The sequence below is a fragment of the Enterobacter cloacae complex sp. 2024EL-00214 genome, assembly GCF_043945575.1.
Taxonomy (GTDB): Bacteria; Pseudomonadota; Gammaproteobacteria; order Enterobacterales; family Enterobacteriaceae; genus Enterobacter; species Enterobacter cloacae_P.
In genome coordinates this window covers 1-57,671 of the sequence record NZ_JBIMRC010000010.1, presented here as the reverse complement: position 1 = coordinate 57,671, position 57,671 = coordinate 1, and the positions used below count along the sequence as shown (strand labels likewise).

Annotated in this window: 48 protein-coding genes and 1 rRNA gene (1 of these 49 running past the window's edge); 19 read left to right on the top strand and 30 right to left on the bottom strand. The window is 53.7% G+C overall.

Annotated features, from left to right (window positions below; genetic code table 11):
- Window positions 1-964: the 3' portion of a stationary phase inducible protein CsiE gene (gene csiE / locus ACHHZ6_RS12920; protein WP_395122312.1), read on the top strand. 314 nt of this gene lie to the left of the window's left edge; 964 of the gene's 1,278 nt are visible here — the last part of the coding sequence; the start codon falls outside the window, past its left edge; the stop codon is at window positions 962-964.
- Here csiE and ACHHZ6_RS12915 read toward each other — a convergent pair whose 3' ends face one another.
- The 4 genes from ACHHZ6_RS12915 to ACHHZ6_RS12900 form a co-directional block, all read right to left on the bottom strand.
- The gene (locus tag ACHHZ6_RS12915) at window positions 965-2,104 is read right to left on the bottom strand and encodes a 3-phenylpropionate MFS transporter (RefSeq protein ID WP_182272299.1); all 1,140 of its coding nucleotides are present in this window, start codon (window positions 2,102-2,104) and stop codon (window positions 965-967) included.
- 73 nt (window positions 2,105-2,177) lie between these two features.
- Window positions 2,178-3,026, bottom strand: coding sequence for an aldose 1-epimerase (locus ACHHZ6_RS12910; RefSeq protein WP_395122310.1), 849 nt, complete (start codon window positions 3,024-3,026; stop codon window positions 2,178-2,180).
- Complete coding sequence (locus ACHHZ6_RS12905) at window positions 3,026-4,462, bottom strand: sugar porter family MFS transporter (RefSeq protein WP_395122309.1); 1,437 nt, start codon at window positions 4,460-4,462, stop codon at window positions 3,026-3,028. The genes ACHHZ6_RS12910 and ACHHZ6_RS12905 overlap by 1 nt, the downstream gene beginning before the upstream one ends.
- A 69-nt stretch (window positions 4,463-4,531) precedes the next feature.
- Entirely contained in the window at window positions 4,532-7,807 is a 3,276-nt protein-coding gene (locus ACHHZ6_RS12900) for a DUF5107 domain-containing protein (protein WP_395122307.1), read from the bottom strand.
- A gap of 113 nt (window positions 7,808-7,920) precedes the next feature.
- On the opposite strand from ACHHZ6_RS12900, the gene ACHHZ6_RS12895 reads away from it, so the two are divergent.
- Both ACHHZ6_RS12895 and ACHHZ6_RS12890 read left to right on the top strand, forming a co-directional pair.
- Window positions 7,921-9,111, top strand: coding sequence for an ROK family transcriptional regulator (locus tag ACHHZ6_RS12895; protein WP_182918786.1), 1,191 nt, complete (start codon window positions 7,921-7,923; stop codon window positions 9,109-9,111).
- Window positions 9,112-9,227: 116 nt separating this feature from the next.
- The gene (locus ACHHZ6_RS12890) at window positions 9,228-9,650 is read left to right on the top strand and encodes a DoxX family protein (protein ID WP_182272304.1); all 423 of its coding nucleotides are present in this window, start codon (window positions 9,228-9,230) and stop codon (window positions 9,648-9,650) included.
- Window positions 9,651-9,704: 54 nt separating this feature from the next.
- Here ACHHZ6_RS12890 and glyA read toward each other — a convergent pair whose 3' ends face one another.
- Complete coding sequence (glyA, locus tag ACHHZ6_RS12885; RefSeq protein WP_014071358.1) at window positions 9,705-10,958, bottom strand: serine hydroxymethyltransferase; 1,254 nt, start codon at window positions 10,956-10,958, stop codon at window positions 9,705-9,707.
- Between the two features lie 304 nt (window positions 10,959-11,262).
- Here glyA and hmpA point away from each other — a divergent pair, with 304 nt between their 5' ends.
- The 5 genes from hmpA (at window position 11,263) to ACHHZ6_RS12860 (ending at window position 19,597) form a co-directional block, all read left to right on the top strand.
- Window positions 11,263-12,453 carry an NO-inducible flavohemoprotein gene (gene hmpA, locus ACHHZ6_RS12880; RefSeq protein WP_182918787.1) on the top strand — a complete coding sequence of 397 codons (1,191 nt, stop codon included), beginning with the start codon at window positions 11,263-11,265 and terminating at the stop codon, window positions 12,451-12,453.
- 149 nt (window positions 12,454-12,602) lie between these two features.
- Window positions 12,603-14,156, top strand: a complete 1,554-nt coding sequence (gene cadC, locus ACHHZ6_RS12875; protein ID WP_395122303.1) for a lysine decarboxylation/transport transcriptional activator CadC — start codon at window positions 12,603-12,605, stop codon at window positions 14,154-14,156.
- Between the two features lie 349 nt (window positions 14,157-14,505).
- Window positions 14,506-15,840: a cadaverine/lysine antiporter gene (gene cadB / locus ACHHZ6_RS12870; RefSeq protein ID WP_182272307.1), complete on the top strand. Its 1,335-nt coding sequence runs from the start codon at window positions 14,506-14,508 to the stop codon at window positions 15,838-15,840.
- Window positions 15,841-15,923: 83 nt separating this feature from the next.
- A complete protein-coding gene (gene cadA / locus ACHHZ6_RS12865) occupies window positions 15,924-18,068 on the top strand; it encodes a lysine decarboxylase CadA (protein WP_182272308.1) in 2,145 nt (714 codons plus the stop codon).
- 62 nt (window positions 18,069-18,130) lie between these two features.
- On the top strand, window positions 18,131-19,597 hold the full coding sequence (locus ACHHZ6_RS12860; protein WP_182918790.1) for an oligopeptide:H+ symporter: 1,467 nt from the start codon (window positions 18,131-18,133) through the stop codon (window positions 19,595-19,597).
- A 41-nt stretch (window positions 19,598-19,638) separates the two neighbouring features.
- On the opposite strand, the gene glnB is transcribed toward ACHHZ6_RS12860, so the two are convergent.
- From glnB to purL, 5 genes are all read right to left on the bottom strand, one after another.
- A complete protein-coding gene (gene glnB / locus ACHHZ6_RS12855; RefSeq protein ID WP_003860685.1) occupies window positions 19,639-19,977 on the bottom strand; it encodes a nitrogen regulatory protein P-II in 339 nt (112 codons plus the stop codon).
- A 65-nt stretch (window positions 19,978-20,042) separates the two neighbouring features.
- Window positions 20,043-21,380: a two-component system response regulator GlrR gene (gene glrR / locus ACHHZ6_RS12850; RefSeq protein WP_196390357.1), complete on the bottom strand. Its 1,338-nt coding sequence runs from the start codon at window positions 21,378-21,380 to the stop codon at window positions 20,043-20,045.
- Window positions 21,377-22,129, bottom strand: coding sequence for a two-component system QseEF-associated lipoprotein QseG (gene qseG, locus ACHHZ6_RS12845; RefSeq protein WP_182272311.1), 753 nt, complete (start codon window positions 22,127-22,129; stop codon window positions 21,377-21,379). Before qseG ends, glrR begins: the two co-directional genes overlap by 4 nt.
- Window positions 22,126-23,559 (bottom strand): two component system sensor histidine kinase QseE/GlrK, encoded by a 1,434-nt coding sequence (gene qseE, locus ACHHZ6_RS12840; protein WP_182918791.1) that lies wholly within the window; start codon window positions 23,557-23,559, stop codon window positions 22,126-22,128. The genes qseG and qseE overlap by 4 nt, the downstream gene beginning before the upstream one ends.
- 530 nt (window positions 23,560-24,089) lie before the next feature.
- On the bottom strand, window positions 24,090-27,977 hold the full coding sequence (purL, locus tag ACHHZ6_RS12835) for a phosphoribosylformylglycinamidine synthase (protein ID WP_395122300.1): 3,888 nt from the start codon (window positions 27,975-27,977) through the stop codon (window positions 24,090-24,092).
- Window positions 27,978-28,244: 267 nt separating this feature from the next.
- Between purL and mltF the strand changes: the two genes are divergently transcribed.
- Window positions 28,245-29,795: a membrane-bound lytic murein transglycosylase MltF gene (gene mltF, locus ACHHZ6_RS12830; protein WP_182272314.1), complete on the top strand. Its 1,551-nt coding sequence runs from the start codon at window positions 28,245-28,247 to the stop codon at window positions 29,793-29,795.
- Here mltF and tadA read toward each other — a convergent pair.
- From tadA to murQ, 3 genes are all read right to left on the bottom strand, one after another.
- Window positions 29,683-30,222 (bottom strand): tRNA adenosine(34) deaminase TadA, encoded by a 540-nt coding sequence (tadA, locus tag ACHHZ6_RS12825; RefSeq protein ID WP_395122298.1) that lies wholly within the window; start codon window positions 30,220-30,222, stop codon window positions 29,683-29,685. The genes mltF and tadA overlap by 113 nt on opposite strands.
- Window positions 30,223-30,286: 64 nt before the next feature.
- Window positions 30,287-31,648: a PTS transporter subunit EIIC gene (locus ACHHZ6_RS12820; RefSeq protein WP_395122297.1), complete on the bottom strand. Its 1,362-nt coding sequence runs from the start codon at window positions 31,646-31,648 to the stop codon at window positions 30,287-30,289.
- A gap of 12 nt (window positions 31,649-31,660) precedes the next feature.
- On the bottom strand, window positions 31,661-32,554 hold the full coding sequence (murQ, locus tag ACHHZ6_RS12815) for an N-acetylmuramic acid 6-phosphate etherase (RefSeq protein WP_182272317.1): 894 nt from the start codon (window positions 32,552-32,554) through the stop codon (window positions 31,661-31,663).
- A 117-nt stretch (window positions 32,555-32,671) separates the two neighbouring features.
- Here murQ and ACHHZ6_RS12810 point away from each other — a divergent pair, with 117 nt between their 5' ends.
- A complete protein-coding gene (locus tag ACHHZ6_RS12810; protein ID WP_182272318.1) occupies window positions 32,672-33,520 on the top strand; it encodes a MurR/RpiR family transcriptional regulator in 849 nt (282 codons plus the stop codon).
- A gap of 56 nt (window positions 33,521-33,576) precedes the next feature.
- On the top strand, window positions 33,577-33,837 hold the full coding sequence (locus tag ACHHZ6_RS12805; protein ID WP_395122294.1) for a YfhL family 4Fe-4S dicluster ferredoxin: 261 nt from the start codon (window positions 33,577-33,579) through the stop codon (window positions 33,835-33,837).
- Here the strand turns inward: ACHHZ6_RS12805 and acpS are convergent.
- From acpS to rseD, 12 genes are all read right to left on the bottom strand, one after another.
- Complete coding sequence (acpS, locus tag ACHHZ6_RS12800; protein WP_182272319.1) at window positions 33,834-34,214, bottom strand: holo-ACP synthase; 381 nt, start codon at window positions 34,212-34,214, stop codon at window positions 33,834-33,836. The two genes, ACHHZ6_RS12805 and acpS, sit on opposite strands and share 4 nt — an antisense overlap.
- A complete protein-coding gene (gene pdxJ / locus ACHHZ6_RS12795; protein WP_182272320.1) occupies window positions 34,214-34,945 on the bottom strand; it encodes a pyridoxine 5'-phosphate synthase in 732 nt (243 codons plus the stop codon). The genes acpS and pdxJ overlap by 1 nt, the downstream gene beginning before the upstream one ends.
- Window positions 34,946-34,977: 32 nt before the next feature.
- Window positions 34,978-35,685, bottom strand: coding sequence for a DNA repair protein RecO (gene recO, locus ACHHZ6_RS12790; RefSeq protein ID WP_182920057.1), 708 nt, complete (start codon window positions 35,683-35,685; stop codon window positions 34,978-34,980).
- 131 nt (window positions 35,686-35,816) lie between these two features.
- Window positions 35,817-36,722, bottom strand: coding sequence for a GTPase Era (gene era / locus ACHHZ6_RS12785; RefSeq protein ID WP_196390360.1), 906 nt, complete (start codon window positions 36,720-36,722; stop codon window positions 35,817-35,819).
- Window positions 36,719-37,399 carry a ribonuclease III gene (gene rnc / locus ACHHZ6_RS12780; RefSeq protein ID WP_003860711.1) on the bottom strand — a complete coding sequence of 227 codons (681 nt, stop codon included), beginning with the start codon at window positions 37,397-37,399 and terminating at the stop codon, window positions 36,719-36,721. Before rnc ends, era begins: the two co-directional genes overlap by 4 nt.
- Before the next feature lie 222 nt (window positions 37,400-37,621).
- Entirely contained in the window at window positions 37,622-38,596 is a 975-nt protein-coding gene (lepB, locus tag ACHHZ6_RS12775; protein WP_182272322.1) for a signal peptidase I, read from the bottom strand.
- A gap of 15 nt (window positions 38,597-38,611) precedes the next feature.
- Window positions 38,612-40,411 carry a translation elongation factor 4 gene (lepA, locus tag ACHHZ6_RS12770; RefSeq protein ID WP_182272323.1) on the bottom strand — a complete coding sequence of 600 codons (1,800 nt, stop codon included), beginning with the start codon at window positions 40,409-40,411 and terminating at the stop codon, window positions 38,612-38,614.
- 185 nt (window positions 40,412-40,596) lie between these two features.
- Window positions 40,597-41,073, bottom strand: coding sequence for a SoxR-reducing system protein RseC (gene rseC, locus ACHHZ6_RS12765; protein WP_182272324.1), 477 nt, complete (start codon window positions 41,071-41,073; stop codon window positions 40,597-40,599).
- Window positions 41,070-42,023 (bottom strand): sigma-E factor regulatory protein RseB, encoded by a 954-nt coding sequence (rseB, locus tag ACHHZ6_RS12760; protein WP_182272325.1) that lies wholly within the window; start codon window positions 42,021-42,023, stop codon window positions 41,070-41,072. Before rseB ends, rseC begins: the two co-directional genes overlap by 4 nt.
- Entirely contained in the window at window positions 42,023-42,673 is a 651-nt protein-coding gene (rseA, locus tag ACHHZ6_RS12755; RefSeq protein ID WP_014832926.1) for an anti-sigma-E factor RseA, read from the bottom strand. Before rseA ends, rseB begins: the two co-directional genes overlap by 1 nt.
- A 31-nt stretch (window positions 42,674-42,704) precedes the next feature.
- Entirely contained in the window at window positions 42,705-43,280 is a 576-nt protein-coding gene (gene rpoE / locus ACHHZ6_RS12750; RefSeq protein ID WP_006176728.1) for an RNA polymerase sigma factor RpoE, read from the bottom strand.
- Window positions 43,277-43,360 (bottom strand): rpoE leader peptide RseD, encoded by an 84-nt coding sequence (rseD, locus tag ACHHZ6_RS12745; protein ID WP_223605340.1) that lies wholly within the window; start codon window positions 43,358-43,360, stop codon window positions 43,277-43,279. The genes rpoE and rseD overlap by 4 nt, the downstream gene beginning before the upstream one ends.
- A gap of 346 nt (window positions 43,361-43,706) precedes the next feature.
- Here rseD and nadB point away from each other — a divergent pair, with 346 nt between their 5' ends.
- Window positions 43,707-45,326, top strand: a complete 1,620-nt coding sequence (gene nadB, locus ACHHZ6_RS12740; protein ID WP_182272326.1) for an L-aspartate oxidase — start codon at window positions 43,707-43,709, stop codon at window positions 45,324-45,326.
- Here the strand turns inward: nadB and ACHHZ6_RS12735 are convergent.
- Window positions 45,311-46,048, bottom strand: coding sequence for a tRNA1(Val) (adenine(37)-N6)-methyltransferase (locus tag ACHHZ6_RS12735; protein ID WP_182272327.1), 738 nt, complete (start codon window positions 46,046-46,048; stop codon window positions 45,311-45,313). The two genes, nadB and ACHHZ6_RS12735, sit on opposite strands and share 16 nt — an antisense overlap.
- Window positions 46,049-46,180: 132 nt before the next feature.
- Between ACHHZ6_RS12735 and srmB the strand changes: the two genes are divergently transcribed.
- The gene (srmB, locus tag ACHHZ6_RS12730; protein WP_182272328.1) at window positions 46,181-47,509 is read left to right on the top strand and encodes an ATP-dependent RNA helicase SrmB; all 1,329 of its coding nucleotides are present in this window, start codon (window positions 46,181-46,183) and stop codon (window positions 47,507-47,509) included.
- A 53-nt stretch (window positions 47,510-47,562) separates the two neighbouring features.
- Here srmB and grcA read toward each other — a convergent pair whose 3' ends face one another.
- Window positions 47,563-47,946, bottom strand: coding sequence for an autonomous glycyl radical cofactor GrcA (gene grcA / locus ACHHZ6_RS12725; protein WP_182918797.1), 384 nt, complete (start codon window positions 47,944-47,946; stop codon window positions 47,563-47,565).
- Window positions 47,947-48,260: 314 nt separating this feature from the next.
- Here grcA and ung point away from each other — a divergent pair, with 314 nt between their 5' ends.
- A complete protein-coding gene (gene ung / locus ACHHZ6_RS12720) occupies window positions 48,261-48,950 on the top strand; it encodes a uracil-DNA glycosylase (RefSeq protein WP_182272330.1) in 690 nt (229 codons plus the stop codon).
- 47 nt (window positions 48,951-48,997) lie between these two features.
- Here ung and ACHHZ6_RS12715 read toward each other — a convergent pair whose 3' ends face one another.
- Window positions 48,998-50,098 carry a tRNA/rRNA methyltransferase gene (locus ACHHZ6_RS12715; RefSeq protein ID WP_182272331.1) on the bottom strand — a complete coding sequence of 367 codons (1,101 nt, stop codon included), beginning with the start codon at window positions 50,096-50,098 and terminating at the stop codon, window positions 48,998-49,000.
- A 204-nt stretch (window positions 50,099-50,302) separates the two neighbouring features.
- Between ACHHZ6_RS12715 and trxC the strand changes: the two genes are divergently transcribed.
- The 5 genes from trxC to ACHHZ6_RS12690 all read left to right on the top strand — a co-directional run bounded on the left by trxC (window position 50,303) and on the right by ACHHZ6_RS12690 (window position 56,026).
- Window positions 50,303-50,722, top strand: a complete 420-nt coding sequence (trxC, locus tag ACHHZ6_RS12710) for a thioredoxin TrxC (RefSeq protein ID WP_182272332.1) — start codon at window positions 50,303-50,305, stop codon at window positions 50,720-50,722.
- A 71-nt stretch (window positions 50,723-50,793) separates the two neighbouring features.
- Window positions 50,794-51,492, top strand: coding sequence for a tRNA-uridine aminocarboxypropyltransferase (gene tapT, locus ACHHZ6_RS12705; protein ID WP_182272333.1), 699 nt, complete (start codon window positions 50,794-50,796; stop codon window positions 51,490-51,492).
- A gap of 35 nt (window positions 51,493-51,527) precedes the next feature.
- A complete protein-coding gene (gene pat / locus ACHHZ6_RS12700; protein WP_395122291.1) occupies window positions 51,528-54,191 on the top strand; it encodes a protein lysine acetyltransferase in 2,664 nt (887 codons plus the stop codon).
- A gap of 110 nt (window positions 54,192-54,301) precedes the next feature.
- The gene (gene pssA / locus ACHHZ6_RS12695) at window positions 54,302-55,657 is read left to right on the top strand and encodes a CDP-diacylglycerol--serine O-phosphatidyltransferase (RefSeq protein ID WP_182274559.1); all 1,356 of its coding nucleotides are present in this window, start codon (window positions 54,302-54,304) and stop codon (window positions 55,655-55,657) included.
- Window positions 55,658-55,702: 45 nt separating this feature from the next.
- Window positions 55,703-56,026, top strand: a complete 324-nt coding sequence (locus ACHHZ6_RS12690; protein ID WP_182272335.1) for a YfiM family lipoprotein — start codon at window positions 55,703-55,705, stop codon at window positions 56,024-56,026.
- Here ACHHZ6_RS12690 and ACHHZ6_RS12685 read toward each other — a convergent pair.
- Both ACHHZ6_RS12685 and rrf read right to left on the bottom strand, forming a co-directional pair.
- Complete coding sequence (locus ACHHZ6_RS12685) at window positions 56,023-57,318, bottom strand: MFS transporter (protein ID WP_182272336.1); 1,296 nt, start codon at window positions 57,316-57,318, stop codon at window positions 56,023-56,025. The genes ACHHZ6_RS12690 and ACHHZ6_RS12685 overlap by 4 nt on opposite strands.
- A 231-nt stretch (window positions 57,319-57,549) precedes the next feature.
- Window positions 57,550-57,665, bottom strand: a 5S ribosomal RNA gene (gene rrf, locus ACHHZ6_RS12680).
- Window positions 57,666-57,671 lie beyond the last annotated feature (6 nt).

Here is a 57,671-nt window from a genome sequence, read left to right as displayed (position 1 = left end):
GTTTACTCCCGCGTTAAAAACCGCGCTTAAACGACACGGAATTGCCCGTCCTCTCTACGACGATACTAACCTGCTGGCGCTGATCAACTTCTGCTCACGCAAGCTTCAGCGCCAGTTTGAGTGCCGCGATATCCAGTTTTTGCAGCTCTATTTGCAATATTGTCTGATTCAGCATCATCAGGGCAATACGCCGCAGTTTTCCCGTATTCAGCGCAGCTGGGCGCAGTCGCGGGGGGAATATTTCACCGCGCAGGAGATCGTACGTCACTGGAAACGGCGCGTTCCTCAGGCTCCTCACACGGATGAACACCTGTTTCTGGCACTGTTGTTTATGATGCTGCGCACCCCCGATCCGGTGCTCGATAAACACCAGCAGGATCAGCGTTTGCGCCGGACAATTGTGCGAATGATTGCGCGCTTTCGGGCGCAGACGGGAATGAACTTTAGCGATGAGCAAGGGCTGACCGATCAGCTGTATATTCATCTTGCCCAGGCGCTTGACCGCTCACTGTTTGAAATCGGTATTGATAACAGCCTGCCAGAAGAGATCCACCGCCTTTACCCGCGCCTGCTGCGTACCACCAAAGAGGCGTTATTTGAACTGGAAGCTGAATTTGGGCTACGTTTCTCCGATGAAGAGATGAGCCTGGTCGCCGTGATTTTTGGTGCCTGGCTGATGCAGGAGACCGATCTGCATGAAAAACAGGTGGTGTTACTGACGGGAACGGATAAAGAATGCGAAGCGTTGATTGAGCAACAGTTGCGGGAACTGACGTTGCTCCCGCTCAACATTCGCTATCTGACGCTGCAGACCTTCCAGAGAGAGGGGGCACCGCGCGAAGCCGCACTGGTGATTACCCCTTACCCGACCGCTCTGCCACTGTTCTCGCCACCGCTGATCCACGCCGTTGAGGCGCTGAACGCGCAGCAACAAGAACATATTCGCGCCATGCTGGAATCGTAGTTACGCGCGCGCGACCACTTTTGGGCGAACGATCATCGCAGGCAATGCAACCAGTGCCATCACCCAAAACACGCCGTGCCCCAGATGCTGGTAGAGGAAGCCCGCAAAGACCGTCATCACGGCAATACTACCGCCCATTGCCACCGCAGAATAGACCGCCTGCAGGCGGATAACATCCCCACCCTCACGCGCTGAGATATAACGCATCGCCGCCAGATGACACACGGTGAAGGTACCACAGTGCAGGATCTGCGCCACAATCAGCCACGGTAGTTCGGCTGTCCAGCCCATAATGCCCCAGCGGATCACGCCGCACACGGCGGAGAGCAGTAACAAATCACGCGCGCCAAAGCGTCGGAATAGTTTTTTACTGAGCGCAAAGATAACCACTTCAGCGACCACGCCAAGCGACCACAGGTAACCAATGGCAGACGCGGAGTAACCCACGCCTTGCCAGTAAATGGCGCTGAAGCCATAGTACGCGGCATGCGCCCCCTGGAGCAGACAGACACAGGCCAGGAACCGCCAGCTTTGTGTCACCAGGCTACGCCAGGCGGGCCAGCCTGCGCTTTCCTGATGTCGGCTTTCCCCTTGCGGCATCACTGACGGACGCAGCAACATCCCCAGTAGCATAGAGGCGATACCAAGACTCAGCAGAGCCAGAATCGCATGGTAATCGTAGAGACTGACCAGTTTCCCCACCAGCGCGGAGCCGATGACAAAGGCAATAGACCCCCACAGGCGCACGCGGCCATAGTCCATCGTAATCTGCTTTTGCCAGGTGTTCGCCAGCGCATCCGTCAGCGGAACCAGCGGTGAGAAGAACAGGTTAAAACCCACCATTACCACCATCAGCCAGGCAAACGTGTTATTGACCCAGAAACAGGCGGCAAAGACCAGCGTCAACAGCGCCAGAATACGCACCGCTTTAATCAGTAAGGAGGGATCGCTGACGCGCGGTGCAATCAGCAGGCTTCCCAGAAATCGCGCCACCAGTCCTGCGCCAAGCAACACACCGATGGTCTCTGGGGTAAGCCCGATGCCTTTGAGCCAGACGCTCCAGAAAGGCAGAAAAATGCCGTAGCTAAAAAAGTAGGTGAAATAGCTGAGCGCCAGCCAGCGCGTGGAATGCAAAACCATGAATCCCTCCCGAAATGAAGGCGCTAGTCTGGCGGTAAACGCCGGGAGGCGCAAGTGTCACATTAACAATAAATTAACATTTTTCCACTGTTGAATTGACCACTATTGCCATTGAAAAATGGGTTTCCTCCCCGCCAGAAAGCATCACCAAACCTGGCTGTCCCGGCATCTGGTGGGCATTTACCGGGTGGCTTTGAGGTTCAAGGCAAAGAAATGACTGCCCCGACATTCTGAATAGCATCAACCAGGGAGTTTGCGAAAGAAGTGTGATTTCCATCTCATTATTTCGCAATATCGCCTGCCCACTCCAGCCGGAATAGCAGACATTCAGCCACTCATCTCGTCCATATTGCGCCGAATGAAAATCCGCGTGAGCGGGTAGCTCCCCCTGCCATTGCAGCGGCAGGTGGTTTTCCCCTTCCGGCCAGTAACCACTGGCGCTGAACTGTGCCGTACTCCCAGGTTCAAAACAGAACCAGGGATGAGCCCCTAATCCATACAACATGGGTTCTGTGCCACAGTGGGTGAGCGTCAGACTGACATGGAACACATTATCGACAAGTCGGTAACACAGTTGCACCAGATAGTCGAAACCGCAGGGCTCTATGCTTCGAAGCTGTAATACACACTCGGTGGCGGAGAAGGAAACAACCTGCCAGGGCTTGATCCAACCGTCACCATGCAGATAAAAATCGGTGTCACGCGGGCTTTTCGGTAATACCACCTCACGACCATGCAGCAAAAACCGATTCCCGGCGACCCGATTTGCCAGCGGCAGCATTGGAAACAGCGGCTGCTGGCCCGGCGGTGCCTGCAAAACAGGGCGCTGATGATGGAGTGAGAACAGCGCGTTTATCGCACCACCTTGTGGATCAACGCGCAACCGCAGATGCGCGTTTTCCAGAGTAATAGCCTGCACCATCAGTGTGCCTGTTCCTGCTTAACCGCAGGGGCCACCCCGTGTCGCTGCGCCAGCTGGGTTTCCAGTGCCTCCAGCGTCACACCTTTGGTTTCAGGGACATTTCGCAGAATATAGATGAAGCCCAGCGCACAGATGATACCGTACAGCAGGAAGCTGCCCGCTGCGCCCAACCCGGCATTCAGCAACGGGAAGGTGTAGGTGAGCAGGAAGCACGCGATCCACAGCGCCAGCGTTCCCAGCGAAATCGCCATACCACGCACGCGATTAGGAAAGATCTCAGAGAGAAGCACCCAGGTTACCGGGGCCAGCGTCAGGGCATAAATGGCAATAGCCGCCAGAACCAGCACCAGTACCGGCCACCCCATGATCCCCAACGCATAAGCTCCGGCAATCAGCACGTAGATCACGGTGAGACCACTTGCGCCCAGTAACATTAGCTTGCGTCGCCCAAGTTTATCCACCAGCGGCAATGCCGCGATAGTAAAGACCAGGTTGATAATACCGGTGGCAACGATGGATTTCAGGGTTCCGTTGATATCAAATCCGGCGGAGGCAAATATCTCCTGCGCGTAGTTAAAGATGACGTTGATACCGCACCACTGCTGAAACACCGCCAGCACCATCCCGATAATGACGATGGGTTTAACCTGAGGGGCGAGCAGCGCAGAGTAAGAGACTTTGTTGTTGTCTTTCACCAGCGTCTGGGCTATTTCCTGCAAGGTTTGACTGGCATAAGCCGTGGAGCCAATTCGTTCAAGCGTGGCCCGGGCACGCTCCGTTTTTCCGGCTTTCATCAGCCAGCGCGGTGATTCAGGCACCAGGAACATCAGCACCAGAAAGACCACTGCCGGGAGCAGCTCTGCACCAAACATCCAGCGCCAGCCCACCTGGCCGTTCCAGGTGTTGAGGAGTGTTTGCTGCGTGGCACCGCTGGCAACAGGATCGGCAATCATCAGGTTTACCAACTGTGCCGCCAGCACACCGATGACAATGGTCAGTTGGTTAACGGCAACAAAGCGTCCACGTTTTTCCGCCGGACTAACCTCAGCGATATAGAGCGGGCTCAATGCCGACGCCAGACCAATCCCCAACCCACCGACAATGCGGTAGATAACGAACATCTCGAAATTGCTCGCCAGCGCCGTACCCAACGCCGACGCGCTGAACAGGATTGCCGAGAGAATTAGCGGGATCTTTCGTCCGAGACGGTCGGCGCACCAGCCAGAAATGAGCGCGCCAAACACGCATCCGGCCAGAGCAGAACTCATCGCCCAGCCAGACTGAGCAGGATCGGTAATCGAAAAGTACGCCTCATAAAACGGCTTCGCACCACCAATCACCACCCAGTCATAACCAAACAATAAACCACCGCAGGCCGCCACCAGACAGATCGTCCAGATGTAGCCCATTTTGAGATGTGTCTGCGCGTTATTCATTTTGATTCCTCTATAAGGGAAACGCAGGGAACAGTAGGGTTTGGGCGGGTTCTCCCGCCCGGTTAAGGTTCAGGCAAAGATGCCGCATCGCTGTGCATGCAGAATAAGATGCGCTTTATCGTGAGCAGGATTTATCGCCAGCAGTTGTTGCATCGCTTTCTGACTGGCTGACATTTCGCCCAGCCCCAGATGCCCCAACGCCTCGATAAACAGACAGTGTTGCTGGTGCTGCACCGCTGCGGACGTATCAAGAACCACCAGATCCGGAAGCGATACTGCAAAGAAATCGGCTTCGGGGATATCGTTGTGGTGATGCTCTACCCATTTCAGGAAACTACGGAAGTGCCGCCCGGCCTCTTCCACCTGACCGCCTGCCCGTAACGCCATACCCTGCCAGAACAGATAATCCGCTGGCTGGTCGTTGTAGTAGCGGCCAGCGTCGAGCGTTGTGCCACCGCACGCAGCCTGCTGGAAGTGCAACTGCGCCTGCTGCAGCTCACCTTTTTTCAGCGCACAGAAGCCAAGCAGATATCTGATGTCATTATCTGTCTGTCCGGGTAAGCGCCCTTCCCCCAGGTTGCGCGGATACTGGAGCGCTTCTCCCAGCCAGCGCATGGCCACGGGGATGTCGTTCTCCGCAATGGCATCTAACGCCTGGTGCATCTGGTTGAGAAGATATTGCCCGGTGACTTTGCCCTCGCCGCCCTCCCAGGGATGGAACTGGCGAGTCTGTAGGATCTGCGCCGCCGCCGCATACTGCCCCTGGCTATTCCACAGACTTAACAGCTCCGCCGTCAGATCATCACGTCGCATAACAACCGCCATACGAGTCTCAAGCAGGCTCAGGCGCTCGCTGGCCGCTGTGGCTGTTAGCTTCTTCAGGTAATCCAGCTCAAACAGAAAACGGGCATTGTCCGGCTCGATGTCAACGGCCCGCTGCAGTCTGACCATCGCAGCTGTCGCGTCGTGCTGCTTATTCCAGGCATAGATCCCCAACAGACGGTGCGCAGGCGCATAGTCCGGCAGGCGCACTAAAGTATCCTGCCAACAGGAAACGGCCTCGTCATACCGGCGTTTGCTATACCAGAAACAGCCCAGCAGATAACCTGCAAACGGATCATCTTTGAGAGTCTGCAGCATCTGAACTTCATCGAGCGTATTGGGGAAACGAACATGCCGGGCGTGGCAGTTCTGCGCCGCATCCAGTAAGCGCTCACGCACCTCTCGTTTTTGGCTCAGTGATGCCTGCCACAGCAACGGAATTGTCTCCTGGCAGTCCAGCAGCATCAGCACCTTCTCTGCCGCATCTGTGCGTCCCAGAGAAACCAGCCACCCGGAGAGCATACTGGCGTTAATCCCGCGCCGCCCGGTGACCTGCAACAACATCGCCTGTGATTCCGGGTCCTGAGCGAGCAGCCAACGCGCACAGTGAAGCGGATAGCTCAGCGGATACTGCGTCAGACTTTGACTGATAAAGTCCAGTGCCTCGTCCTGGTGCCCGCAATCAAATAGCGCCAGTGCTTTCAGCCCCATTGCCAGATGGTTTGCCCCGTTTACCTGCAGGCTAACAGTGACTTTTTCGAGGGCGTCTTTCGCATCGCCACGCTTCATCGCCAGACGTGCCAGTGCCCAAAATGCCGCATCCCGACAGTTGCCGCTCCACGATGCTTTGAAGTAGTTATCCCATGCCCCTGTGATATCCCCCTGTCGCTCGAGTGCCGTTGCCAACAGCATGCTGGCCTCTCCATCGCGGGGGTTTTTATTCAACCGATGGGCACGCGTGAGTGCGGCGCGGGCACAGCGTTCCGCCAGTACCCAGTCAGCGGAGTTAAGTGCAAGCGTGCCCAGGGCAACGTTGTTACGATAATCATATGGGTCGAGTTCAATCGCCCGGCGGTAATAATCAGCCGCAAAGCGGCTGGCATGGTTGTACTGTTCCAGATGCTGACCAATAAAATAGAGCTCATCAGCGTTAGTGATGTTTTCTGGCATTGCAGGGGCGCGGGCAGGATCGGGTAACGATGTCTCCTGTGCCTGATGTTCCTGATAGTGAAGTAGCGTCTGGCCCTGTGCCGACTTAACCGTCATGGTTAAGCGCTGCGGGTAATTATCCGGCAATGTTTGTTGCCAGCTTTCTCCCGGCGCTAACGTCAGATGGGTTTCAAAAATCGGCTTCTGGTCGGCACTCAGTTCGACGAGGATGTTATCCAGCGGGGCAATGGCGTAGATCCCAGTCTGCAGCAGCGGCGACTCTCTGACCAATTTCATCGCCATCTGAGTGCTGGCATTTTGCACCATCCCCAGCTCGCTATAGGGCAGGAAGTTCTGAACGAAGATCTTCTCTTCAAACGGTGCGAGCCACGTGAAGTCTGGTTGGTTGTCGGTGAACACTCCGGTCATCAGTTCGATATAGGGGCCATTTTCATCAGTCAGATTACGGTCCCAGGCCTGGCCAAAATCATCGTAACCCCAGCTCCACTGTTTTTTACCCGGCGAGACATGGTGATCGGCAACGTGCAGCAGGCCACCTCGTTCATCGTGATGGTAAGCCCCGACAAAATCGTAATCTGATTTTTCAGCCATGTAGGAGGTTGGTACTGGTACATTTCGGTAGCGGGAGATATCCACTCCCGCCGAATAGTCCACTTTGTAGTAAGTACCCGTGGCGATAGGGAAAGCCGAGACATCACGCTTACCGTGATCAAAAACGGCGGTGACATCCGGTGGGAAGACACTCTGGTGCGCATCGCCACCTTTGACAGCCGGGTTCGCCCACCACAGGAAATGGCGCGGTGTCACATTACCGTTAAAGACTTTGCCAGTGATTTCGATCAACGCGCGGTCAGGATAGAGAGTAAATCCCGTCATCACCTGCAGGCCACGCATCGGCTCCACTTCCCCCATCCAGACGGTTTGCTCGCCGTTTTCACCAGCCTGCCGGGTGAAATCAACCGGCATAAAGGTTGTTGGGCGGTGATGCTGCGGCCAGTTGAACTCGATACCACCGGAGATCCACGGCCCCAACAACCCCACCAGCGCAGGTTTAACCACTTCGTTGTAGTAGACGAAATCACGCTGCTTTACTTTGTCGTAAGCACGATGGATACGTCCGCCAAGTTCAGGCAGTAGCATCACACGAATGAAATCATTCTCCAGCCAAACCGCCTGGTAGTCGCGCATTTCGCGTTCCCCGGTCAGCGTATCAATGACGCCGTAGGGATAGACCGCGCCTGAGGAGCCCTGATAGACGCGTTTTTCCAGAAACATGGGGTTGGGATCTTCAGCCCCTGTCGTCCACGTAGGAAGGGTAATGGTTTCCTGCCATACCTTAACTGAACCGTGCATTCTGCTCTCCACTAAATGAAATAAAGTAAAAAATGGAATACATTGAGTTTATAGTGTGTATTCGCTGCTAAAATGCGCAGCGTTCACGCAATACAGTTAAGGGAGTTAAGTATATGTTGCGAGCGGGTTTGAATAATGCGCGGGTTCGTCAGGCCAACAAGGTGATATTTTTGTCGCATTTATGGCGTGAAAAACAGCTGAGTAAATCGCGTCTGGCGCAGCTGACGGGGCTGTCAATTCCGGCGGTGAGCAACATTCTTGAAGAACTGCTTGATGAGGGGCGAATCAGCCATTCGGCAGAAAAAATGAGTGCCCGCGGGCTCAATAGTGGTAGCTATCAAATCCCCCATCATGGAGCATGGACGCTATGCATGACGGTCTCACCCACCAGCATTGAGTGTCAGCTTGCGGATGCCCGCCTGCTGGCAGTGGGCGATCTTCAGCACATCACCATCAATGCGCCCGATCCACAGACCCTTCTCGGCGCGATAGCAAACTGCTGGCGGCAGTATCACAAACGTTACCCTGAACAGCGAATCAATCTTGCGTTGGGCGTGCATGGGCAGGTCGACCCGGTCACAGGGGTATCGCAAACGATGCCACAAGCGCAGTGGAAAGCACCGCTCGAGATGAAATATCTGCTTGAGGAACAGCTGGGGATCCACGTCAGGATAGATAATGACTGCGTGATGCTGGCTCTGGCGGAAAAATGGCAAAACCCTGGGGCGGATCAAGATTTTTGCGTCATAAACGTCGATTACGGAATTGGTTCATCCTTTGTAATAAACGATCAGATTTATCGCGGCAACCTCTACGGAAGTGGACAGATCGGGCACACTATTGTGGATCCAGACGGCAACGCCTGTGACTGCGGCCGCTACGGTTGCCTTGAAACGATCGCCTCGTTGAGCGCTCTGAAGAAGCAGGCCCGCGTCTGGTTAAAAACCCAGCCTGGAGCAGAATTCTCACCGGAACAACTCACGACCAGCGCACTGATCCACGCCTGGCAGCAAGGAGACGTACGGGTTCAGGCGTGGGTAGAAAACGCGGCCAACGCTATTGGTCTGAGCCTGTATAATTTTCTCAATATCCTGAATATTAACCAGATATGGCTTTACGGGCGTAGCTGCGCGTTTGGAGAGAGCTGGCTCAATGCCATCACTCACCAAACAGGATTTAATCCTTTTGATAAAAATGATGGGCCGGGAATTAAAGCAACGCATATCAGTTTTGGCCGGCTCAGCCGCACGCAGCAAATTCTGGGGATTGGTTATTTATATGTGGAATCGCAGTTAGGTGAATAATAGCGATACCCATTTTTTAAATCACCCTGATACCTGATTTATGAAGAAAAGCTGAATGGCAGAGTATTGATTTGTGTATTAGTTTTAAAACAGGTCCCCTCAAAAACGAGCCTGCTATGAACACTCTACGCTATTTTGATTTCGGTCAGTCACGCCACCTGTTGCTGTTGATTGCCCGTATCGCACTTGCTGTGCTGTTTATCATCTTTGGCTATCCGAAACTCATAGGGTTTAGCGGAACCGTACAATATATGACCTCACTGGGCGCACCGATGCCGATGCTGGCAGCGATTATTGCGGTGGTGATGGAGATCCCCGCTGCAATTCTGATCGTGCTCGGCTTTTTCACCCGCCCTGTCGCCGTGCTCTTTATTTTCTACACGCTGGGTACGGCAATTATTGGCCACCGTTACTGGGATATGACCGGTGATGCGGTTGTGCCAAACATGATTAACTTCTACAAGAATATCAGTATTGCTGGTGCATTTATTTTGCTGGCTATCGTGGGGCCGGGGGCAATATCCCTTGACCGGCGCTAAACCATAAAAAAAGGCCGCAAACGCGGCCTTTTTTATTTCTGCAAAGCAGAGGAATTATGCGTATACCGGGAAGCGTGCGCAGATATCCAGAACTTTACCTTTGACGCGCTCGATTACCGCTTCGTCATTGATGTTGTCCAGAACGTCACACATCCAGCCAGCCAGCTCTTTCACTTCTGCTTCTTTAAAGCCACGGCGAGTGACAGCCGGAGAACCGATACGGATACCGGAAGTCACGAACGGGCTCTTCGGATCGTTAGGCACGCTGTTTTTGTTCACGGTGATGTTGGCACGGCCGAGGGCAGCGTCAGCTTCTTTACCGGTCAGGTTTTTATCAACCAGATCCAGCAGGAACAGGTGGTTTTCAGTACCGCCAGACACCACTTTGTAGCCACGGTTCAGGAACACTTCTACCATCGCTTTGGCGTTTTTCGCAACCTGCTGCTGGTAAACTTTAAACTCTGGCTCCATCGCTTCTTTCAGCGCAACCGCTTTACCCGCAATAACGTGCATCAGCGGGCCACCCTGCGCGCTTGGGAAGACGGCAGAGTTCAGTTTCTTATACAGCTCTTCGCTACCGCCTTTCGCCAGGATCAGGCCACCGCGTGGACCTGCCAGGGTTTTATGGGTAGTGGTAGTCACAACGTGAGCATGTGGAACCGGGTTCGGGTAAACGTCTGCGGCAATAAGACCTGCAACGTGCGCCATATCAACGAACAGGTAAGCACCGATGCTGTCTGCGATTTCACGCATTTTTGCCCAGTCAACGATACCGGAGTAAGCAGAGAAACCACCGATGATCATTTTCGGCTTGTGCTCTTTAGCCTGCTTCGCCATGTCTTCGTAGTCAATTTTACCGGACTCATCAATACCGTAAGGGATGATGTTGTACAGTTTGCCGGAGAAGTTAACCGGGGAGCCGTGAGTCAGGTGACCGCCTTGTGCCAGGTTCATACCCAGAACGGTATCGCCCGGCTGCAGCAGAGCGGTGTAGACCGCGAAGTTAGCCTGAGAGCCTGAGTGCGGCTGCACGTTAGCGTAGTCAGCACCGAACAGTTCTTTTGCACGATCAATCGCCAGTTGCTCAACGATATCAACGTACTCGCAACCGCCGTAGTAGCGCTTGCCCGGGTAACCTTCAGCATATTTGTTGGTCAGCTGAGAACCCTGCGCCTGCATAACGCGCGGGCTGGTGTAGTTTTCGGAGGCGATCAGTTCGATGTGCTCTTCCTGACGTACTTTTTCCTGCTCCATAGCCTGCCACAGTTCGGCATCATAATCGGCAATGTTCATTTCACGCTTTAACATCCGCATCTCCTGACTCAGCTAACAATAAAATTTTGGCCTGAAAAGGCAGTCCAGTTGGACAACGCGCAACAGTATAACTGATTAGTTCTGCGATAACAGGTCTTGACAAACGATTTTACGCAAACGTTTTCCTTCACGCCACGCAAGGGTTTGAGGAATAAAGCCCTCGCCATTATCAATGGATTTCTTTTCAGGTTTGTGATGCATATTTTTCATGATGCAAAGAACCATTTACAACGCAGGGGTATTTTTTATAAGATGCATTCAAAATACATCATTAAAGTCACATCTGAAGGAAGCTGCTATGCTCGACGCTCAAACCATCGCTACCGTTAAAGCCACTATCCCCCTGCTGGTTGAAACGGGTCCTAAACTCACCGCCCATTTCTACGATCGCATGTTCACGCATAACCCGGAGCTCAAAGAGATTTTCAACATGAGCAACCAGCGTAACGGCGATCAGCGTGAAGCCCTGTTTAACGCCATCGCGGCCTATGCCAGCAATATCGAAAACCTGGCGGCGCTGCTGCCTGCGGTAGAGAAAATTGCGCAGAAACATACCAGCTTCCAGATCAAACCAGAGCAGTACAACATTGTCGGCGGCCACCTGCTGGCGACGCTGGATGAGATGTTCAGCCCGGGTCAGGACGTTCTGGACGCATGGGGTAAAGCCTACGGCGTGCTGGCAAACGTGTTTATCAACCGTGAAGCACAGATCTACAGCGAGAACGCCAATAAAAACGGCGGCTGGGAAGGTACACGTGCATTCCGCATCGTCGGGAAAACACCACGCAGTGCATTGATTACCAGCTTTGAGTTCGAGCCGGTTGATGGCCAGCCGGTCGCTGATTATCAGCCAGGCCAGTATCTGGGCGTCTGGCTGAAGCCTGAAGGCTTCCCGCACCAGGAGATCCGTCAATACTCCCTGACCCGCAAACCCGACGGTAAAGGTTATCGCATTGCCGTGAAACGCGAAGACGGTGGTCAGGTTTCTACCTGGCTGCATAATGAAGCGAATGTGGGCGATGTGGTTCAGCTGGCGGCACCTGCCGGCGACTTCTTTATGACCGTTGAAGCGAATACGCCTGTAACGCTGATCTCCGCGGGCGTGGGTCAAACGCCAATGCTGGCGATGCTGGATACGCTGGCGAAGTCTCATCACAATGCACAGGTGAACTGGTTCCACGCCGCCGAGAACGGCGATGTACACGCATTTGCGGATGAAGTGAAAACGCTGGCGACTGGCCTGCCACGCTTTAACGCACACACCTGGTATCGTCTGCCGACGGAGGCCGACCGCGCCGCTGCCCGTTTCGACAGCGAAGGTCTGATCGATTTAAGCCAGCATGAGGGAGCGTTCAGCACACCAGAGATGCAGTTCTACGTCTGTGGGCCAGTGGCGTTTATGCAGTATGCCGCGAAGCAGCTGGTAGAACTGAACGTGAAGCCAGAAAACATTCATTACGAGTGTTTTGGCCCACATAAGGTACTGTAAACTCCACATTTCCCCCCGGGTGCCGCGTCCTGCGGTGCCCGTTTTGTTATTTTCATCCCCGGTACTGACTCATGTTGCTTATCAATAATGGGTAAGTCATTTGTGTTATGATTGGTCCTTCCCCTTTTCCGCTTTAGGGCGCTTTTTTTATGCAACAACCTGTTGTGCGCGTTGGCGATTGGCTGGTTACCCCGTCCGTAAATCAAATTAGCCGTCAGGGCCGTCAGCTAACGCTTGAACCACGTTTAATTGACCTTTTGATGTATTTCGCCAGACACCCCGATGAAGTACTGAGCCGGGATGAGCTTATTGATAACATCTGGATGCGCAACATTGTCACCAGTCATGTAGTGACCCAGAGCATTTCTGAACTTCGTAAGTCGCTGAAGGATGGTAACGAACAAAGCCCTGAATATATCGCCACGGTGCCAAAGCGCGGCTACAAGCTTACCGCCACTGCCGTCTGGTGTACGGAAGAAGAGCCAGATATCACTCCCCCTTCTCTCGCCACACCACCCGCAGTGCTTCCCATCAGGGTAACAGAAACACAGCCTCAGACGATGACCTCGTCAACTTTACCGTCACCCTCATTTCGTCTGGCACGGGACAAAGTCGATCGGCGCAAGCGCATCGCAACGTTCTGGACCTGGCTACTGTTTTTGTCTTCACTCGGCGCGCTGATTGCGCTGGTATTAATGTCGCTTGTCAACTCCCATCCCCCGGTCACCAGTACGCGCCTGCTGCTCAATCCGCGAGATATTGACGTGCGCTTTGAGCCCGGTAACTCCTGTAATAGCTGGACGTCTCAACAGTCCTATGCGATTGGCCTTGGCAATCTGATCACCACGTCGCTGAATACCTTCTCCACCTTTATGGTGCATGACAAGACCAACTATAACGTGACAGAGCCCAGCAGTTCAGGGAAAACGCTCACCATCAAATTCGTAAATCAGCGCCACTACCGGGCACAGCAGTGCTTTATGTCGGTATTGCTGGTCGATAACGCCGACAGCTCCATCATGCTGGACAAGCGTTATTTTATTACCGACAACACGCTGCTATCAGTGCAGGAGGATCTCCTCCATAGCCTTTCCTCGGTGTTGACGCAGCCCTGGCCGCCGCGCATGCAGGCACTGCTTGAGCAATTCCGCCATTCGAAAAGTATGCCGCTGGCGCAATACTACCAGGCAAACCAGCTGATTGTAGAAGGTGATGTTGCATCATTAAATAAAGCCAGTGAAATACTTGAGATGGTCACGAAAGACGCACCAGACTTTACTTTCGCCTTATCGGGAAAAATTCTGGTTGATGTATTACGTCATTCGCAGCAGCAATTTGATAAAACACAGCTGCAAGGGCTCAATAATGAGCTGGACAAAATAGCACAACGACCAGGCGTTCAGGACACTGCGCCGTGGTATCAAATACAAACCATCGATGCGCTAACTAAAGGCGATATTGATGACGCATACACTGACATTAATAAAAGCATTGATCTTGAAATGTCATGGTTAAATTATGTGCTGTTAGGAAAAGTATACGAAATGAAGGGCGAAAATCGTCTGGCTGCCGACGCCTATATTACAGCGTTTAATTTACGCCCAGGGGATAACACGCTCTACTGGATTGAGAATGGTGTTTTTCATACCTCAATCAAAAAAATCGTTCCGTACTTACAAACCTTTCTGAAAAATGAACAGTGAAAAATAGCGCAGCATCATTACCGCGTTAAATAACACTCTTATTAAAGTAGTTAAATTGTTGCCATGGTGTATTGATTGTTACCTCATGGCAACATAAACACCCCGCCAGATTACATCACCAACAGACTATAAAATAACAATATTTATCTTTTCCTGACCTAAACTTTTTATCCTGATGTGTTAATAAAAAAACCTCATGGTGTCATTTTTTTGAAGTTGTTTTTTATTTCATTTTATCTTTAGGATTTTTCCTTCCCGCATCCGTAATCTTGTCGCCAGTCGGTCGGATCGCTGAGTGACATCAGATAACGACCCGCACCTCAAAAAATAAAGCTCAGGAGAAATGAACATGAGTTCAGCCAAAAAGATCGGGCTATTTGCCTGTACCGGCGTCGTCGCCGGAAATATGATGGGTAGCGGTATTGCTTTATTACCGGCGAACCTTGCCAGTATCGGCGGTATTGCTATCTGGGGTTGGGTGATTTCTATTATCGGTGCGATGTCTCTGGCCTATGTTTATGCACGACTGGCGACCAAAAACCCACAACAGGGTGGTCCGATTGCTTACGCGGGAGAATTATCCCCAGCTTTCGGTTTCCAGACCGGCGTGCTTTATTATCATGCAAACTGGATTGGTAACCTGGCTATCGGTATTACCGCCGTATCTTATCTCTCCACGTTCTTCCCGGCATTAAATAACCCTATACCGGCAGGTCTCGCCTGTATTGCGATTGTCTGGATCTTCACCTTCGTGAATATGCTGGGTGGTACCTGGGTTAGCCGTCTGACCACCATCGGCCTGGTGCTGGTATTGATCCCGGTGGTTGTTACTGCTATCGCGGGCTGGCACTGGTTTGACGCCGCTATCTATCAGGCAAACTGGAACACCTCAACCACAACCGATCCACATGCGGTGGTCAAAAGTATCCTGCTGTGCCTGTGGGCATTCGTTGGCGTTGAATCCGCAGCGGTCAGCACCGGCATGGTGAAAAACCCGAAACGCACCGTACCGCTGGCAACCATGCTGGGTACTGCACTGGCAGGTATCGTCTATATTGCCGCGACTCAGGTTATTTCCGGTATGTATCCGGCTTCAGAGATGGCCGCGTCCGGTGCGCCGTTCGCTATCAGCGCATCAACCATCATGGGCAGCTGGGCCGCGCCAATTGTTTCCGCCTTCACCGCATTCGCCTGCCTGACCTCTCTGGGTTCCTGGATGATGCTGGTAGGTCAGGCCGGGGTTCGTGCCGCCACTGACGGTAACTTCCCGGCAGTGTATGGCGAAGTCGACAGCAACGGTATTCCGAAAAAAGGTCTGCTGCTGGCCGCCGTCAAAATGACCGTGCTGATGGTACTCATCACCGTGATGAACTCCAGCGGTGGTAAAGCCTCCGACCTGTTCGGCGAACTGACCGGTATTGCCGTCCTGCTGACCATGCTGCCGTACTTCTACTCTTGTGTTGACCTGATTCGCTTTGAAGGCGTTAACGTCCGCAATCTGACAAGCCTCATCTGTTCCGTACTCGGCTGTGCATTCTGCTTCATCGCGCTGATGGGTGCTAACTCGTTCGAACTGTCCGGTACCTTTATCGTCAGCCTCATCATCCTGATGTTCTACGGCCGCAAAATGTACCAGCGCCAGAACAACATTGATGCTGAAAGTCGTGTCGCCGACGCGCGTTAATCACTAACCCCCCTTTCTCTGAGCTCCTCCTGACACCTGTCACACCGTGACGGGAGGGGCCTTTTACACCTGGAGATACGACTATGAACGTTATCGCAATTATGAATCACATGGGCGTCTACTTTAAAGAAGAGCCTATTCGTGAACTACATCGCGCCCTTGAGCGCCTGGATTTCCGCATTGTTTACCCTAACGACCGCGAAGATTTACTGAAACTGATTGAGAACAATTCGCGACTGTGCGGCGTGATTTTCGACTGGGACAAATACAATCTCGAACTGTGCGAAGAGATCAGCAAAATGAACGAGTACATGCCTCTGTACGCGTTCGCGAACACTTACTCAACGCTTGATGTCAGCCTGAACGATCTGCGCATGAAAGTGCGTTTCTTTGAATATGCCCTCGGCGCTGCTGACGATATCGCTGCCAAGATCAAACAGAACACCGATGAATACATCGACACTATTTTGCCACCGCTGACCAAAGCGCTGTTTAAATATGTGCGTGAAGGGAAATACACTTTCTGTACGCCAGGCCATATGGGCGGCACCGCGTTCCAGAAAAGCCCGGTCGGCAGCATTTTCTACGACTTCTTTGGCCCGAACACGATGAAGTCGGATATCTCGATTTCCGTCTCTGAACTCGGTTCGCTGCTCGACCATAGCGGCCCGCATAAAGAAGCCGAAGAGTACATCGCCCGCGCATTCAACGCCGAACGCAGCTATATGGTGACAAACGGGACATCCACCGCGAATAAAATCGTTGGTATGTACTCCGCGCCTGCTGGCAGCACCGTACTGATTGACCGTAACTGCCACAAATCGCTGACCCATCTGATGATGATGAGTGACATTACGCCGCTCTACTTCCGTCCGACCCGTAACGCGTACGGCATTCTCGGTGGTATTCCGCAGAGCGAATTCCAGCATACGACCATCGCCAAACGCGTGAAAGAGACGCCGAACGCGACCTGGCCTGTGCATGCAGTTATCACCAACTCAACGTATGATGGCTTGCTCTACAACACCGATTACATCAAGAAAACGCTGGATGTAAAATCCATCCACTTTGACTCTGCATGGGTGCCTTACACCAACTTCTCACCGATTTACGCGGGTAAATGCGGGATGAGCGGCGATCGTGTGGAAGGTAAAGTGATTTATGAAACCCAGTCCACACACAAGCTGCTGGCAGCGTTCTCTCAGGCTTCCATGATCCACGTGAAGGGTGATGTAAACGAAGAGACGTTCAACGAAGCCTACATGATGCACACCACGACGTCTCCGCACTACGGTATCGTCGCCTCCATCGAAACCGCGGCAGCGATGATGAAAGGGAATTCGGGTAAACGTCTGATCGACGGTTCTATCCAGCGTGCCATCCGCTTCCGTAAAGAGATCAAACGTCTGAACGGCGAGTCTGACGGCTGGTTCTTTGACGTGTGGCAGCCAGAACATATTGATGAGCCTGAATGCTGGGCACTGCGTTCCGATAGCGCATGGCACGGCTTCAAAAACATCGATAACGAGCACATGTACCTCGACCCGATTAAAGTCACCATTTTGACGCCGGGGATGAAGAAAGACGGCACCATGAGCGATTTCGGTATTCCGGCCAGCATCGTGGCGAAATACCTCGATGAGCAAGGTATCGTGGTAGAGAAAACCGGTCCGTACAACCTGCTGTTCTTGTTCAGCATCGGTATCGATAAAACTAAAGCGCTGAGCCTGCTGCGCGCGCTCACCGATTTCAAACGCGCCTTTGACCTGAACCTGCGCGTGAAAAACATGCTGCCTTCGCTCTATCGCGAGAACCCTGAATTCTACGAAGACATGCGTATTCAGGATCTGGCGCAAAACATTCACAAGCTGGTTGAACACCACAACCTGCCTGACCTGATGTTCCGCGCGTTTGAAGTGCTGCCGACAATGGTTATGACCCCGTACACCGCGTTCCAGAAAGAGCTGCATGGCGAGACGGAAGAAGTTTATCTCGATGAAATGGTGGGCCGCGTTAACGCCAACATGATCCTGCCGTATCCTCCGGGAGTACCACTGGTTATGCCAGGCGAGATGATCGCTGAAGAGAGCCGTCCGGTGCTGGAATTCCTGCAGATGCTGTGTGAAATCGGCGCTCATTATCCGGGCTTTGAAACCGATATCCACGGTGCATACCGCCAGGCGGATGGTCGCTACACCGTTAAAGTGCTGAAAGAAAACACTAAATAAGTAGAAGTATCAAAGGGAAGTGGTCTGCCGCTTCCCTTTTTTCACGCCGTTCAGGAGATGACATGCAAACACCCTCACAACCGCGCGCGATTTATTACATCGTAGCGATCCAGATCTGGGAATATTTCAGCTTTTATGGCATGCGTGCCCTCCTCATCCTCTACCTCACCCACCAGCTTGGCTTTGATGACAGCCATGCCATTACGCTCTTCAGCGCCTACGCGTCTCTGGTTTACGTTACCCCTATTCTCGGCGGCTGGCTGGCCGACCGCCTGCTCGGCAACCGTGCGGCGGTCATTGCCGGCGCGCTGCTGATGACGCTTGGACATGTTGTACTGGGCATGGGATCCCATTCAACATGGAGTCTGTATGTCGCGCTGGCGATCATTATCTGCGGCTATGGTCTGTTTAAATCCAATATCAGTTGCCTGCTGGGAGAACTTTACGCCCACGACGATCCACGTCGCGATGGCGGCTTTTCCCTGCTTTATGCCGCAGGAAACGTGGGATCTATCGCGGCACCGATTGCCTGTGGGCTGGCAGCACAGTGGTACGGCTGGCATGTTGGCTTTGCTCTGGCGGGTATTGGCATGTTTATTGGTTTGCTCATCTTCCTCAGCGGTCATCGCCATTTCCGCCATACGCGCGGCATCGACAAACGGGCGCTCAGCACCGTGAAGTGTGCGCTTCCTGTCTGGGGCTGGCTGCTGGTGATGCTGTGCGTCGCACCGGTATTCTTCACCCTGCTGCTGGAAAACAACGGGTCAGGCTATCTGCTGGCGGTGGTGTGCGTCTTTGCCATTGTGGTGGTCACACGCATTATGCTCGCCTTCCCCGAACATCGCCGCGCACTGTGGCAAATCGTGCTGTTGATGATGGCGGGGACGCTGTTCTGGGTACTGGCGCAGCAAGGCGGCAGCTCTATTAGCCTGTTTATCGATCACTTTGTTAACCGCCACCTGCTCAGTTTTGAAGTACCGACAGCGCTGTTTCAGTCGGTAAACGCCGTTGCGGTTATGGCTGCAGGTATTGCATTAACCTGGCTTGCGCGCCCTGAAAGCAACATCCGCTCCACAATACGCGTGTGGCTGAAGTTCGCGCTTGGACTGCTGTTAATGGGTGGCGGCTTTATGCTGCTGGCGCTCAATGCGCGCCGTGGCGGGCTTCACGGTCAGGCTTCGATGGGGATGATGATCGCCGGTCTGGCGCTGATGGGATTTGCCGAACTGTTTATTGACCCGGTGGCGATGGCGCAAATCACCCGCCTGAATTTGCCTGGCGTAATGGGTGTATTGACGGGGATTTACATGCTGGCAACCGGTGCGGTCGCCAACTGGCTGGCGGGGCTGGTGGCGCAACAAACCACAGAATCGCAAATCAGCGACGCGGCAATTGCTGCCTACGAACACTTTTTCTCTCAGATGGGCGAGTGGACGCTGGGCTGCGTGGTGTTGATCGTGGCGATCGTCTGCATAAGAAGGCGCTTTAACCACACGCCGCTCACCTTACCGGAAACGGAGCGCAATTAACCTCACCTTCGCCGCCAGGGAGTGGCAGCGAAGGGCCACACTTAAATCGCCGCGTCGTCTTCTTCACCGGTACGAATACGGATCACACGCGCCACGTCAAAGACGAAGATTTTACCGTCGCCAATTTTACCCGTCTGCGCCGTGCGGATAATAGTATCCACGCAGGTATCCACGATATCGTCGCTCACCACGATTTCAATTTTCACTTTCGGCAGAAAGTCCACCATGTACTCTGCGCCACGGTAAAGCTCGGTGTGGCCCTTCTGGCGACCAAAACCTTTCACTTCTGTCACTGTCATCCCGGTGATGCCAACTTCTGCCAGCGCTTCACGTACATCATCCAGTTTGAAAGGTTTAATAATCGCATCAATCTTTTTCATGGTGGGTCCTTAAACTCTTGCCTGTAAGCTGCCTCGTAATCGATTGCCCACAGTACCATACGGCATTACTCTTTAAAATCGTTTGCTTCCAGCTCATGGCGGGACAGCAGCTTGTAGAACTCGGTGCGGTTGCGCCCGGCCATACGCGCCGCGTGGGTCACGTTGCCTTTGGTGATCTGCAGCAGTTTGCGCAGATAGTTAAGCTCAAACTGGTTGCGCGCTTCCGCAAAGGTTGGCAGCGCCGTGTTTTCCCCCTCCAGCGCCTGCTCTACCAGCGCATCGCTGATGACCGGCGATGACGTCAGCGCCACGCACTGCTCAATAACGTTCACCAGCTGGCGCACGTTGCCCGGCCAGCTTGCGGTCATCAGCCGTTTCATCGCATCAGTGGAAAACGCGCGCACAAAAGGTTTGTGACGATCGGCAGACTGGCGCAGCAGATGGTTCGCCAGCAGCGGGATATCTTCCGCACGCTCGGCCAGGGCGGGAATTTTCAGGTTCACTACGTTCAGGCGGTAGTAGAGATCTTCACGGAACTCATTGCGCGCCATCACTTTCGGTAAATCGCGGTGCGTGGCGGAAATAATACGCACGTTAATATCGATATCGCGATTGCTGCCAAGCGGACGAACTTTTCGCTCCTGCAACACCCGCAGCAGTTTGACCTGCAACGGCGCTGGCATATCGCCAATTTCGTCGAGGAACAGCGTACCGCCTTCAGCCGCCTGGAACAGCCCTTCCCGGCTGCTCACCGCGCCGGTGAAGGCTCCACGGGCATGACCAAACAGTTCAGACTCAAGCAGTTGCTCCGGCAACGCGCCACAGTTAATGGCGATAAAGGCATTTTTACTGCGCGGGCTGGCGTTGTGGATAGCCTGCGCCAGGATCTCTTTCCCGGTTCCGCTCTGGCCGTTAATCAGCACGCTGACGTCAGATTGCGCCACCATCCGCGCCTGCTCAAGCAGACGCAGCATAATGGGGCTACGCGTGACAATCGACTCCCGCCATGCTTCATCATTCGATGGAGCCGTGTGTTCAAGCGCACTGTCGATAGCTTTATAGAGCGCGTCTTTATCCACCGGCTTGGTCAGGAAGCTGAACACGCCCTGCTGTGTCGCGGCAACGGCATCCGGGATCGACCCGTGCGCAGTCAGGATAATCACCGGCATGCCTGGCTGCTGCTTCTGGATCTCCGCGAACAGCTGCATGCCGTCCATTTCGTCCATCCGCAGGTCGCTTATCACCAGATCAACTTTCTCGCGGCCAAGCACTTTCAGCCCCTCCTGCCCGCTTTCCGCAGTCACCACGCTGTAGCCTTCACTGACCAGGCGCATCCCCAACAGCTTTAACAGCCCCGGGTCGTCATCCACCAGCAACAGATGGGCAGGTTTACGGCTTGTCATGGCTTCACATCCTCTTGTTTCTGCGTATCGTTGTCCGGTGTCGTGGCAGAATTGCCTTTCGACCCGTCAGGCAGGTAGTTGCCCGCAGGTTTACGCGTCGAAAGTTGTCTTTCGATATCGGTCAGATTTTCAAGCTTGCGCGTCGTGGTATCCAGCTGTGTACGTAAAAATTGCTGTTGCTGGCGGAGTGTATCGAGTTCGGCATCAGACGATTGCTGCAGTTTGCTATAGCGAGAACGCTCCTCAGAGAGCTGCAGTTGTAATGCCTGCCCGTCACGCCACAGCTGGTAAACCGGGCGAACCTGCGCGGGAATATTTGCGCTGACGGCATCCAGACGTGCGGTATTGGCGCGGCGTTCGACAGGCGTGATTTTGGCATCAGCCAGTAAAATCGCGCGTTTGAAATTTTCCTGCCAGGTTTCATTGCCCCACAGCGCTGCCTGAGCACGGGCAGCGGCTGGAGCAAGGCGCTGGGAACAATCTATCCCGCGTAACCAGTACAGCGGGTTCGAGTCAACCTCATGCCCGGACAAATTCCAGAGATCGTCACAACGGGTGGTCAGGAAATCCGCCAGCTGATTCTCCGGCCATTTATCGTTTTGTTTATCGCTGATAGCACTTTTAGGTGCATGGGAAACGCATCCCGCAAGAAGCAAACAGGAGACGCTCAGACGCATTGTTTTGCTGGAAAATACCGCGCGCACTGCGCGGGAAAAGACGTGTGACATACTCACCAGATATAGACTCATTTCATTGTTTTTTCCGGCTCAAGAGGCAGTTCAATACGAAAACACACATCCGAGCGATCGTCACTGACGATCTTAAGCTCACCCTGCATGCGTTGTATGCAGTCGCGGGCAATGCTGAGCCCCAGACCACTTCCTTTTACCGCACCTTTTCGCTGATGACTCCCCTGGAAAAAGGGCTCGAAGATCATCGTTTTTTCGTCATCCGGAATGGGGGTACCCGTATTCGCTACATCGATAAACACCCGGGAACCCCTGGTATAACTTCGGATGTAAATGGTACCGGATTCAGTACCATAGTGCACCGCATTGGAATAAAGATTATCCAGAACGCTCATCAACAGCATGGGTTCAGCCAGGCAGGCAGACTCATTGAGATCCACCTCCGTATGCATCATTTTAGCTCTTGCTGGCAGGCTGTGGGCGGAGATCACCATGTCCACCAGTGGCTCAATCTCGACTTTTTCCAGCACCACCACCCCATCAGCCAGCTTACGGTTGTAGTCCAGCAGTTGTTCAATCAGCTTTTGCAGATTACGGCTACTGGCATCCAGGATCTCGACAATCTCTTTTTGCTCAGAGGTTAGCGGCCCCGCCACTTCGTCCGCCAGCAGTTCCGTCCCTTCGCGCATACTGGCGAGTGGTGTTTTGAGCTCATGAGAAAGATGACGCAAGAACTGGTGACGCTGCGACTCCAGCCATGCCAGACGCTCAGAAAGCCAGATAATTCGCTGACCGACGGAGCGTAACTCACGCGGACCTTTAAAGGCCACCGTGTCCCCGAGGGATTTCCCCTCCCCCAGACGGTTAATCATCCGCTGGATACCTTTCACCGGGCCGATGATCATGCGGGTAAACAGCAAAACCAGCCCCAGACTGACCAGGAACAGCACCAGCGCCTGCCAGCCAAAGAACTGACCGCGCTCGGCAATCTCCTGTTGCAGTTGCTGCCCGCGCGAGTACACCACCGTGCGCGTGGCCTGCACCATCTCGGTATTGGCCGCAGCAAACGCTTCAAGACGCGCAGCGGCATCGGTATCTGGCCCGCTGTTTTTACACTGTAGTTGAGCAAGGCTGTTTAGATCCTGACGCAACGCCTGATACAGCTTATCGTCCGGCAACACACCGGCGTGGGCATCCAGCATGTCACTGTAGCGTTTACGCTGGTTCTGATAGACCTTTTCCAGGGTGCGATCGTCCAGCACGCAATACTGCCGGTAGCTGCGCTCCATCTCCAGCGCTGCATTGGTCATGGCTTCACTGCGCCGGGCGTCAATCAACGTCGTGCGGTTAGTCAATGCCGCCTGGGCACTTAGCGCATTCAGACTTTGCCATGCCTGCCATGCCAGTATCAGCAGGGGCAACAGGATCAGCAAGAATGCCATCATGACAAGCTGTCGCAGGGAGCGAGGGAAAACAGGCCAGCGTTTCAACGCATTACTCTCTTAATATGGGGGTGAGGAGAGCGTAACTGAGTCTGCCCTTCAGATACAACAAAGCCGGGTAAAAACCCGGCTTTGTTATGAAATGAGGCGGTGCCTAACTCGACGTTTCGCCCTGGCCTGATAAAGCATCGCTATAATCAGTAGTTGGACGGCAGGCACCTTTTTGTGCGTCATTCTAAGTTTATGTAGCGCGTCCCGAAGGGGCTGACATAAGAGGGTGAATGAGCCACTGGCTGTTATTATGCAACAGCCGTGCCAGAATGCAAACAAATAACTTATATCATTGATAATAATGACTTTAAGTGATTCTTTAAATTCATTAATCCGTGAATGATTTTCGAGCTAAGTGTCGTTAATTAGCAACACCTTAACGGGAACATTATCAGATGCATATAAATCAACAAGTTAAGTGTCGCCTTTTGGAGACGGTTGTATTATCGGGTTGTCGCAGTATTGCGACAAAAAAAAGCCCGGTGGCGCTACGCCTACCGGGCCTGTGAGGGCACTCGTTTTAAAACTTAACCCAACTGCTTACGCGCATTGCGGAAGATACGCATCCACGGGCTGTCCTCGCCCCAGTTTTCCGGGTGCCAGGAGTTGCTCACGGTACGGAACACGCGTTCCGGGTGCGGCATCATAATGGTTGCACGACCACTTTCACTGGTCACCGCGGTGATACCGTTTGCCGAGCCGTTCGGGTTAGCCGGATAAGTTTGCGTGACCTTGCCGAAGTTATCGACAAAGCGCAGCGCCACCAGGCCTTTGCTTTCAAGCTGAGCCAGATGTGCTGCATCACGCACTTCAACCTGACCTTCACCGTGAGAAACGGCAATTGGCATCTGTGAACCGACCATACCCTGCAGCAGCAGAGACGGGCTTTGCGTCACTTCGACCAGGCTGAAACGCGCTTCAAAGCGGTCAGACTGGTTACGTACAAAGCGCGGCCAGGCTTCACTGCCCGGGATCAGCTCACGCAGGTTAGACATCATCTGGCAGCCGTTACACACGCCCAGAGCCAGCGTCTGCGGACGGTGGAAGAAGGTTTCGAACTCGTCACGCACGCGGCTGTTGAACAGGATGGACTTTGCCCAGCCTTCACCCGCACCCAGCACGTCACCGTAAGAGAAGCCGCCGCACGCGACCAGCGCCTGGAAATCTTCCAGACCGGTACGCCCTGCCAGCAGGTCACTCATGTGAACGTCGATGGCATCAAAGCCCGCACGGTGGAAGGCAGCCGCCATCTCAACGTGGGAGTTGACACCCTGCTCGCGCAGCACGGCCACTTTCGGACGCGCGCCAGTCGCAATGTACGGTGCGGCGATATCTTCGTTGATATCAAAGGAGAGTTTCACGTTCAGGCCCGGATCGTTGTCGTTGGCCTTCGCGTCATGTTCCTGATCGGCACACTCCGGGTTGTCGCGCAGACGCTGCATCTGCCAGGTGGTTTCTGCCCACCACATACGCAGCGTAGTGCGGCTTTCGCTGAATACCGCGTGGCCGTCTGCTTCAATCACGAAGCGGTCGCCCTCTACGGCTTTACCCAGATAGTGTACGCAGTCTGCCAGGCCATGCTGAGCCAGAACAGCTTCAACCGCATTGCGATCTGCCGCACGCACCTGAATGACTGCGCCCAGTTCTTCATTAAACAGCGCCGCCAGACGATCGTCACCCAGAGAAGCAATGTTCGCCTCAACGCCACAGTGGCCGGTGAAGGCCATCTCAGCCAGGGTCACCAGCAGACCACCATCGGAGCGGTCGTGGTAGGCCAGCAGTTTACGTTGTGCCACCAGCGCCTGAATGGCGTCGTAGAAGCCTTTTAACTGCGCCACGTCACGCACGTCAGCGGGCTTATCACCCAGCTGGCGATAAACCTGTGCCAGTGCAGTCGCCCCCAGGGCGTTATTGCCTTTACCAAGATCAATCAGCAGCAGGGCGTTGTCTTCGGTCACCAGTTGCGGGGTGATGGTATGACGCACGTCTTCCACACGCGCAAACGCGGTGATCACCAGCGACAGCGGAGAGGTCATCTCGCGCTGCTCATTACCTTCCTGCCAGCGGGTTTTCATCGACATGGAATCTTTACCCACCGGAATGGTCAGGCCAAGTGCAGGACACAGCTCCTCACCAACCGCTTTTACCGCTTCATACAGACCAGCATCTTCGCCAGGGTGACCCGCTGCGGCCATCCAGTTTGCAGACAGTTTGATGCGTTTGATATCACCAATCTGCGTCGCGGCGATGTTGGTCAGCGCTTCACCGACAGCCAGACGGGCAGAAGCAGCGAAGTCCAGCAGCGCCACCGGGGTACGTTCACCCAGCGACATTGCTTCACCGTAGTAGCTGTCGAGGCTCGCGGTGGTCACGGCGCAGTTCGCCACCGGGATCTGCCACGGGCCGACCATCTGGTCGCGCGACACCATACCGGTCACGGTACGGTCGCCGATGGTCACGAGGAAGGTTTTCTCTGCCACGGCTGGCAGGTGCAGTACGCGATTGACCGCTTCAGCAACGGTGATGCCCTGGCGATCCAGTGCTTTACCCGCCGCTTTACGGGTCTGCACGTCGCGGGTCATCTTCGGCGTTTTACCCAGCAGGACGTCCAGCGGCAGATCGATCGGCTGGTTGTCGAAGTGGGTATCGCTTAAGGAGAGGTGCTGCTCTTCGGTGGCTTCACCGATAACGGCATACGGAGCGCGCTCACGGCGGCACAGCTCGTCAAACAGCGGCAACTGGTCGGCGGCAACCGCCAGCACGTAGCGTTCCTGAGATTCGTTACACCAGATTTCCAGCGGGCTCATGCCCGGCTCATCGCTCAGAATGTCGCGCAGGTTGAAACGACCACCGCGACCACCATCGCTCACCAGCTCTGGCATGGCGTTAGATAAACCACCCGCGCCCACGTCGTGAATAAAGAGGATGGGGTTGGCATCGCCCAGCTGCCAGCAACGGTCGATCACTTCCTGGCAACGACGTTCCATTTCCGGGTTGTCGCGCTGTACGGAAGCAAAGTCGAGGTCTGCATCAGACTGGCCGGAGGCCATAGACGAAGCCGCCCCGCCGCCCAGACCGATGTTCATCGCCGGGCCACCGAGTACGATAAGCTTCGCACCGACGACGATCTCGCCTTTCTGCACGTGATCGGCACGAATGTTGCCGATCCCGCCCGCCAGCATGATCGGTTTGTGGTAACCGCGCAGCTCTTCGCCGTTGTGGCTCTCCACTTTCTCTTCATAGGTACGGAAATAACCGTTCAGTGCCGGACGACCAAATTCGTTGTTGAACGCAGCGCCACCCAGCGGGCCTTCGGTCATGATATCCAGCGCGGTAACAATACGTTCCGGCTTGCCGAAATCTTCTTCCCACGGCTGTTCGAAGCCCGGGATACGCAGGTTGGAAACAGAGAAACCGACCAGACCCGCTTTCGGTTTAGCGCCACGCCCCGTTGCGCCTTCATCACGGATTTCACCGCCGGAACCGGTCGCGGCACCTGGCCACGGAGAGATCGCCGTCGGGTGGTTGTGAGTTTCGACTTTCATCAGGATATGCGCAGGCTCCTGATGGAAGTCATAGCGCCCGGCTTCGCGATCGGCGAAGAAGCGGCCTACTTCGGAACCTTCCATCACCGCTGCGTTGTCTTTATAGGCAGACAGCACGTGGTCAGGGGTTTGTTCGAAGGTGTTTTTAATCATTTTGAACAGCGACTTCGGCTGCTGTTCACCGTCGATAATCCAGTCGGCGTTGAAAATCTTGTGGCGGCAGTGCTCAGAGTTGGCCTGCGCAAACATATAGAGTTCGATGTCGTTCGGGTTGCGGTTCAGCTTAACAAACGCATCCTGCAGGTAGTCAATTTCGTCTTCTGCCAGCGCCAGACCGAGACGCAGGTTGGCGTCAATCAGCGCCTGACGGCCCTGCCCCAGCAAATCCACGCTCTGTACTGGCGCAGGCTGGTGATGGGAGAAGAGCTTCTGCGCGTCGTTCAGAGAGGTAAACACGCTCTCCATCATGCGATCGTGCAGCTCAGCGGCAACGGCCTGCCACTGCTCTTCGCTCAGGGTAGAGGCTTCCACATAGTACGCCACACCGCGTTCCAGACGGTTAATCTGGCTCAGACCGCAGTTGTGGGCGATGTCGGTGGCTTTGGAAGACCAGGGGGAGATGGTACCAGGACGAGGCGTCGCAAGGATAAGTTTGCCGGTTGGCGTATGGCTGCTCAGACTTGGGCCATACTTGAGCAGGCGTTCCAGCTGTACGCGCTCCTCTGCATTCAGGGGTGCATTCAGGTCAGCAAAATGGACATACTCAGCGTAAATATTGCTTACCGGAAGGTCGGCTGCCTGAAAACGTGCCAGCAATTTGTTAATACGGAAGGCAGACAGTGCAGGCGAACCACGCAGAATTTCCATCATAAGTCTCTCGTCTTCGAAGCGCCGGGGCGCTTACAGTGTGCGCAAGGGGGGAAAACGGGCGTCATTATAGAGAATCCTGAGCGCAGACGAAACCGTTTGCGTCGAAATAAAATCAACGTTTACGTTTAACGATAGATGTGACCTGTCTCTCTAATTTGTTGCCAAGTGGCGTAACTTTGCGCAAAATGCCGCTCATTCAATGACAAACCTTATTCTTAACATGGCTACAGCATACTGAGGCAACCGGCGTCGCAGAGAATTAACTAATTGAAAAAATTAAAGATTAATTATCTGCTCATCGGCATTGTTACCTTGCTGCTGGCAGTGGCCCTCTGGCCTTCTATCCCCTGGTTCGGCAAAGCCGAAAACCGTATCGCTGCGATTAAGGCGCGGGGGGAGTTGCGCGTCAGTACCCTGAGCTCACCGCTGATTTACGGCGACATCAACGGCAAAACGATCGGTCTGGATTATGAACTGGCTCAGCAGTTCGCCAGCTACCTGGGAGTGAAGCTCAAAATTACCGTACGCCAGAACATCAGCCAGCTGTTTGATGACCTGGATAACGACGATGCCGATATCCTCGCCGCCGGGCTGGTGTACAACAGCGAGCGCAGCAAGAACTATCAGCCAGGCCCAACCTACTACTCCGTTTCACAGCAGCTGGTTTACCGCGTCGGCAATCAGCGTCCGCGAACGCTGGCCGCCATTAACGATCAGCAATTAATCATCGCCCCCGGACATGTGGTGATTGACGATTTACGTGGGCTTAAAGAGAAGAAATACCCGGCACTCAGTTGGACGGTTGACCCTAAACTTGGCACGACTGAACTGCTTGAGCAGGTGAAAGACAAGAAGCTGGACTACACCATTGCCGATTCTGTAGCGATTAGCCTTTTCCAGCGCGTTCATCCTGAAATCGCCGTGGCACTTGATGTCACTGACGAACAGCCAGTGACCTGGTTCACACAGCGGGATGACGATCAGACCGTTCCGGCAGCGATGCTCGATTTCTTCAACTCCATCAATGAGGATGGCACGCTGGCGCGCCTGGAAGAGAAGTATCTTGGGCATGGCGAAGACTTTGATTACGTCGATACCCGCACCTTCCTGCGCGCAGTGGATAGCGTACTGCCGGATCTGCAACCGCTATTCGAAAAGTACGCGCAGGAGATCGACTGGCGGTTGCTGGCAGCCATCTCCTACCAGGAATCGCACTGGGATACCCAGGCCACCTCCCCCACCGGGGTCCGCGGCTTAATGATGCTGACCAAAAATACTGCGCAGAGCCTCGGCCTGAGCGACCGTACCGATGCAGAACAGAGTATCAGCGGCGGTGCGCGCTATTTGCAGGATATGATGACCAAAGTCCCGGACACGGTGCCGGAAGAGGAACGTATCTGGTTTGCGCTGGCAGCCTACAACATGGGCTACGCACATATGCTGGATGCACGCACGCTGACGGCCAAAACGAAAGGCAACCCGGATAGCTGGTCTGACGTAAAACAGCGTCTGCCGCTGCTGAGCCAGAAGCCGTGGTACAACAAGCTGACCTACGGTTATGCGCGCGGGCATGAAGCCTACGCCTATGTGGAGAATATTCGTAAGTATCAGATTAGCCTGGTAGGTTATCTGCTGGAGAAGGAAAAAGAGGCGGTAGAGACCAAACAGCTGGCACAAAGCTATCCGGTCGTGGCTCCGGACGAAATTAATCGTCCGACAACTTCAATTCTGCCTTTTGTTGCTTTTTCTGCTGACGCCGCATTCGAAAGAAATCACTTAATAGCTCCGAACACTCTGGTGCAAGTACCCCGCCGATAGTCTTCACCTGGTGGTTCATCCCCGGGTGTCCAAGCACGTCCAGCAGCGAACCGGCCGCGCCGGTTTTTTCATCCCGCGCACCAAAGACCAGAGTACCGATACGACTGTGTACCATAGCGCCGGAACACATCACGCACGGTTCAAGGGTGACATACAGCGTGGTGTCGAGCAGGCGATAGTTTTGCAGCACCAGCCCGCCCTGACGAAGCGCCATGATTTCAGCGTGAGCGGTGGGGTCATGGCGGCCAATAGGGCGGTTCCACCCTTCCCCAATCACCTGGTTGTTATGAACCAGCACCGCACCCACGGGCACTTCGCCTTCATCCCACGCGCGTTGAGCCAGCATCAGCGCGTGGCGCATCCAGTATTCATGATCAAGCTCGGGGTTGGACAACGGTTGATACTCCAGTCTAAAAGCGGGCGGCATTATACACACCCGCTATGGATAAGACTATTCGAGTTGCTGAGATCTTGCTTTGACCGGGTAGAACTCACTCTTCGGGATCGTTGAATCCTAACAGCCAGGTAAACAGGAACCCGGCGATCACCGCGACCAGAAAACCTGCCAGATAGAGCATCACTTTTCCGGTGACGATCGTGAGCGCCAGAGGTAAACCGGAGATCCCAAAGGTGATCACCGTCGCCACCTTCCAGTAGCTGATCAGCGCCCCGCCCACCGCACCGCCAAGACAGGCTCCCAGGAAAGGTTTGCCTAACGGCAGCGTGACACCGAAAATTAGCGGTTCACCAATCCCCAGCAAGCCAACCGGCAGCGCCCCTTTAATCACTTTTTTCAGTCGCGTATTACGGGTTTTCATCAGCACGGCAATCGAAGCCCCCACCTGCCCGACCCCGGCCATCGCCAGTATCGGGAACAGTGCGTTATAACCATGCGCCTGAACCAGTTCAACGTGGATCGGCACCAGCCCCTGATGCAGCCCCGTCAGCACCAACGGCAGGAAAGTCCCGGCCAGCACCGCACCGACGAGGAACCCACCGCGATCGATAGCCCAGGATGCCCCATGCGCAATGGATTCGGAGATCCAGCCGCCCAGTGGCTGTAGCGCAATGATAGCAATGCTGCCCGTAACCAGCGTGGTCAGCAGCGGATTGAGGATCAGCTCCAGAGAACCCGGCAGAATGTTCCGCAGCCGCTTCTCTATCCAGCACATCAGCGCGACCACCAGCAGCACGGCGATAACACCGCCGCGCCCCGGCTGTAACGCCTCACCAAAGAGCGTAATCTGAGCCAGCTGTGGGCTGGAAAGAATGCCCGCCATCACGCCGCCCATTGCCAGCGAGCCGCCAAACACCTTCGCGGTGTTGACCCCCACCAGAATGTTCATGATGGCAAACACGGCGCTGCCGAAGATCCCCAGAATGCCCAGTAAATTTGGATAGTGGGTCGCAAAGTCCCCCACGATATCCGGGCGCTTGAGGATATTGATGATCCCGGTGATCAACCCGGAGGCAATAAACGCCGGGATCAGCGGAATAAAGACGTTTGCCAGCTGTCGCAGCGCATCGCTCATCGGGGCTTTGTATTTGGCCTTAACCTGCGTTTTGGTGCGTTCGGCATCGTCAAACGACGCCTCTACCTCCCCGCCCATCAGCGTACGCATCTTATCCACGACCTGCGCCGCCTTACCCGGCCCGACAATCAGCTGATGCTGTTGCCCCTGTTTGACGTATCCGCTCACGCCGGGGAGTTGCTTAAGACGCGCGATATCCAGCTGGTCATCGTCATGCACTTCGACGCGCACGCGCGTCATGCAGTTTTCCAGACGCTGAATATTTTTTTCCCCGCCGATACCCTGCAAAATCCCGCTGGCGAGCGCTGCTGTTTTTTCCATACACGCCTCTTTTTAGTTTTCTAATGCCGCCCGTAAGAATCCATGATGCACATTGAGCTTCGCTCTCGCAGCAGCAGCATCCAGCCCACTCAGGATCATCAGAATGGCGGGCTTCACGTCGTAGTCCGTCTGTTTGAGTACCGCTTCAGCCTCTTCACGGCTTGCCCCTGTCGCTTCCACCACCATACGGCAGGCTCTGTCCACCAGCTTAATATTGGTGGCTTTCATATCCACCATCAGGTTCTGGTAGACCTTACCGAACTTCACCATTGCTCCCGTGGAAATCATATTGAGCACCAGCTTTTGTGCCGTTCCTGATTTCAGACGCGTGGAGCCGGTAAGCGCTTCTGGCCCGACAACCGGGGAGATTGCAATGGCAGCAACCTGCGCAATCGGCGAACCTGGGTTACAGGAGATAGCCACCGTGGTGCAGCCGGTCTGTCTGGCGTATTCCAGCCCCCCAATGACATAAGGTGTACGTCCGGATGCTGCCAGCCCGACAACCAGATCCTGCGCGGTCAGGTTCAGTGCCTTCAGATCGTCCTCGCCCAACTGTTTGCTGTCTTCCGCCCCTTCGACGGCTTTCAGTAATGCACCTGGCCCACCGGCAATCAGCCCGACAACCAGACCGTGTGGGACGCCAAAGGTCGGCGGACATTCGGATGCATCCAGTACCCCAAGACGCCCGCTGGTGCCCGCTCCCATATAAATAATGCGACCGCCGGCTTTCAGCGCCGCCGCCGCCGCATCGACCGCCTTCGCGACCTCCGGCAATGTCTCTTTCACTGCCAGCGCGACCAGCGTATCCTGTTGATTGAAACGGTTAACCAACTCCAGGGTGGAGAGTGCATCCAGATCCAGCGTTTGCGGGTTACGCGCTTCAGAAACAAGTGAGCCAAGATTCATCTTTGTACCTCGAGAATTTTTAATTCATAATAATCACACTATAATGGAATATAAAATTCATTCAGGCGAGCAAAATTCTTATTTGCGCAGACAATCACATTTTCGCCAGGAGAACCTATGAACTGTTTAATTCGCATTCGCCAGCGTTATGCGGGCTTTGCTCAAAGCGACAAAAAGCTGGCGGATTTTTTACTTTCTCAGCCCGATCACGCGCGCCATCTCAGCTCGCAACAGCTGGCGAGTGAGGCCGGTGTAAGTCAGTCCAGCGTGGTGAAGTTTGCCCAGAAGATTGGCTTTAAAGGCTTCCCGGCACTGAAGCTGGCGATTAGCGAAGCACTGGTGAATAACCCTAATCCGCAGTCGATGCCGGTGCATAATCAGATCCGTGGCGATGACCCGATGCGTCTGGTGGGCGAAAAGCTCATCAAAGAGAATGTGGCGGCCATGCACGCCACCCTTGACGTGAATACTGAAGAGAAGTTGCTGGAAAGCGTAGCGATGCTGCGCACTGCCCGGCGTATCATTTTGACCGGAATTGGTGCCTCCGGCTTAGTGGCGCGTAATTTTGGCTGGAAGCTGACAAAAATCGGCTATAACGCCATTGTCGAACAGGATATGCATGCCCTTCTGGCCACCGTGCAGGCGATGGATCCTGGCGATCTACTGCTGGCTATTTCCTATTCCGGCGAGCGTCGCGAGATCAACATGGCCACCGATGAGGCCCTGCGTGTCGGCGGTAAAATTCTGGCAATCACCGGTTTTACCCCCAATTCACTACAACAGCGGGCAACGCGCTGTCTGTATACCATTGCGGAGGAGCAGGCCACACGCAGCGCCGCTATCTCGTCCACCAGCGCGCAAATGATGCTGACCGATCTGCTGTTTATGGCGCTGGTTCAGCAAGATCTGGAGCATGCCCCGAAACGTATCCGTCACAGTGAAGAGCTGGTAAAAAAATTGGTTTGAGCAGGGAATGCGCATATAATGCCCGCCCTGTTTGTGTTGTTTCTGAGAATTTCCTGATGGCGCTGTTAATCACCAAAAAATGCATCAATTGCGATATGTGCGAACCCGAATGCCCAAACCAGGCAATTTCAATGGGTGACCGCATTTATGAGATTAACAGCGACCGTTGCACTGAATGCATCGGCCACTATGAAACGCCGACCTGCCAGAAAGTGTGCCCTATCCCCAATACTATCCTCAAAGATCCGGCACACGTCGAAAGCGAAGAACAACTGTGGGACAAGTTTGTCCTGATGCATCACGCGGACAAACTTTAACTTTCAATAATCACCGTGGCACAGGCGTAGCGGCGTTCATCGGCAAGCGTCACATGCATGTGTGCCACGCCAAGTTTTTCCGCCAGTTTTTGCGCCTCGCCCCACAGACGCAGACACGGTTTACCCAGCTCATCGTTGAACACTTCAAACTGGTTAAATGCCAGGCCGTTGCGAATGCCTGTACCAAAGGCTTTCGCTGCCGCCTCTTTCACCGCAAAACGCTTTGCCAGAAAGCGCACAGGCTGTTGATGCGCTTCCCAGATAACCCATTCATTGTCGCTCAGCACGCGTCTGGCCAGGCGATCGCCGCTACGGGCGATCACCTCTTCAATACGGGCTATTTCAACAATGTCCGTGCCTAAGCCCAGAATGGCCATTACTGGCGTGCTTCCAGCATCAGGCGTTTCATTTCTGAGACCGCCTCTTTCAGACCACTCATCACCGCCCGGCCAATAATGGCGTGACCAATGTTCAGTTCGTGCATTTCTGGCAGTGCAGCAATCGCTTTCACGTTGTGGTAGGTCAGGCCGTGACCGGCGTTAACCTTCAGTCCCAGGCTTGCCGCATAGGTGGCCGCTTTGGCGATACGCTCCAGCTCTTTGAGTTGTGTAGCATCGTCTTTAGCGTCGGCATAGCAACCCGTGTGGATTTCGATATACGGCGCGCCCACCTCAGCCGCGGCTTTGATCTGTTCGACATCCGCATCAATAAACAGAGAAACCAGAATGCCCGCATCCGCCAGACGTTTGCAGGCATCACGCATTTTGTCGCGTTGACCGGCCACATCCAGGCCGCCTTCGGTGGTGACTTCCTGACGTTTTTCCGGTACCAGGCAGCAGAAGTGCGGTTTGGTGTCGCAGGCAATCGTCAGCATCTCTTCGGTAACGGCCATCTCCAGATTCATGCGGGTATCCAGCGTCTGACGCAGGATACGCACATCACGGTCGGTAATGTGGCGGCGATCTTCACGAAGGTGAACGGTAATGCCGTCAGCGCCAGCCTGCTCGGCGATAAATGCCGCCTGAACCGGATCAGGATAAGCCGTGCCGCGCGCATTACGCAGCGTAGCGATGTGATCAATGTTGACGCCTAACAGTAATTCAGCCATGACAATCCTCGATTTTCTTTTAATACAGTAATCTAACGCTTAGGCATAAATTGCCTGAATAATTCGCGGCTCTTTAAGGGCTTGCCACCAAGATACGGCTTGAGCGCAATTCGGGTAAAGCGTTTTGCGGCGCGCAGGGTATCCTGATCCGGGAACTCTCGTTCAAACAGCGCCCTGAGCTGACGACCAGTGAAGGTACTGTTATCGATGACGACGCTGGCAATAAAGCCTTTTTCCTCGCGATAACGGTAGGTCATTGTATCTTCGACCTGTTCACCGCTGCCGGCACAGTGCAAAAAATCGACGCCGTATCCCAGATGCCCCAGCAACGCCAGTTCAAACCGGCGCAATGCGGGTTCAGGCGTACCGGTTGCGCCAGCCAGCGCCTGGATACAGTGCAGGTAATCAAAGAAAAGTTCAGAGAAGCGGGTCTCATGTTCAAGAACGCGTGAGATGAGTTCATTGATATACAGACCGCTGTACAGCGTGATGCCAGAAAGGGGAAGCGCCAGGGAAACGGCTTCAGCGCTGCGCAGGGTTTTGACTTCCCCTCGCCCACCAAAGCGAACCAGCAGCGGTGTGAAAGGCTGTAATGCACCTTTCAGATTAGAACGTTTGGAACGTGCGCCTTTCGCAACAAGGCGCACGCGGCCCGACTCTTCCGTGAAGACGTCCAGCATGAGGCTGGTTTCGCTCCAGGGACGACTATGCAATACAAAGGCGCGCTGCCATCCTTCCATCATACTCGTCGTCTTTCAAGTTGCAGGTGCGTTGGCTGCGCCCGTTCACCCCAGTCACTTACTGAAGTAAGCTCCCGGGGATTCGCGGTCTTGCCGCCTTCCTGCACCTCGAAAGCCATAGAGTATGAAAACTACTGGTCTTCGCCGTAACCGAGACTGCGCAGAGCACGCTCATCATCGGCCCAGCCAGATTTCACTTTCACCCACAGTTCCAGGTGAACCGGTGCTTCAAACATGTCCTGCATGTCTTTACGGGCTTCGATGCCAATGGTTTTGATCTTGGCACCTTTGTTGCCAATCACCATCTTCTTCTGCCCTTCACGCTCAACGAGGATCAGGCCGTTGATGTCATAACCACCACGCTCGTTGCTCTGGAAACGTTCGATCTCAACCGTCACTGAATACGGCAGCTCTGCGCCCAGGAAACGCATCAGTTTTTCACGGATGATTTCAGAGGCCATAAAACGCTGGGAGCGATCGGTAACGTACTCTTCCGGGAAGTGATGAATGGCTTCCGGCAAATGCTTACGCACGATACCCGCGATGGTATCGACGTTCAGGCCAGTCTCAGCAGACAGCGGAACGATATCGAGGAAGTTCATCTGGCTGCCCAGCCACTGCAGGTGCGGCAGCAGATCGGCTTTTTCCTGCACGTTGTCCACTTTGTTGACAGCCAGGATCACCGGCGTTTTGCCATCACGCAGCTTGTTCAGCACCATTTCGTCGTCTGGCGTCCAGCGGGTGCCTTCCACAACGAAAATTACCAGCTCTACGTCGCCAATCGAGCTACTCGCCGCCTTGTTCATCAGGCGGTTAATGGCACGTTTCTCTTCCATATGCAGGCCAGGAGTATCGACATAAATCGCCTGATACGCGCCTTCAGTATGAATACCGACGATGCGGTGGCGCGTGGTCTGCGCCTTACGAGAGGTGATAGAAATCTTCTGCCCGAGCAGATTATTCAACAGGGTGGATTTGCCGACGTTCGGACGTCCGACGATGGCAATAAATCCGCAATAGGTTTTTTCTTCGCTCATTCCAGCTCCAGCATTTTTAACGCCTGTTCGGCGGCAGCTTGTTCCGCCTTACGACGGCTAGAACCTGTGCCAACCACCGGTTCACTCAGGCCACTGACCTGGCAATGGATGGTAAATTCCTGATCGTGCGCTTCACCACGCACCTGCACCACCAGATAAGATGGCAGCGGGAGGTGACGACCCTGCAAATATTCCTGCAAACGCGTTTTAGGATCTTTTTGTTTATCGCCCGGACTGATTTCGTCCAGACGGGTCTGATACCAGTTCAGGATCAGCTTTTCTACGGTCTGGATATCGCTGTCCAGGAACACGCCACCGATTAATGCCTCGACCGTATCGGCAAGAATAGATTCACGACGGAAGCCGCCGCTTTTCAGTTCACCCGGCCCAAGACGCAGACATTCACCCAGTTCAAATTCGCGTGCGATTTCCGCAAGGGTGTTACCCCGTACCAGCGTGGCGCGCATGCGGCTCATATCACCTTCGTCCACACGCGGGAAACGATGATAAAGCGCATTGGCAATCACGAAACTTAAAATAGAGTCGCCTAAAAACTCGAGACGCTCATTATGTTTGCTGCTGGCACTTCGATGGGTTAATGCCTGTTGCAACAACTCCTGATGATGAAAAGTGTAGCCCAGCTTACGTTGAAGCCGATTAATTACGATGGGGTTCATGCGATACCAATAAATGAATGCGTCAAAAATGCAGCACACGAAACCGACCTGAGAAAACCAACGCGGTTTCGTGTGCCGTGGCACCCTTACAGGGCCAACCTTAAACTTCGGGGGAATATTCTATACACAACGACAGGGGATGTCGTTAGTTCAAACAGATTTATCGCTTAAATAATTCACGTAGCCGCGAATAACCACGGCTACGTGTTCAATTAATGAGAATTAATGGATGCCGCCAATACGATTCAGACGGACACCGGTCGGCCATTCGCCTTCCTGTTTCTCAAAACTCATCCAGATTGCGGTCGCTTTACCAACCAGATTCGCTTCCGGCACAAAGCCCCAGTAACGGCTGTCCGCAGAGTTATCGCGGTTATCACCCATCATGAAGTAATGTCCCGGCGGTACGATCCAGCTGGCAAGCTGCTGACCTGGTTGCTGGTAGTACATACCCAGTTGATCCTGCGCAATAGGTACGGTCAGGATACGGTGCGTAACATCACCCAGCGTCTCTTTGCGTTCGACCAGACGGATCCCGTTCTCTTTGGTTTCGCCTTTTGGTACCTGGAAGAAACCGCTGGTTGCCTCGCCACCATTGCGACGAGCAAAGGTCTGCACAAAATCACTTGGCTCAACGTTCGAGTAAGTGATTGGTAGCGCGTTTTCACATGCAGTACCGGAGCTGCAGCCTGGCTGTACGGTCACTTCTTTGGCTACCGGATCGTAGGTCACTTTATCACCCGGCAAACCTACAGCACGTTTGATGTAGTCCAGACGCGGATCTTCCGGGTATTTAAATACCACAATGTCGCCACGTTTAGGATGACCGGTTTCGATCAGCGTCTTCTGGTAAATAGGATCTTTAATGCCGTAGGCAAACTTCTCGACCAGAATAAAATCGCCAATCAACAGCGTTGGCATCATTGAACCTGATGGGATCTGGAATGGCTCGTAAATAAACGAACGCACGACCAGAACGATCGCCAGCACCGGGAATACCGATGCACCCGTTTCCAGCCAGCCCGGTTTCGGGCCGACTTTCTTCAGGGTTTTCGCATCCAGCTGTTCGCCAGTGGCTGCCTGCGCGGCAGCCTGACGTTCACGGCGTTTCGGGGCGAAAATAAACTTATCCAGGCACCACAACAGACCCGTCACCAGGGTAGCGATGACCAGGATCAGGGCAAACATGTTCGCCATGCCAACTCCTTAAAGTTATTTGCTGTCTTTACCAACATGAAGAATGGCAAGGAATGCTTCCTGCGGCAGTTCAACGTTACCGACCTGCTTCATACGCTTCTTACCTTCTTTCTGCTTCTGCAGCAGCTTTTTCTTACGGCTGACGTCACCGCCATAGCATTTAGCCAGAACGTTTTTACGCAGCTGTTTCACGGTAGAACGGGCGATAATATGGTTGCCAATAGCCGCCTGAATCGCGATGTCGAACTGCTGACGTGGGATCAGCTCTTTCATCTTCTCAACCAGCTCACGGCCACGGTACGGCGCGTTATCGTTGTGGGTGATCAGCGCCAGCGCATCAACACGCTCGCCGTTGATCAGCACGTCCACACGCACCATGTTAGAGGCCTGGAAGCGTTTGAAGTTGTAATCCAGTGACGCATAGCCACGAGAGGTCGACTTCAGACGGTCGAAGAAATCGAGTACTACTTCCGCCATCGGGATTTCGTAGGTCAGTGCCACCTGGTTACCGTGGTAAACCATGTTGGTCTGTACGCCACGTTTCTCAATACACAGCGTGATCACGTTGCCCAGGAATTCCTGCGGCAGCAGCATGTGACACTCTGCAATAGGCTCACGCAGCTCATGAATATTGTTCAGCGGCGGGAGTTTGGACGGGCTATCGACGTAGATAACCTCTTTCGACGTGGTCTCTACTTCATACACTACGGTGGGTGCGGTAGTGATCAGATCCAGATCGTATTCACGTTCCAGACGTTCCTGAATGATCTCCATGTGCAGCAGGCCGAGGAAGCCGCAGCGGAAGCCGAAGCCCAGCGCCGTTGAACTTTCTGGCTCGTAGAACAGGGAAGCATCGTTCAGGCTCAGTTTGCCAAGCGCGTCACGGAAGTTCTCATAATCGTCGGAGCTGACCGGGAACAGACCGGCATAGACCTGCGGCTTCACTTTTTTGAAGCCAGGCAGTGCTTTATCTGCCGGATTACGCGCCAGCGTCAGCGTATCGCCAACCGGTGCACCGAGGATGTCTTTAATTGCACACACCAGCCAACCCACCTCGCCGCATTTCAGCTCAGTACGGTCAACCTGTTTTGGCGTGAATATCCCCAGACGGTCTGCGTTATAGACCTGGCCGGTACTCATCACCTTGATTTTGTCGCCTTTACGCATGGTGCCGTTTTTAATACGTACCAGCGAGACAACGCCCAGGTAGTTATCGAACCAGGAGTCGATGATCAGCGCCTGCAGTGGCGCATCCGGGTCACCTTCTGGCGGTGGAATATCACGCACCAGACGTTCCAGCACGTCAGGAACACCCACGCCGGTTTTCGCCGAGCAGCGCACAGCATCGGTCGCATCAATACCGACAATATCTTCAATCTCTTCCGCTACGCGCTCTGGATCGGCTGCCGGCAGGTCAATTTTGTTGAGAACCGGTACAACCTCAAGATCCATTTCCATCGCGGTGTAGCAGTTTGCCAGGGTCTGAGCTTCTACGCCCTGCCCGGCATCCACCACCAGCAGCGCGCCTTCACAGGCCGCCAGCGAGCGTGAAACTTCATAGGAGAAGTCAACGTGGCCTGGGGTGTCGATAAAGTTCAGTTGATAGGTTTCACCATCAGCCGCCTTGTAATCGAGCGTAACGCTCTGCGCTTTAATGGTGATACCACGTTCGCGTTCCAGGTCCATGGAGTCCAGAACCTGGGCTTCCATTTCACGATCAGACAGGCCACCGCAAATCTGGATAATACGGTCAGACAGCGTCGACTTACCGTGGTCAATGTGAGCAATGATCGAAAAGTTACGTATGTTCTTCATATAGTTAAATAATTATGCCTTACGAATTCCTGGAGGCCGCTGTTCTTAGCCTGACGTTTTTCAGTGCGAAAACGCAGCATTCTACACTACATACCTGTAACCTGGAAATGCACTTAGAGCCAGGTATAGCGTGAAGAAACGTCGTTTTCATTTTTGAGATGTAAATAATGATAAAGCCCGGTGGATCACCGGGCCTCAGAAGAGAGCGTTTCGACACGAAGTTGGTCTGGAGCCAGCGCAACGCTAAGAATGACGGGTTGCCACTCTTCACGAGCGGCAAGCTTAGGGGAGAAACCTTTGGCAAGCCAAAATCCGCCAACGCCCCCCAACGCAGCACCGCACATAGCGGCTACATCGGTGCCAAACAGCATCTGGAAGATCCCCCCCATCACGAACAACCCCACCAGTGGGGAGAGGTAAACCAGCATGGCGGAACTGAGCAGACTACCTTCAGCAATACCCAGTTCCACTTTTTGCCCTGCCACCAGCGGCTGTTCGCTCGACACAGAGAGCGTGTGCGAAGTCTGCGGTCCAAGTTTATTCAGCACGCGACTTCCACAGCCGGCTCTGGACGCACAGCTATTGCATGAAGCTTTTACATCACAGCTCACCAGCGCAACGCCGTCCTGCCACGATACGACCGTGGCCCACTCTTTAATCATTGTCCGGCCCTGAATTTAATGCTGTCAGAAATGCGCTTCGCGGTTTGCGGCGGTAATTCGCCGACAATGGTGATTTCTGCATTATCGCGTACCGTCGTGCTAACCGTCCGACGCCCGGTACGGAGAATTTGTTCAGTGCTGTTTGCCGTTGCGCGGTTGATGTTCACCGAGAAGCTGAACAAACCATCGGAATAGAGGCGCGATTCAACCGGTGTTTCAATGGTCGGTAACTGGCGACGGCTGCTGGAGATTTCGCTAAACCCTTGTGGGATCCAGGATGGTACCCAGTTGAAATTAATGGAATCTCCCGCAGGCACGGACAAAAGCGGCGGTAAGCTGGCTTTCGCCAGATTCTGCATGCTGCTCCCCACCTGATTGTTAATGGTAAAGGAGATCACCCGGAACTGTTCCAGCGTTTCACCATCACGATCAAGCAGGTCAACGCGCATTGGCAGCTTCGTCTCGGCATCAATCCAGACGATATAGCTGTAGCGCGTACCGTCACGCGCGACAACGCGAATGACTTCACACAGTCTGTCCGCAATGCGCGTACGCCCTACCGAGATAAAATCGTAGTAAGGGGCAAGACGTTTAAAATCGGTGTAGATGAGTGATGGCAGAGAATCGACAATATAGTCGCCATTCAGCGTGAAAGGTTCCAGGCCTGGCTCGAAATAGCTGATTTCTTTGCCACGCTGGACAACTTCCCGGCGCGGGCCATCCATCTGTAAAAGCTGGGCGAGAGGCTGGTTATCAAGGCGGGCATGCCGATAGCGTAACGACTCGACACCCTGCTTATTGATGCTGATAAATGCCAACTCGTAATTGAGTGACTGGCTGGCCAGATTCATTTGCTGCAACAACGCCCCGGATGAAACATCAGCCGAGGCGTTGGCAGAGAAGAACAGGCTACCCGCCATCAGAGACATGGCGAACCAAAGTTGCTTCATTACTGCGATTGCGTTCCTAAAGTTTGGTTTCCTGGCACCTGCACAGCGGCCTGCTGGGTTTGTGCCTGCTCAAACTGAAGCTGTTCAGAGTGCAGACGACGCTGCAACTCGTAATCCTGCAACATCGCATTAATGCGACGGCGTTGCTCCTGAACCTGCTGTTGCTGACCACCACTGGCGGAGGCATCAGCCGGAACACCCAGGCTTACCGGGCTGGCTTTGCCCATCATCGGCAGTGTATTAAACACTGGCGCTTCTGGCTGCTGGTTAGTTTCAGACTGAGTATTATAGTGCTGGACGCCAACGATAACTGCAAGCGATACGCATGCAGCCACACCCATTTGGGTAAGTTGACTGGCCCACGGACGCACCTTTTGCCAGAACGGCATTTTCTGCCACTGGTGAGGCGCAGGCTGAGCTTCAGGGATCAGCGGTGTGGTTTGATGAACAGGCTCGTTCTCAATAGCCGCCATTACGCGGGCTGAGATATCGAAATGGAGAACCTCGCCAGTGTCACCGCGCAGTGTGTCACGGATGAGATGATAGCTCTCCCAGGTCTCTTGCATCTCGGGAGAATGGGACAGCTCGTTGAGCAGCTCACTATCCAGCGTTTCACCATCCATTAAAGCGGAAAGTTTTTCTTTCTGCATGCCTAATACCTTTTCCAGTATCCCGCTATCGTCAACGCCTGATAAGCGGTTGAACTTTATTATCAATAGCTTCTCGCGCACGGAATATTCGTGAACGTACCGTGCCGACCGGACAATCCATGATAGCGGCTATCTCTTCATAGCTCAGACCATCCAGCTCCCGCAACGTAATTGCCATGCGTAAATCTTCCGGGAGCGACTCGATCGTGCGAAAAACGATTTGTCTCAGTTCTTCTGACAACATTAAGTTCTCAGGGTTCGAAATTTCTTTCAATGCACCGCCACTTTCAAAGTTCTCGGCGTCGATGGCGTCCACATCACTTGACGGTGGACGACGGCCCTGAGCGACCAGATAATTCTTTGCTGTATTCACCGCAATACGGTACAGCCAGGTATAAAAAGCACTATCTCCCCGGAACGAATCCAGCGCACGATAGGCCTTAATAAAAGACTCTTGCACAACATCAGGCACATCACCTGACGGCACATAGCGGGAAACCAGGCTCGCCACTTTATGCTGGTAGCGCACTACCAGTAAGTTAAAGGCTTTCTGATCTCCCTTCTGGACCCGTTCAACCAGGACCTGGTCCGTTAACTGCTCGCTCATCCGAGGTAATGTCTCCCCAAACCTAAATTCCACGCGTTATCGAAACGCCACTCTAAAAATACCGCACTTTGAGCAAGCACCGAGTTAGAGTGTCTGTTCTTCAATAAGTTCCGTCACGCCTTTGTTTTTGTTCATCGCGCCGCAGACCATTCATTTTCTCTCATTATAAGTCTGTTCACGATACGTACCCACTTTCTGACAAGAAACATCAAATTTCCCGCCGAAAGAGTAACGCAACACGGGCTTTATTTCACCACAAAATCTGAAGCTAACGATCTGCTTCGCAAAATATTTTCGTTCTTTTACCTCTTTTTAATCCCCCTGCAACAAGTTTAGCCATTACAACAAAAATCAAAAAAAACGTGCGATATCTCGCATTCAGGTGCTATTCTGACCAAACAATGTTTAGTAAATTAAACAAACATAATGAACACAACACCCGAACTTCATTGCGATGTACTGATCATCGGCAGCGGTGCTGCCGGTCTCTCACTGGCGCTGCGTCTGGCCGAGCATCAGAGCGTTATCGTTCTGAGCAAAGGGCCAATGAGCGAAGGCTCCACTTTTTACGCCCAGGGCGGTATTGCTGCCGTGTTTGATGAAACAGACAGCATTGCGTCACACGTAGAAGATACGCTGATCGCCGGAGCCGGGATCGTGGACGAACATGCCGCCGAGTTTGTCGCCAGCAACGCCCGCCACTGCGTGCAGTGGCTTATCGACCAGGGGGTATTGTTCGATACCCAGGTTCAGCCAAACGGTGAAGAGAGCTATCACCTTACCCGTGAAGGTGGGCATAGCCACCGTCGTATCCTGCACGCTGCAGATGCCACAGGGAAAGAGGTTGAAACCACGCTGGTCAGTAAAGCGCTTAGCCATCCTAATATTCAGGTTCTGGAGCGGAGTAATGCCGTTGACCTGATCATTTCCGACAAGATTGGTCTGCCCGGCACGCGTCGTGTGGTGGGAGCCTGGGTCTGGAATCGCAATAAAGAGAAGGTCGAAACCTGTCAGGCAAAAGCCGTTGTGCTGGCCACTGGCGGGGCCTCCAAAGTGTATCAATACACCACCAACCCGGATATTGCCTCCGGTGACGGTATCGCAATGGCCTGGCGCGCCGGTTGCCGCGTGGCGAACCTGGAGTTCAACCAGTTCCACCCGACGGCACTCTTCCATCCGCAGGCTCGCAATTTCTTACTGACGGAAGCCCTGCGTGGCGAAGGGGCTTATCTGAAACGCCCGGATGGTTCCCGCTTTATGCCGGACTTTGACGCCCGGGGCGAACTTGCACCGCGTGATATCGTTGCCCGCGCTATCGACCACGAGATGAAACGTCTTGGCGTGGATTGTATGTATCTGGACATCAGCCATAAACCGGCCGAGTTCATCCGCCAGCACTTCCCGATGATTTACGAAAAACTGCTGGGTCTGGGTATTGATCTGACTCGCGATCCCGTTCCCATCGTTCCCGCAGCTCACTATACCTGTGGTGGTGTGATGGTTGACGATCACGGTCGTACCGACGTGGATGGTCTGTATGCCATTGGTGAGGTAAGCTACACCGGGCTGCATGGTGCAAACCGTATGGCATCAAACTCGCTGCTGGAATGTCTGGTTTATGGATGGTCTGCATCGGAAGATATTGCCAAACGCATTCCATATACCCGCCAGACTTCGCGTTTACCCGCCTGGGATGAAAGCCGTGTAGAGAACCCGGATGAGCTGGTCGTGATTCAGCATAACTGGCACGAGCTGAGGTTGTTTATGTGGGACTACGTTGGCATCGTACGCACCACTAAACGTCTTGAACGCGCATTACGCCGCATCACAATGCTACAGCAAGAAATTGATGAATATTACGCCAACTTCCGTGTATCCAATAATCTGCTGGAGCTGCGCAACCTGGTGCAGGTAGCCGAGCTGATTGTTCGCTGCGCGATGATGCGTAAAGAGAGCCGCGGCCTACACTATACCCTGGACTACCCCGACCAACTGGCGGGATCCGGTCCGTCGATTTTGTCCCCGCAGGTTCACATAAACAGATAAAACGCCTGGGTCAGAGCAGTGTAATCTTCGGAGTAACGCTGGTCTGGCCCACGGATCACCATCCTGTCGTTAAAGCACTCCCCTTCTTGTGGTGAAAGTGCCAGCAGCACGCGGTGAGGTAAGCGTCCTTCGGTGTCCGAAATATCGGTTCGTAAACGTAAGTTCCAGCCGATCTCCCGCGCAATCCCAATAAACGTGTTACCGGTATTTTCTGGCAGAACCACGCAGAAAAATCCCTCTTCGGAGATCAACTCTGCCGCACTGGTTAACAGCGCCTTATGATCGAGCGAACCGGTATAGCGCGCCTGCTCGCGTTCCGGCGAACCGCACTCGACACCTGGCTCATAGTATGGCGGGTTACTGACGATAAGATCGTAACGGGCTGTTTGTTCTGGTGCCCAGACCAGCACATCCGCGCACTCAACCTTAATCCGGGCGGCCCACGGCGATTCATCCGCATTTTCGCTCGCCTGCCCTGCGGCCTGTACATCCAGCTCAACGGCATCAATAGTAACGTGTTCTTCCGTGCGCTGCGCCAGCATTAAGGCCAACAGGCCGCTGCCGGTGCCGATATCCAGGATACGTTTAACACCTGCGACAGGTGCCCATGCTCCCAGTAAAATACCATCTGTGCCGACTTTCATCGCACAGCGATCGTGAGCCACAAAAAATTGTTTAAACGTAAAACCATCGCGGCGCAACTGCGCTTTGAGTTGAGACATGTCAGGGCAACCTTCTAAGTGAAACTGGAGTAGCATAGGGGAAAGCGAAGTGGTCGCAAAGCGATATCCATACAAACAGATGAAGATTACAGCCGTAACGTCTATAATCAGCGCCCCACACAGAGGTAGAACATGACTGTAACGACTTTTTCCGAACTTGAACTCGATGAAAGCCTGCTCAATGCTCTTGAGAGCAAAGGCTTTACACGCCCGACCGCCATTCAGGCAGCGGCCATTCCGCCTGCGCTTGAGGGCCGCGATGTGCTCGGTTCTGCGCCAACCGGCACGGGGAAAACAGCAGCCTACTTGCTGCCTGTCTTGCAGCATTTGCTCGATTTCCCTCGCAAAAAATCAGGCCCACCGCGCATTTTGATCCTGACGCCTACTCGTGAACTGGCAATGCAGGTTGCCGAACACGCGCGTGAACTGGCTGCGAATACCCATCTTGATATCGCCACCATTACCGGCGGTGTTGCGTATATGAACCACGCTGAAGTGTTCAGTGAGAACCAGGACATCGTCGTGGCGACGACTGGCCGTCTGCTGCAGTACATTAAAGAAGAGAACTTCGACTGCCGCGCGGTTGAAACGCTGATCCTCGACGAAGCCGACCGTATGCTGGACATGGGCTTTGCCCAGGATATCGAACACATCGCGGGTGAAACGCGCTGGCGTAACCAGACAATGCTGTTCTCTGCCACCCTGGAAGGGGAAGCGATTAAAGATTTCGCAGAGCGCCTGTTGGAAGATCCGGTGGAGGTATCTGCAACCCCTTCCACTCGTGAGCGCAAGAAGATCCACCAGTGGTACTACCGCGCGGATGATCTGGAACACAAAGTTGAGCTGCTCAAGCATTTGCTGAAGCAAGAAGACGCGACTCGCACCATCGTATTCGTGCGTAAGCGCGAGCGTGTGCACGAACTGGCTGAAATGCTACGTAATGCAGGGATCAACAACTGCTACCTTGAAGGCGAGATGGCGCAGGTTAAGCGTACCGAAGGCATCAAGCGTCTGACCGATGGTCGCGTAAACGTGCTGGTCGCCACCGACGTTGCTGCTCGCGGGATCGATATTCCGGATGTCAGCCATGTGATTAACTTCGATATGCCGCGCAGCGGTGACACCTATCTGCACCGCATTGGCCGTACCGGTCGTGCAGGCCGCAAAGGTATCGCTATTTCTCTGGTCGAAGCACATGATTTCCTGCTGCTGCAGAAAATTGGCCGCTATGTTGATGAGCCGCTGAAGGCCCGCGTTATCAGTGAGCTTCGTCCGACCACACGTGCCCCGAGCGAAAAAATGACGGGTAAACCGTCCAAGAAAGCGCTCGCCAAACGTGCTGAGAAGAAAGAGAAAGAAAAAGAGAAGCCGCGCGTTAAACAACGCCACCGCGATACCAAGAACATTGGTAAGCGCCGTAAGCCAAGTGCTGCTGCACCAGAGACGAAAACAGAAGAGTAAAAAAAAAGCCGGGAAATTCCCGGCTTTTTTATTTCGCCCCCGTGGCTGAAACCTTACAGGCTTTCAGTAAAGGTACGCGCGATAACATCGCGCTGCTGTTCCGGGGTCAGAGAGTTGAAACGTACCGCATAACCAGAAACACGGATAGTCAGCTGCGGATATTTTTCTGGGTGCTCAACGGCATCCATCAGGGTTTCGCGGCGCAGAACGTTAACGTTCAGGTGCTGACCACCTTCTACGCGCACTTCCGGTTTCACTTCCATTGGGATTTCACGGTATTCAATTTCGCCCAGTTTGCTGACTGGCACAATTTCATCTTCCGCAAAACCTGCTTTTGCTACTACACAGCGTGCTTCACCTTTCTCGCTGTCCAGCAGCCAGAAAGAGTTGAGCAGATCGTCGTTTGCAGCTTTAGTAATCTGGATACCTGTAATCATGTGATGCCTCCCTTAGGCTACAGTAACGGGTGTCGGCCTCTCGCGGCCAATTGGTAAAACCATTGTTGCTTGTGTGTATATATATCATTCAGGCATGGGTGATTTATTGATTTAAATCAACAAAAACACCAACCACATAAAGAGTGTGGTTTGAATTTATTGCTTCAGATCAATTTAGACACTTTACCAATTCAACTTATTTTGTATATTTTCAAAATGAATTTAGTCACTTAGACGCATTTTCAGCGTGGAATTTTGCGCACCGGGTTTTAACGGGTAAGCTAAGCGCAGATTGAGATTCGCAGGAGAGCGAGATGACAACACCTTTAACATGGCACGACGTGCTGGCAGCAGAGAAACAGCAGCCCTATTTTATCAATACCCTCAGTACCGTTGCCGCTGAACGGCAATCTGGCCAGACAATTTACCCGCCACAAAAAGATGTTTTTAACGCCTTTCGCTATACCGAACTGAGTGATGTGAAGGTGGTTATCCTCGGACAGGATCCTTATCACGGGCCGGGACAAGCGCATGGTCTGGCGTTTTCCGTACGTCCGGGCATTGCCATTCCGCCTTCACTTCTGAATATGTATAAAGAGCTTGAAGGCACCCTGCCCGGGTTTACCCGGCCAAATCATGGTTATCTGGAAAGCTGGGCGCACCAGGGTGTGCTGTTATTGAACACCGTATTAACCGTCCGTGCAGGTCAGGCCCATTCCCACGCCAGTCTGGGCTGGGAAACCTTTACCGATAAAGTCATCAGCCTGATCAATGAACATCGTGAAGGGGTAGTATTTTTACTCTGGGGTTCTCACGCGCAGAAAAAAGGGGCGATTATCGACCGACAGCGTCACCATGTGCTGAAAGCACCACACCCATCACCGCTGTCAGCGCATCGCGGTTTCTTTGGCAGTAATCACTTTGTACTGGCGAATGAATGGCTGGAAAAACGTGGCGAAACGCCGATTGACTGGATGCCTGTGCTACCGGCTGAAAGCGAGTAATTTGTTTTGTATGCCCGGAGAGCCGGGCATACAAAAAGCACAAATGCTTATGCTTTATTCTGACGCCACCATTCAGCCAGCAGTACGCCAGTTGCCACGGAAACGTTCAGACTTTCCACATTGCCAGTTCCGTCGATAGAGACGCTCAGGTCCGCACTGGACAGCGCAGCATCAGACAGACCATCGCGCTCCTGACCTAACACCAGCACCATTTTACGCGGCAGCGTTGCTTTAAACAGCGGCGTACCGGCATGGCTGGAAGTGGTTACGATGGAGTAACCCGCTTTACGGAACTGCTCAATGGCATCCAGTACGCTGTCACCGGTGATCGGTTGTACGTGCTCAGCACCACCTTCGGCAGTACGGATCGCCGCACCAGATTCCAGCAGTGCAGCATCCTGTAGCAGTACACCTTTCACGCCAAAGTGTGCACAGCTACGCATCATCGCGCCCAGGTTATGCGGGTTGCCCACATCTTCCAGCGCCAGTACGCAGTCATCGGCATCCGCCTGGCTGACCCACTGCTGAACGGTGGTACCGTTACGTTTTTTGATCAGGAAGCACACGCCACCGTGGTGTTCAGTGCCGGACGCTTTGGTCAGTTCGGCATCGTCAACCACATGGTAGGCTTTACGGTTGGCCGCCATCCAGCGCAGCGCTTCTTTAAAGCGCGGGGTTACGCTCTGGATAAACCAGGCACGGACGATGCATTCAGGACGGCTCTGGAACAGGGCCTGACAGGCGTTTTCGCCGTACACACGGGTCTCTTCCGCACGCTGACGACGCAGCACTTCCGGGTCGATAAAGCTCTTACCGCTGATACCGCCGTGATCGGCTTTTTCTGGCGTTTCATCGCCAGGGGCGCGAGAAACGGTACGCCACGGGGATGAGTTATCACGTGAGAAGTCATCACGTGGACGGTCATCGCGTTTGCGATCGTCACGCTTACGGTCATCACGTTTGCGGTCATCACCGCGGTTATTTCTGTCATCGCGGGCGGGGCGACGGCCACCGTCTGCACGAGAAGACGCCGGACGCCCGCCACCTTTTCCGGTACGCGGATTTTGGGTGCGTTTATCAGAGTCATCATCACTGCGGACATACATCACTTTGACCTTGCCGCTTTTGTTTTTCATTTCGTCGTTCATGCTTTTCTCCACCAGCGCTGCGCGAAGCGCGCAGATTACCCGATGTGTCAGCGCATAGCCATAATTTCGTACAAAAGCCTGCGACTATTGTTCTCATTGAATAAAACGCATTGTCGTTTCACACGGGCTCATTGATAATATGTAACATATTAGAAACATTATCGGCGTTCTGCCGCTGTCCCACGGCTCTATCAGAGGTTAGTTATGAATACCGTATGTGCCAACTGTCAGGCTCTTAATCGCATTCCGGACGATCGGATTGATGATGGTGCGAAATGCGGGCGTTGTGGCCATGAATTGTTTGATGGTGATGTCATTAACGCTACGGGTGCTACGCTGGACAAACTCCTCAAGGACGATCTTCCTGTGGTTATCGATTTCTGGGCTCCGTGGTGTGGCCCATGTCGTAGCTTTGCGCCCATCTTTGAAGATGTCGCCGAAGAGCGTAGCGGAAAGATGCGTTTCGTTAAAGTGAACACCGAGGCGGAACGCGAGCTCAGCGCGCGTTTTGGCATTCGCAGCATCCCGACCATTATGATTTTCAAGAATGGTGAAGTCATCGATATGCTTAACGGTGCAGTACCGAAGGCCCCTTTTGAAAGCTGGTTAAACGAATCGCTGTAACATTCGCGGGGCACATCTTGTGCCCCGTTCCTGCCTCTGCGAAAATGGGGTTTTCCCCCTGTATTTCGCTCATGACTGATAACGCTGTCCTTCAACTACGTGCCGAACGCCTTGCGCGCGCCACTCGCCCTTTCCTTGCCCGTGGCAACCGTATTCGCCGCTGCCAGCGCTGCCTGCTGCCGCTTAAAGTTTGTTTATGCGAGACGTTGGCCCCGAGCTCGGCGGAGAGCCGTTTTTGTCTGGTCATGTTCGATACCGAACCGATGAAACCCAGCAATACGGGTCGTCTTATCGCCGATATTCTGCCAGATACCGCCGCATTTCAGTGGTCACGCACGGAGCCGCCTCAGGCGCTGCTCGATTTGGTCGCCAGCCCGGACTATCAGCCGATGGTTGTTTTTCCGGCCTCCTATGCCGGAGAACAGCGTCAGGTGCTTTCCACTCCGCCATCAGGTAAACCCCCGCTGTTTATTATGCTGGACGGCACCTGGACCGAAGCACGCAAAATGTTCCGTAAAAGCCCGTATCTTGATGCGCTACCAGTGATCTCAGTGGATCTGTCTCGGGTCTCGACCTATCGCTTACGTGAAGCCCATGCTGACGGTCAATATTGCACGGCTGAAGTGGCGATTGCGCTTCTGGATCTGGCTGGGGACACCACCGCAGCCAGCGCACTGGGCAACCATTTCTCCTGTTTCCGTGAGCGCTATCTGGCGGGAAAAACCGTTCATAAGGGCAGCATCACAGCAACGGAGACGGAAAACGTTTAAAATCATCAGGCCGCTTGCATTCACAGGAGAGTTGCATGAGCCAGCGAGGGTTAGAAGCGCTATTACGTCCTAAATCCATTGCCGTTATTGGTGCATCAATGAAACCAGACCGCGCAGGTTATCTGATGATGCGCAACCTGCTGGCGGGTGGATTTAATGGCCCCGTCATGCCCGTTACGCCCACGTATAAAGCCGTTCAGGGTGTACTGGCATGGCCAGATGTACAAAGCCTGCCTTTTGTACCCGACCTTGCCGTTCTGTGTACGCACGCGAAACGTAATCCGGAGCTGCTGGAATCGCTTGGCAAGAAAGGATGTAAAACCTGTATTATCCTTTCGTCTCCTCCTGAACAACAACCTGAGCTGTTGGCATGTGCCAGCCGCTACCAGATGCGCATTCTTGGCCCCAACAGTCTGGGTCTGCTCGCGCCCTGGCAGGGACTGAATGCCAGTTTCTCCCCGGTACCCATCAGCAAAGGTAAACTCGCCTTTATTTCCCAGTCGGCCGCCGTATCAAACACGATCCTCGACTGGGCACAACAGAGGGAGATGGGGTTTTCCTATTTCATCGCACTGGGTGACAGCCTGGATATCGATGTCGATGAACTGCTGGATTTTCTGGCACGTGATAGCAAGACCAGCGCCATTCTTCTCTATCTTGAGCACCTCAGTGATACCCGCCGTTTTGTGTCTGCATCACGTAGCGCGTCCCGCAATAAGCCAATCCTGGTTATCAAAAGCGGCCGTAGCCCGGCCGCCCAACGGCTTCTGCACTCACATTCAGGCATGGATCCTGCGTGGGATGCCGCCATTCAGCGTGCAGGTTTGCTGCGTGTTCAGGATACGCATGAGCTTTTTTCCGCAGTTGAAACGCTGAGCCATATGCGCCCGTTACGCGGCGAAAAACTCATGATAGTCAGCAATGGTGCAGCCCCGGCAGCACTGGCCCTGGATGAGCTATGGCTGCGCAATGGCAAGCTGGCAACACTGGGGGAAGAGACGCTGCAGCGCCTGAGTGAGGCTTTACCGGCAAGCGTTTCGCCCGGCAACCCACTCGATTTGCGAGATGATGCCAGCAGCGAACGCTATATCAAGGCCATATCCATTTTACTGGATAGCCAGGACTTTGATGCGCTGATGATTATCCATTCACCCAGCGCAGTAGCACCAGGCAGTGAAAGTGCGCGTGCGCTGATTGAGGCAGTACGGAACCATCCTCGCGGTAAATACGTCACCCTGTTGACCAACTGGTGCGGCGAATTTTCCTCTCAGGAGGCACGACGTCTGTTCAGTGAAGCCGGGCTACCAACATATCGCACGCCGGAAGGCACCATTACCGCATTTATGCATATGGTGGAGTACCGCCGGAACCAGAAGCAACTGCGTGAAACGCCTGCATTACCCGGTAACCTGATGGCGAATTCCGTCGATGTCCACAGGCTGTTACAGCAGGCTATCGAAGAAGGCGCTACGTCGCTTGATACTCACGAGGTGCAACCTATTCTTGGCAGCTATGGGATGCAAACGCTGCCAACGTGGATTGCCAGCGACAGTGCCGAAGCGGTTCATATTGCCGAGCAGATTGGCTACCCGGTCGCCCTGAAGCTCCGCTCGCCCGATATCCCGCATAAGTCGGATATTCAGGGGGTGATGTTGTACCTGCGCACGGCGGCGGAAGTGCAGCAGGCGGCAGAGGCCATTATCGATCGCGCTAAGATGGCCTGGCCACAGGCGAGGATCCACGGGCTACTGGTGCAGAGCATGGCCAACCGTGCGGGTGCTCAGGAGCTGCGGGTGGTGGTTGAGCACGATCCCGTATTTGGTCCGCTCATCATGCTGGGAGAAGGCGGCGTTGACTGGCGTCCAGAGGAACAGGCGGTGGTCGCTTTACCGCCGCTCAATATGAACCTGGCGCGATACCTGGTTATTCAGGCGATAAAAAGCAAGAAAATCCGTGGCCGAAGTGCCCTGCGTCCACTCGATATTGCCGGGTTAAGCCAGTTTCTGGTACAGGTTTCTAACCTGATTGTCGATTGCGCAGAGATCCAACGGCTGGACATTCATCCGCTGCTCGCCTCCGGCAATGAGTTTACGGCGCTGGACGTCACGCTGGATATTGCGCCTTTCGAAGGAGACAGAGAAAGTCGTCTCGCGATCCGTCCGTATCCTTTGCAACTTGAAGAGTGGGTAGAGATGAAAAACGGAGAGCGTGCGCTCTTTCGTCCCATCCTGCCGGAAGACGAACCGCAATTGCGGGTGTTTATCTCTCAGGTCACCAAAGAGGATCTTTACTATCGCTACTTTAGCGAAATCAATGAATTTACCCATGACGATTTAGCCAATATGACCCAGATCGACTACGATCGAGAAATGGCGTTTGTGGCCGTTCGTCGTACCGATCAGGGAGATGAGATCCTCGGCGTGACGCGCGCTATTTCCGACCCGGATAATGTCGATGCGGAATTTGCCGTGCTGGTACGTTCTGATTTAAAAGGTCTGGGTCTGGGACGGCGGCTGCTGGAAAAACTCATCAGTTATACGCGCGATCACGGATTGTTACGCCTGAATGGCATTACTATGCCTAACAATCGCGGTATGGTGACCCTGGCGCGAAAACTTGGATTTGACGTTGATATTCAACTGGACGAAGGGATTGTTGCCCTGTCGCTCAGGCTGACATCAGCGGACAAACAAGAGTAAGCTACTGGAAATGTTAACCACTTTGGACGGTACTGGTGGTATCATTGTCTGCTTATGTTGTTTGCATGGTACAGACAACCCTTCAATGAACAGAGAAGAAACGCACTGTGATGTTGTCAAAATTTAAGCGTAATAAACATCAACAACACCTTGCTCAACTACCGAAGATTTCTCAGTCAGTTGATGATGTAGAGTTCTTTTACGCTCCCGCTCATTTTCGGGAGATGCTTCTGGAAAAGATAGCCAGTGCGACGCGACGTATCTGCGTTGTCGCGCTGTATCTTGAACAAGATGAAGGTGGGCGCGGGATCCTGAATGCGCTCTATGAGGCCAAACGTCAGCGTCCGGAACTGGATGTACGCGTTCTGGTTGACTGGCACCGCGCGCAGCGTGGCCGTATTGGCGCTGTCGCTTCAAATACAAATGCTGACTGGTATTGCCGTACGGCTCAGGAGAACCCTGGCGTCGATGTTCCGGTCTATGGCGTCCCCGTGAATACCCGTGAGGCGCTCGGCGTACTGCATTTCAAAGGATTTATCATCGATGATAGCGTCCTCTATAGCGGCGCGAGCCTGAATGATGTTTACCTCCATCAGCTCGATAAATACCGTTATGACCGTTATCATCTGATCCGCAATCCGCAAATGGCCGATATCATGTTTAACTGGGTTGATAAAAACCTGGTTCATGGTCGCGGCGTAAATCGTCTTGATGATCCCCATCGCCCCAAGAGCCCGGAAATCAAAAACGATGTTCGCTCGTTCCGACAGGAGCTTCGTGACGCGGTTTATTACTTCCAGGGTGATGCAAATAACGAAGAGTTATCCGTTACGCCACTGGTGGGGTTAGGTAAATCGAGCCTGCTGAACAAAACGATCTTCCATTTAATGCCGTGCGCTGAGCAAAAACTCACCATCTGCACGCCATACTTTAACCTTCCAGCCGTTCTGGTACGCAACATCATTCAGCTGCTGCGTGATGGTAAGAAGGTAGAGATCATCGTCGGTGATAAAACGGCAAATGACTTCTTTATCCCGGAAGATCAACCGTTCAAAATCATCGGTGCACTGCCCTATCTCTATGAGATTAACCTTCGTCGTTTCCTGAGTCGTTTACAGTATTATGTGAACACCGACCAGTTGGTTGTTCGTTTGTGGAAAGATGATGACAACACCTATCATCTCAAAGGAATGTGGGTCGATGATGAATGGATGTTATTGACCGGGAATAACCTGAACCCTCGCGCCTGGCGTCTGGATCTGGAAAATGCCATTCTTATCCACGATCCAAAACATGAATTAGCCGCTAAGCGTGAACGTGAGCTGGAACTTATTCGCACTCATACGACTACGGTTCGTCATTACCGCGATCTACAGAGCATCGCCGATTATCCGGTGAAAGTCCGTAAACTGATTCGTCGTTTACGGCGGATCCGTATCGACCGCCTTATCAGCCGTATTCTGTAATGCTCAGGCCCTGTCATCGACAGGGCTTTTTTATGGAGCCTGTTAATGCGAACCACTCTCCTGCTAGCCACCTTTTATCTGACCGGATGCAGCCATATGGCTAACGATAGCTGGTCTGGTCAGGATAAAGCGCAACACTTTATCGCTTCTGCTATGTTGTCCGCTGCAGGTAATGAGTACGCGCAACACCAGGGTTATAGCCGGGATCGTAGCGCAGCCATCGGCCTGATGTTCTCAATCAGCCTGGGGGCGTCTAAAGAAATTTGGGATAGCCGCCCTGCAGGGAGCGGCTGGAGCTGGAAAGATTTTGCCTGGGATGTCGCCGGCGCAACCACCGGCTATACCGTGTGGCAGATGGCACATTACTAAAGGCGGATACCTTTACCCTTGCGATGAAGCATCAGGGATACAATGAAAGCCAACGCCCCCATCGCCGTAACGTACCAGAAGAATGTCGTTTCGCTTCCCCATGATTTAAGCGACAGAGCAACATACTCAGCCGACCCGCCAAACAGTGCGTTCGCCACTGCATAAGAAAGCCCTACACCCAGAGCACGAACCTGTGCCGGGAACATCTCCGCTTTCAGTATCCCGCTGATTGAGGTGTAGAAACTGACAATCATCATTGCCAGCATGACCAGGGCAAATGCTGCATACGGTGAGGAGACATGCTGAAGCGCAGACAAAATAGGTACGGTACATAAGGTGGACAGTCCACCAAAAATTAGCATCGACGTGCGACGGCCTATTTTATCGGAAAGTGCGCCGATAATTGGCTGTATGAGCATAAAGACAAACAGCGCAGCAGTCATCACTACGCTTGCGACGTTAGCGTGCATTCCCGTGGTGTTCACCAGATACTTTTGCATATAGGTGGTGAAAGTGTAAAAACTGAGCGAGCCTCCAGCGGTGAAACCGAGAACCAGCAGGAACGCTTTGCGGTTACGCCATAGCCCTTTGAGCGATCCAGCTTCCTTCAGCGTCCTGACCTCTTTTTGCGAGGTTTCATCTAACTGGCGACGCAGCCAAAGCGCAACAACCGCCAGCACCGCCCCCATTGCGAAAGGAATTCGCCATCCCCATTCATGAAGCTGGCTGTCGGTCAGGATTTGCTGGAGGATCACCACAACAAGGATGGCCAGAAGTTGTCCACCGATGAGCGTGACGTACTGGAAAGAGGCGTAAAAACCTTTACGACCTTCGATTGCAATTTCACTCATGTAAGTAGCACTGGTCCCATATTCTCCCCCAACGGACAGTCCCTGGAATAAACGAGCCAGTAACAGCAATGCTGGAGCCCACGTACCAATGGCATCATAACCGGGCAAACAGGCTATCACCAGCGATCCCAGACACATCATACAGACCGAGATCAGCATCGATGTTTTACGTCCACGACGATCGGCAATACGACCGAATAACCAGCCGCCAATTGGGCGCATTAAGAACCCTGCGGCAAAAACTCCAGCGGTCTGAAGTAGCTGAGTCGTTGTGTTCCCGGACGGGAAGAAAATGTGGGCGAAGTAGAGTGAACAAAATGAGTAGACGTAGAAGTCGAACCATTCAACCAGGTTCCCGGATGAAGCGCTAATAATAGCCCATACCCTTCGTCGGGTATCACTGTTAACCAGCGTCCCGCGCGATGTAATGCTTTCTGACATTGTGATTATACTCCTGCCATAAACAGTGGCGTACTGAGACCCGTATTGACTCGATTGTTTCGTAAATGAAATGTTATTATTTTGTTATAAACAACAACGAGACGATGATCACATATTTTATTAGCAGGATAATGGATTAGGAGAAAGGTGAGAAAGCTTCAGGGAGGGGGATCGCGAAAATCCAGAGCAAAAAACCCCGCACCTTCCGGTACGGGGTTCTTCTTAATTGATGCCTGGCAGTTCCCTACTCTCACATGGGGAGACCCCACACTACCATCGGCGCTACGGCGTTTCACTTCTGAGTTCGGCATGGGGTCAGGTGGGACCACCGCGCTAAAGCCGCCAGGCAAATT

What these genes read in the sequence shown, in the direction of transcription:
- glnB (WP_003860685.1), bottom strand. Translation starts at nt 19,977, where the DNA reads ATGAAAAAGATTGATGCGATTATTAAACCTTTCAAACTGGATGATGTA.
- ACHHZ6_RS12685 (WP_182272336.1), bottom strand. Translation starts at nt 57,318, where the DNA reads ATGTCAGAAAGCATTACATCGCGCGGGACGCTGGTTAACAGTGATACC.
- ACHHZ6_RS12905 (WP_395122309.1), bottom strand. Translation starts at nt 4,462, where the DNA reads ATGAATAACGCGCAGACACATCTCAAAATGGGCTACATCTGGACGATC.
- rnc (WP_003860711.1), bottom strand. Translation starts at nt 37,399, where the DNA reads ATGAACCCCATCGTAATTAATCGGCTTCAACGTAAGCTGGGCTACACT.
- tadA (WP_395122298.1), bottom strand. Translation starts at nt 30,222, where the DNA reads ATGCCGCCCGCTTTTAGACTGGAGTATCAACCGTTGTCCAACCCCGAG.
- rseA (WP_014832926.1), bottom strand. Translation starts at nt 42,673, where the DNA reads ATGCAGAAAGAAAAACTTTCCGCTTTAATGGATGGTGAAACGCTGGAT.
- ung (WP_182272330.1), top strand. Translation starts at nt 48,261, where the DNA reads ATGACAACACCTTTAACATGGCACGACGTGCTGGCAGCAGAGAAACAG.
- ACHHZ6_RS12910 (WP_395122310.1), bottom strand. Translation starts at nt 3,026, where the DNA reads ATGGTGCAGGCTATTACTCTGGAAAACGCGCATCTGCGGTTGCGCGTT.
- ACHHZ6_RS12890 (WP_182272304.1), top strand. Translation starts at nt 9,228, where the DNA reads ATGAACACTCTACGCTATTTTGATTTCGGTCAGTCACGCCACCTGTTG.
- rpoE (WP_006176728.1), bottom strand. Translation starts at nt 43,280, where the DNA reads ATGAGCGAGCAGTTAACGGACCAGGTCCTGGTTGAACGGGTCCAGAAG.
- era (WP_196390360.1), bottom strand. Translation starts at nt 36,722, where the DNA reads ATGAGCGAAGAAAAAACCTATTGCGGATTTATTGCCATCGTCGGACGT.
- cadC (WP_395122303.1), top strand. Translation starts at nt 12,603, where the DNA reads ATGCAACAACCTGTTGTGCGCGTTGGCGATTGGCTGGTTACCCCGTCC.
- pssA (WP_182274559.1), top strand. Translation starts at nt 54,302, where the DNA reads ATGTTGTCAAAATTTAAGCGTAATAAACATCAACAACACCTTGCTCAA.
- qseG (WP_182272311.1), bottom strand. Translation starts at nt 22,129, where the DNA reads ATGAGTCTATATCTGGTGAGTATGTCACACGTCTTTTCCCGCGCAGTG.
- ACHHZ6_RS12895 (WP_182918786.1), top strand. Translation starts at nt 7,921, where the DNA reads ATGTTGCGAGCGGGTTTGAATAATGCGCGGGTTCGTCAGGCCAACAAG.
- ACHHZ6_RS12915 (WP_182272299.1), bottom strand. Translation starts at nt 2,104, where the DNA reads ATGGTTTTGCATTCCACGCGCTGGCTGGCGCTCAGCTATTTCACCTAC.
- ACHHZ6_RS12900 (WP_395122307.1), bottom strand. Translation starts at nt 7,807, where the DNA reads ATGCACGGTTCAGTTAAGGTATGGCAGGAAACCATTACCCTTCCTACG.
- ACHHZ6_RS12690 (WP_182272335.1), top strand. Translation starts at nt 55,703, where the DNA reads ATGCGAACCACTCTCCTGCTAGCCACCTTTTATCTGACCGGATGCAGC.
- murQ (WP_182272317.1), bottom strand. Translation starts at nt 32,554, where the DNA reads ATGAATCTTGGCTCACTTGTTTCTGAAGCGCGTAACCCGCAAACGCTG.
- hmpA (WP_182918787.1), top strand. Translation starts at nt 11,263, where the DNA reads ATGCTCGACGCTCAAACCATCGCTACCGTTAAAGCCACTATCCCCCTG.
- srmB (WP_182272328.1), top strand. Translation starts at nt 46,181, where the DNA reads ATGACTGTAACGACTTTTTCCGAACTTGAACTCGATGAAAGCCTGCTC.
- ACHHZ6_RS12805 (WP_395122294.1), top strand. Translation starts at nt 33,577, where the DNA reads ATGGCGCTGTTAATCACCAAAAAATGCATCAATTGCGATATGTGCGAA.
- tapT (WP_182272333.1), top strand. Translation starts at nt 50,794, where the DNA reads ATGACTGATAACGCTGTCCTTCAACTACGTGCCGAACGCCTTGCGCGC.
- nadB (WP_182272326.1), top strand. Translation starts at nt 43,707, where the DNA reads ATGAACACAACACCCGAACTTCATTGCGATGTACTGATCATCGGCAGC.
- pat (WP_395122291.1), top strand. Translation starts at nt 51,528, where the DNA reads ATGAGCCAGCGAGGGTTAGAAGCGCTATTACGTCCTAAATCCATTGCC.
- ACHHZ6_RS12820 (WP_395122297.1), bottom strand. Translation starts at nt 31,648, where the DNA reads ATGGAAAAAACAGCAGCGCTCGCCAGCGGGATTTTGCAGGGTATCGGC.
- purL (WP_395122300.1), bottom strand. Translation starts at nt 27,977, where the DNA reads ATGATGGAAATTCTGCGTGGTTCGCCTGCACTGTCTGCCTTCCGTATT.
- ACHHZ6_RS12860 (WP_182918790.1), top strand. Translation starts at nt 18,131, where the DNA reads ATGCAAACACCCTCACAACCGCGCGCGATTTATTACATCGTAGCGATC.
- trxC (WP_182272332.1), top strand. Translation starts at nt 50,303, where the DNA reads ATGAATACCGTATGTGCCAACTGTCAGGCTCTTAATCGCATTCCGGAC.
- ACHHZ6_RS12715 (WP_182272331.1), bottom strand. Translation starts at nt 50,098, where the DNA reads ATGAACGACGAAATGAAAAACAAAAGCGGCAAGGTCAAAGTGATGTAT.
- ACHHZ6_RS12810 (WP_182272318.1), top strand. Translation starts at nt 32,672, where the DNA reads ATGAACTGTTTAATTCGCATTCGCCAGCGTTATGCGGGCTTTGCTCAA.
- ACHHZ6_RS12735 (WP_182272327.1), bottom strand. Translation starts at nt 46,048, where the DNA reads ATGTCTCAACTCAAAGCGCAGTTGCGCCGCGATGGTTTTACGTTTAAA.
- pdxJ (WP_182272320.1), bottom strand. Translation starts at nt 34,945, where the DNA reads ATGGCTGAATTACTGTTAGGCGTCAACATTGATCACATCGCTACGCTG.
- cadB (WP_182272307.1), top strand. Translation starts at nt 14,506, where the DNA reads ATGAGTTCAGCCAAAAAGATCGGGCTATTTGCCTGTACCGGCGTCGTC.
- lepA (WP_182272323.1), bottom strand. Translation starts at nt 40,411, where the DNA reads ATGAAGAACATACGTAACTTTTCGATCATTGCTCACATTGACCACGGT.
- acpS (WP_182272319.1), bottom strand. Translation starts at nt 34,214, where the DNA reads ATGGCCATTCTGGGCTTAGGCACGGACATTGTTGAAATAGCCCGTATT.
- rseB (WP_182272325.1), bottom strand. Translation starts at nt 42,023, where the DNA reads ATGAAGCAACTTTGGTTCGCCATGTCTCTGATGGCGGGTAGCCTGTTC.
- cadA (WP_182272308.1), top strand. Translation starts at nt 15,924, where the DNA reads ATGAACGTTATCGCAATTATGAATCACATGGGCGTCTACTTTAAAGAA.
- glrR (WP_196390357.1), bottom strand. Translation starts at nt 21,380, where the DNA reads ATGACAAGCCGTAAACCTGCCCATCTGTTGCTGGTGGATGACGACCCG.
- rseC (WP_182272324.1), bottom strand. Translation starts at nt 41,073, where the DNA reads ATGATTAAAGAGTGGGCCACGGTCGTATCGTGGCAGGACGGCGTTGCG.
- recO (WP_182920057.1), bottom strand. Translation starts at nt 35,685, where the DNA reads ATGGAAGGATGGCAGCGCGCCTTTGTATTGCATAGTCGTCCCTGGAGC.
- grcA (WP_182918797.1), bottom strand. Translation starts at nt 47,946, where the DNA reads ATGATTACAGGTATCCAGATTACTAAAGCTGCAAACGACGATCTGCTC.
- glyA (WP_014071358.1), bottom strand. Translation starts at nt 10,958, where the DNA reads ATGTTAAAGCGTGAAATGAACATTGCCGATTATGATGCCGAACTGTGG.
- lepB (WP_182272322.1), bottom strand. Translation starts at nt 38,596, where the DNA reads ATGGCGAACATGTTTGCCCTGATCCTGGTCATCGCTACCCTGGTGACG.